This is a genomic window from Shewanella sp. K8 (assembly GCF_028823715.1).
Classification (GTDB): Bacteria; Pseudomonadota; Gammaproteobacteria; order Enterobacterales; family Shewanellaceae; genus Shewanella; species Shewanella algae.
The window spans coordinates 1-57671 of the sequence record NZ_JAPEHY010000026.1; the positions used below are offsets into that span (position 1 = coordinate 1).

Annotated in this window: 48 protein-coding genes and 1 pseudogene (1 of these 49 running past the window's edge); 29 read left to right on the forward strand and 20 right to left on the reverse strand. The window is 53.4% G+C overall.

Going from position 1 to position 57671, the window contains the following annotated elements:
• Nucleotides 1-437: pseudogene (locus tag ON072_RS14285) on the reverse strand (HNH endonuclease); the annotation flags it as partial.
• Nucleotides 438-759: 322 nt separating this feature from the next.
• Between ON072_RS14285 and ON072_RS14290 the strand changes: the two are divergent.
• Genes ON072_RS14290 through ON072_RS14310 form a run of 5 tightly spaced genes read left to right on the forward strand, consistent with a single transcriptional unit; the run spans nucleotide 760 to nucleotide 8174 of the window.
• Nucleotides 760-2139, forward strand: a complete 1380-nt coding sequence (locus ON072_RS14290) for an SWIM zinc finger family protein (RefSeq protein WP_144380199.1) — start codon at nucleotides 760-762, stop codon at nucleotides 2137-2139.
• On the forward strand, nucleotides 2133-3602 hold the full coding sequence (locus tag ON072_RS14295) for a DUF5691 domain-containing protein (protein ID WP_144380200.1): 1470 nt from the start codon (nucleotides 2133-2135) through the stop codon (nucleotides 3600-3602). The genes ON072_RS14290 and ON072_RS14295 overlap by 7 nt, the downstream gene beginning before the upstream one ends.
• A gap of 4 nt (nucleotides 3603-3606) precedes the next feature.
• A complete protein-coding gene (locus ON072_RS14300; protein ID WP_044735391.1) occupies nucleotides 3607-4686 on the forward strand; it encodes an ATP-binding protein in 1080 nt (359 codons plus the stop codon).
• 27 nt (nucleotides 4687-4713) lie between these two features.
• Nucleotides 4714-7023, forward strand: a complete 2310-nt coding sequence (locus tag ON072_RS14305; protein ID WP_261753102.1) for a DUF5682 family protein — start codon at nucleotides 4714-4716, stop codon at nucleotides 7021-7023.
• Nucleotides 7011-8174: a VWA domain-containing protein gene (locus ON072_RS14310; RefSeq protein WP_037467560.1), complete on the forward strand. Its 1164-nt coding sequence runs from the start codon at nucleotides 7011-7013 to the stop codon at nucleotides 8172-8174. The genes ON072_RS14305 and ON072_RS14310 overlap by 13 nt, the downstream gene beginning before the upstream one ends.
• 153 nt (nucleotides 8175-8327) lie before the next feature.
• Here the strand turns inward: ON072_RS14310 and ON072_RS14315 are convergent, their stop codons facing one another.
• Nucleotides 8328-9221, reverse strand: coding sequence for a LysR family transcriptional regulator (locus ON072_RS14315; protein ID WP_107005754.1), 894 nt, complete (start codon nucleotides 9219-9221; stop codon nucleotides 8328-8330).
• A gap of 173 nt (nucleotides 9222-9394) precedes the next feature.
• On the opposite strand from ON072_RS14315, the gene ON072_RS14320 reads away from it, so the two are divergent.
• From ON072_RS14320 to ON072_RS14340, 5 genes are all read left to right on the forward strand, one after another.
• Nucleotides 9395-9910 (forward strand): DMT family transporter, encoded by a 516-nt coding sequence (locus tag ON072_RS14320; protein WP_201314610.1) that lies wholly within the window; start codon nucleotides 9395-9397, stop codon nucleotides 9908-9910.
• Between the two features lie 18 nt (nucleotides 9911-9928).
• Entirely contained in the window at nucleotides 9929-10414 is a 486-nt protein-coding gene (locus ON072_RS14325; RefSeq protein WP_232786062.1) for a DMT family transporter, read from the forward strand.
• 85 nt (nucleotides 10415-10499) lie between these two features.
• Nucleotides 10500-11192, forward strand: coding sequence for a pyrimidine 5'-nucleotidase (yjjG, locus tag ON072_RS14330; protein WP_028780088.1), 693 nt, complete (start codon nucleotides 10500-10502; stop codon nucleotides 11190-11192).
• Between the two features lie 220 nt (nucleotides 11193-11412).
• Complete coding sequence (locus ON072_RS14335) at nucleotides 11413-13581, forward strand: TonB-dependent receptor plug domain-containing protein (protein WP_101095247.1); 2169 nt, start codon at nucleotides 11413-11415, stop codon at nucleotides 13579-13581.
• 2 nt (nucleotides 13582-13583) lie between these two features.
• A complete protein-coding gene (locus ON072_RS14340) occupies nucleotides 13584-14045 on the forward strand; it encodes a TlpA family protein disulfide reductase (RefSeq protein ID WP_044735386.1) in 462 nt (153 codons plus the stop codon).
• A gap of 158 nt (nucleotides 14046-14203) precedes the next feature.
• On the opposite strand, the gene ON072_RS14345 is transcribed toward ON072_RS14340, so the two are convergent.
• From ON072_RS14345 to ON072_RS14380, 8 genes are all read right to left on the reverse strand, one after another.
• Complete coding sequence (locus ON072_RS14345) at nucleotides 14204-15145, reverse strand: alpha/beta hydrolase (protein ID WP_261753103.1); 942 nt, start codon at nucleotides 15143-15145, stop codon at nucleotides 14204-14206.
• A gap of 25 nt (nucleotides 15146-15170) precedes the next feature.
• Complete coding sequence (gene caiE, locus ON072_RS14350) at nucleotides 15171-15794, reverse strand: carnitine operon protein CaiE (protein WP_272481835.1); 624 nt, start codon at nucleotides 15792-15794, stop codon at nucleotides 15171-15173.
• A 30-nt stretch (nucleotides 15795-15824) separates the two neighbouring features.
• Entirely contained in the window at nucleotides 15825-16610 is a 786-nt protein-coding gene (gene caiD / locus ON072_RS14355; RefSeq protein WP_025010097.1) for a crotonobetainyl-CoA hydratase, read from the reverse strand.
• 239 nt (nucleotides 16611-16849) lie between these two features.
• The gene (gene caiC, locus ON072_RS14360; protein WP_274626077.1) at nucleotides 16850-18406 is read right to left on the reverse strand and encodes a crotonobetaine/carnitine-CoA ligase; all 1557 of its coding nucleotides are present in this window, start codon (nucleotides 18404-18406) and stop codon (nucleotides 16850-16852) included.
• Nucleotides 18407-18479: 73 nt separating this feature from the next.
• Nucleotides 18480-19706 (reverse strand): L-carnitine CoA-transferase, encoded by a 1227-nt coding sequence (caiB, locus tag ON072_RS14365; RefSeq protein ID WP_274626078.1) that lies wholly within the window; start codon nucleotides 19704-19706, stop codon nucleotides 18480-18482.
• A gap of 118 nt (nucleotides 19707-19824) precedes the next feature.
• Entirely contained in the window at nucleotides 19825-20967 is a 1143-nt protein-coding gene (gene caiA, locus ON072_RS14370; RefSeq protein WP_274626079.1) for a crotonobetainyl-CoA dehydrogenase, read from the reverse strand.
• Between the two features lie 62 nt (nucleotides 20968-21029).
• Entirely contained in the window at nucleotides 21030-22550 is a 1521-nt protein-coding gene (gene caiT / locus ON072_RS14375) for an L-carnitine/gamma-butyrobetaine antiporter (protein WP_025010093.1), read from the reverse strand.
• Between the two features lie 127 nt (nucleotides 22551-22677).
• The gene (locus ON072_RS14380; protein ID WP_274626080.1) at nucleotides 22678-23784 is read right to left on the reverse strand and encodes a hypothetical protein; all 1107 of its coding nucleotides are present in this window, start codon (nucleotides 23782-23784) and stop codon (nucleotides 22678-22680) included.
• A 533-nt stretch (nucleotides 23785-24317) separates the two neighbouring features.
• Here ON072_RS14380 and fixA point away from each other — a divergent pair.
• The 5 genes from fixA to ON072_RS14405 all read left to right on the forward strand — a co-directional run bounded on the left by fixA (nucleotide 24318) and on the right by ON072_RS14405 (nucleotide 29366).
• Nucleotides 24318-25091, forward strand: coding sequence for a putative electron transfer flavoprotein FixA (fixA, locus tag ON072_RS14385; RefSeq protein WP_101059685.1), 774 nt, complete (start codon nucleotides 24318-24320; stop codon nucleotides 25089-25091).
• A 10-nt stretch (nucleotides 25092-25101) separates the two neighbouring features.
• On the forward strand, nucleotides 25102-26052 hold the full coding sequence (locus tag ON072_RS14390; protein ID WP_144134925.1) for an FAD-binding protein: 951 nt from the start codon (nucleotides 25102-25104) through the stop codon (nucleotides 26050-26052).
• A gap of 60 nt (nucleotides 26053-26112) precedes the next feature.
• Nucleotides 26113-27405: an FAD-dependent oxidoreductase gene (locus ON072_RS14395; RefSeq protein WP_025889642.1), complete on the forward strand. Its 1293-nt coding sequence runs from the start codon at nucleotides 26113-26115 to the stop codon at nucleotides 27403-27405.
• Nucleotides 27402-27689: a 4Fe-4S dicluster domain-containing protein gene (locus ON072_RS14400; protein WP_025010089.1), complete on the forward strand. Its 288-nt coding sequence runs from the start codon at nucleotides 27402-27404 to the stop codon at nucleotides 27687-27689. Before ON072_RS14395 ends, ON072_RS14400 begins: the two co-directional genes overlap by 4 nt.
• A gap of 357 nt (nucleotides 27690-28046) precedes the next feature.
• On the forward strand, nucleotides 28047-29366 hold the full coding sequence (locus tag ON072_RS14405) for an MFS transporter (protein WP_261753105.1): 1320 nt from the start codon (nucleotides 28047-28049) through the stop codon (nucleotides 29364-29366).
• A gap of 48 nt (nucleotides 29367-29414) precedes the next feature.
• Here ON072_RS14405 and ON072_RS14410 read toward each other — a convergent pair whose 3' ends face one another.
• On the reverse strand, nucleotides 29415-30062 hold the full coding sequence (locus tag ON072_RS14410) for an MBL fold metallo-hydrolase (RefSeq protein WP_208172795.1): 648 nt from the start codon (nucleotides 30060-30062) through the stop codon (nucleotides 29415-29417).
• A gap of 348 nt (nucleotides 30063-30410) precedes the next feature.
• Between ON072_RS14410 and caiA (ON072_RS14415) the strand changes: the two genes are divergently transcribed.
• Complete coding sequence (gene caiA / locus ON072_RS14415) at nucleotides 30411-31547, forward strand: crotonobetainyl-CoA dehydrogenase (protein WP_261753106.1); 1137 nt, start codon at nucleotides 30411-30413, stop codon at nucleotides 31545-31547.
• Between the two features lie 86 nt (nucleotides 31548-31633).
• On the opposite strand, the gene ON072_RS14420 is transcribed toward caiA (ON072_RS14415), so the two are convergent.
• The 4 genes from ON072_RS14420 to ON072_RS14435 all read right to left on the reverse strand — a co-directional run bounded on the left by ON072_RS14420 (nucleotide 31634) and on the right by ON072_RS14435 (nucleotide 35140).
• Nucleotides 31634-32002, reverse strand: coding sequence for a hypothetical protein (locus ON072_RS14420; RefSeq protein ID WP_261753107.1), 369 nt, complete (start codon nucleotides 32000-32002; stop codon nucleotides 31634-31636).
• 174 nt (nucleotides 32003-32176) lie between these two features.
• On the reverse strand, nucleotides 32177-33697 hold the full coding sequence (locus ON072_RS14425) for a YifB family Mg chelatase-like AAA ATPase (protein ID WP_096142468.1): 1521 nt from the start codon (nucleotides 33695-33697) through the stop codon (nucleotides 32177-32179).
• Nucleotides 33698-33854: 157 nt separating this feature from the next.
• Nucleotides 33855-34355, reverse strand: a complete 501-nt coding sequence (locus tag ON072_RS14430) for a hypothetical protein (protein ID WP_025010079.1) — start codon at nucleotides 34353-34355, stop codon at nucleotides 33855-33857.
• Complete coding sequence (locus tag ON072_RS14435; RefSeq protein ID WP_025010078.1) at nucleotides 34343-35140, reverse strand: winged helix-turn-helix domain-containing protein; 798 nt, start codon at nucleotides 35138-35140, stop codon at nucleotides 34343-34345. Before ON072_RS14435 ends, ON072_RS14430 begins: the two co-directional genes overlap by 13 nt.
• Nucleotides 35141-35458: 318 nt before the next feature.
• Between ON072_RS14435 and ON072_RS14440 the strand changes: the two genes are divergently transcribed.
• From ON072_RS14440 to ON072_RS14455, 4 genes are all read left to right on the forward strand, one after another.
• Nucleotides 35459-36274: an EAL domain-containing protein gene (locus ON072_RS14440; RefSeq protein ID WP_096142467.1), complete on the forward strand. Its 816-nt coding sequence runs from the start codon at nucleotides 35459-35461 to the stop codon at nucleotides 36272-36274.
• A 155-nt stretch (nucleotides 36275-36429) separates the two neighbouring features.
• A complete protein-coding gene (locus ON072_RS14445) occupies nucleotides 36430-36678 on the forward strand; it encodes a hypothetical protein (protein WP_025010076.1) in 249 nt (82 codons plus the stop codon).
• 189 nt (nucleotides 36679-36867) lie between these two features.
• A complete protein-coding gene (locus tag ON072_RS14450; protein ID WP_186295232.1) occupies nucleotides 36868-37836 on the forward strand; it encodes an ABC transporter substrate-binding protein in 969 nt (322 codons plus the stop codon).
• Entirely contained in the window at nucleotides 37833-39623 is a 1791-nt protein-coding gene (locus tag ON072_RS14455) for a sensor domain-containing diguanylate cyclase (RefSeq protein ID WP_051472727.1), read from the forward strand. Before ON072_RS14450 ends, ON072_RS14455 begins: the two co-directional genes overlap by 4 nt.
• A 30-nt stretch (nucleotides 39624-39653) precedes the next feature.
• Here the strand turns inward: ON072_RS14455 and ON072_RS14460 are convergent, their stop codons facing one another.
• The gene (locus ON072_RS14460; protein ID WP_025010073.1) at nucleotides 39654-40457 is read right to left on the reverse strand and encodes a substrate-binding periplasmic protein; all 804 of its coding nucleotides are present in this window, start codon (nucleotides 40455-40457) and stop codon (nucleotides 39654-39656) included.
• Between the two features lie 174 nt (nucleotides 40458-40631).
• Here ON072_RS14460 and ON072_RS14465 point away from each other — a divergent pair, with 174 nt between their 5' ends.
• A complete protein-coding gene (locus ON072_RS14465; protein WP_025889658.1) occupies nucleotides 40632-41963 on the forward strand; it encodes a hemolysin family protein in 1332 nt (443 codons plus the stop codon).
• 375 nt (nucleotides 41964-42338) lie between these two features.
• Here the strand turns inward: ON072_RS14465 and ilvY are convergent, their stop codons facing one another.
• The gene (ilvY, locus tag ON072_RS14470) at nucleotides 42339-43211 is read right to left on the reverse strand and encodes an HTH-type transcriptional activator IlvY (protein WP_123117076.1); all 873 of its coding nucleotides are present in this window, start codon (nucleotides 43209-43211) and stop codon (nucleotides 42339-42341) included.
• Nucleotides 43212-43359: 148 nt separating this feature from the next.
• On the opposite strand from ilvY, the gene ilvC reads away from it, so the two are divergent.
• The 6 genes from ilvC (at nucleotide 43360) to ON072_RS14500 (ending at nucleotide 51890) form a co-directional block, all read left to right on the forward strand.
• Nucleotides 43360-44841 (forward strand): ketol-acid reductoisomerase, encoded by a 1482-nt coding sequence (gene ilvC, locus ON072_RS14475; RefSeq protein ID WP_028780109.1) that lies wholly within the window; start codon nucleotides 43360-43362, stop codon nucleotides 44839-44841.
• Nucleotides 44842-45253: 412 nt separating this feature from the next.
• The gene (gene ilvG / locus ON072_RS14480) at nucleotides 45254-46930 is read left to right on the forward strand and encodes an acetolactate synthase 2 catalytic subunit (RefSeq protein ID WP_261753108.1); all 1677 of its coding nucleotides are present in this window, start codon (nucleotides 45254-45256) and stop codon (nucleotides 46928-46930) included.
• Complete coding sequence (gene ilvM, locus ON072_RS14485; RefSeq protein ID WP_144380373.1) at nucleotides 46927-47184, forward strand: acetolactate synthase 2 small subunit; 258 nt, start codon at nucleotides 46927-46929, stop codon at nucleotides 47182-47184. Before ilvG ends, ilvM begins: the two co-directional genes overlap by 4 nt.
• A 36-nt stretch (nucleotides 47185-47220) precedes the next feature.
• Nucleotides 47221-49077, forward strand: coding sequence for a dihydroxy-acid dehydratase (gene ilvD, locus ON072_RS14490; RefSeq protein WP_144380372.1), 1857 nt, complete (start codon nucleotides 47221-47223; stop codon nucleotides 49075-49077).
• A gap of 1 nt (nucleotide 49078) precedes the next feature.
• Nucleotides 49079-50632 (forward strand): threonine ammonia-lyase, biosynthetic, encoded by a 1554-nt coding sequence (gene ilvA / locus ON072_RS14495; protein WP_144191443.1) that lies wholly within the window; start codon nucleotides 49079-49081, stop codon nucleotides 50630-50632.
• A 127-nt stretch (nucleotides 50633-50759) separates the two neighbouring features.
• Nucleotides 50760-51890 (forward strand): pyridoxal-phosphate-dependent aminotransferase family protein, encoded by a 1131-nt coding sequence (locus ON072_RS14500; protein ID WP_045283242.1) that lies wholly within the window; start codon nucleotides 50760-50762, stop codon nucleotides 51888-51890.
• Between the two features lie 43 nt (nucleotides 51891-51933).
• Here ON072_RS14500 and ON072_RS14505 read toward each other — a convergent pair whose 3' ends face one another.
• Entirely contained in the window at nucleotides 51934-52701 is a 768-nt protein-coding gene (locus ON072_RS14505) for a phosphatase PAP2 family protein (RefSeq protein WP_044735363.1), read from the reverse strand.
• 168 nt (nucleotides 52702-52869) lie between these two features.
• Complete coding sequence (gene creD / locus ON072_RS14510) at nucleotides 52870-54291, reverse strand: cell envelope integrity protein CreD (RefSeq protein ID WP_025010066.1); 1422 nt, start codon at nucleotides 54289-54291, stop codon at nucleotides 52870-52872.
• Nucleotides 54292-54563: 272 nt separating this feature from the next.
• On the opposite strand from creD, the gene ON072_RS14515 reads away from it, so the two are divergent.
• Nucleotides 54564-55529 (forward strand): DUF3187 family protein, encoded by a 966-nt coding sequence (locus ON072_RS14515; protein ID WP_037436802.1) that lies wholly within the window; start codon nucleotides 54564-54566, stop codon nucleotides 55527-55529.
• A gap of 63 nt (nucleotides 55530-55592) precedes the next feature.
• On the opposite strand, the gene ubiK is transcribed toward ON072_RS14515, so the two are convergent.
• On the reverse strand, nucleotides 55593-55847 hold the full coding sequence (gene ubiK, locus ON072_RS14520; protein WP_025010065.1) for a ubiquinone biosynthesis accessory factor UbiK: 255 nt from the start codon (nucleotides 55845-55847) through the stop codon (nucleotides 55593-55595).
• 261 nt (nucleotides 55848-56108) lie between these two features.
• Between ubiK and rep the strand changes: the two genes are divergently transcribed.
• On the forward strand, nucleotides 56109-57671 hold the 5' portion of the coding sequence (gene rep / locus ON072_RS14525) for a DNA helicase Rep (RefSeq protein WP_025010064.1). It continues 450 nt past the right edge of the window; 1563 of the gene's 2013 nt are visible here — the first part of the coding sequence; it begins with the start codon at nucleotides 56109-56111; its stop codon lies beyond the right edge, outside the window.

Sequence of the window (57671 nt, forward strand, 5' to 3'; positions counted from 1 at the left end):
CCAGGCCTGTAAGCCGACGCAGAGCACACATGGGACTTGTTCGCACCTTCCTTAGTCAGCGTCTCTCTTTCCCTGCCGTGAAAATCGTCTGTCCCTGCGGACTTTACATTTTGTGGCTCAGAGGATTGTGTTAACTGCTGGTGGGCAGCATAAGCTTTGAGATAGAAGGTTTCCCAGTCCTGGGTCATCTCTTGCCACATGGCTTTGTCGGCTCTAGAAGCACCAGGGAGTCCCTTGCGACCTGTAGAGGTGATGCTGGGGTCACAGCTGGCAATATTAGCCATCTTCATCGATAGCGATGAGGCCGACCTTTGCATGAGTTCGGCTATCTGGATTATTTCTGGGTTACGCTGGCTTATTCTGCCAAAGGGCGTGTGGCTATAAAGATAAAAAGCCACCAGTAGTTCATCCCGTTCCCACCTACGTTGATTTGCCATAAGCCCTCCTAGAGATGCTGCCAGTATGGACAGTATCCCTTTAAAATCAATTAGAAAATTGATTTTTCCCGGTTATCGAACTTGTCTACTGCCTATCTCAGCTTGTTACAGCCGGGAGGCAAGGCACTTTCCTTAGCTGTGCTTAAGATCAAATGCTTATCTAAAACTCTTGCCATTCGGGTAAAGGCAATTTCTTTTCCAGTCTAATTCAGGCAGAATCTCGCACTTGAATTTGAAGGGCTTTTGTCTTTAGCCCAATAGGATAGGACGTCTTTGTCTGCCCCTCATTCGTTGGCGGCGGGCATGAGAACAAGGACTGGAAATGGAACTCCCATTACAGGTAGTGCAGGACCTGGCCCCGGATCAGTCATCTCTGGGGGCTGCCAAAAAGCTGCTCAATACATCCAAGTGGCCCATGTTGGGCGTAGCCTCTGAACTCAATAGTATTTGGGGGCAGTGCCAGGGATCGGGCGCCAATCCCTACCTCACCATGGCAGATGTGGTCGACCATGGCTACAAGTGTACCTGCCCATCTAGAAAATTCCCGTGTAAACATGTGCTTGCATTGATGTGGATCTTCAGTGAAAGCCAAGACAGCTTCAATGAGTCAACCCCGCCTGATTGGGTTGGGGAATGGTTGTCCCGTCGTCGTCGCAGTTCTGCCACCGCAACTGAGGATAACAAGCCCTCGGTGGCGAAGAATATCGCCACCGCTGGTGATGAAGAGCCAATGCTCAGCCCGGAGCAACTCGCCAAGAATGCCGCGCAAAAGCAAAAGCGGGCTTTGGCGGCGCAGCAAGCCAGCGAGCAAAGCATACGCGAAGGGTTGGCCGAGCTTGAGCTGTGGATCCGCGATCAACAACGAACCGGTCTTTCCGGACTGCTTAAGGATTTGCGCCCCAGGGTTCGACGCATTGCCGCAAGATTGGTGGATGCTAAAGCGAGTGCCTTGGCATCCAGAGTCGATGAATTACCGTCCTTGTTGGCTGGACTGCCGTTTGAGCGGCAACTGGCCCGGCTGATAGAAGAACTGGGGGTCTGGGTCTTGCTTTCCCGGGCCTGGCGAATCAATCCACAGGATCCCGATGTTCGCCGGGCGCTGGTTGGGGCGGAAAATCGAGAACAACTGCTGGCCAATGCCGCCGCCGGGGTCAGTGGCCGCTGGTTATGCCTTGGTGAGCGTATCGAAACCCGACGGGACGGTTTGGTTAGCCATGCGACCTGGCTTTGGCCACTGGATGGCCAGTGTAGCTCAGGCGCCATGTTGCTCGACTATTATCCAGCCACGGCAGGCAAACGTGAGGCCAGCCTCAGGGCCGGTACCTTGCTTGAAGGGGAACTGGTCTTTTATCCCTCCAGGGCGCCGCAGCGCGCCATATTGACCCAGTACCAGATTCTGGCACCAGAAGCCGTATCCTGGCCCGCAGCCTCGGCTGTGACACCAGAGCAAGCCTTGTTTACGCTGCGGCGCACCTTGCCATGGGAAACTTCAGTGCCCTTGGTGTTGGGCCCATGCCGTTTGCAGCAGGCAGAGGACGGCGGTTATTGGCTCAGTGTCGAGGAGCAGCTAATTCCGGTGAAGGGGAGAGACTTGCCACCCTTGGCACAGGGAGACTTGCAAGGGGCCTTTGTCTGCTGGCGTGGTGATGGAGCCGAACTTCTATCTGTTTGTACCAGTGCCTGGGGGGTGATCTCATGCTAAATGCTGAAACCCTGCAACAGGATCTGGTGCAGATTGACGAACTCAAGCAGCGTTGGTTGATAGGTGATGGCGGCGCGCCGGTTTCGCTTCCTGAGCACTGGACAGTGCCCGCCGATGCCGACGATGACGAGCGCACCCTGATGGCGCTGGCCTATTGCAGCCAGTATCCCCTGTTGCAACAACCCCATCCCCCCGGGGCGCTTAAAACCTTGCCCGGCTTGCCGCAACTGAGTCTGTCCCTATTACCCGGCCAATGTCGCCCGGCATTCAGGCAGTTACTGGCGATGACCACCACATCCGGTAGTCAATATCAGGCGCTGTTGGCGCTGCTGGTGAGTCGTGGTTTTTCCCCTCATCCCGAAGACTGGCTGCCCGGTCGACAGGATGCAGAGCTGCCGCCTGAGTTTGAACCTTGGGTTTGCTGGGTTACCGATGCCAGGGATGAACCGCTCACCGAAGAGAGCTGGCCCGATAAAAGCCCGGCACAGAGGCTGGCTGCGCTTAAGCTGCTGCGGCGCCGGTCGCCGGATACCGCTCGTGATTTGCTGGCAAGCATGGCCGCCTTGGAAGCCGCCGATAAACGCCTGAATCTCTATCAGGTATTGGCAGATGGACTGAGCTCGGCAGACTTGCCCTTATTGGTATCTCTGGAAAAAGACAGATCCCAGAAAGTGAAGGAACTGGCCAATCAATTGCAGATGCGCTTAGGTCAGGGCAACCAGCAAGCGGAAGATGAGACACTCACAGAGCTGGTAACTTGGCTGTCACTGAAACCTCGGGGGCTGCTACGGCGCGAAACTGTGTTGCTTGCTCCTGTGCTGAAAAACAGTGTCCAGAATCGTGACCGCTGCGCCGCACTGAAGAGCATTTCCTTGCCTTTGCTGGCAACTGGGCTGGGCATGAGTCTGGAGCAGCTTTTGTGCCAGTGGTCCTTTGCCGACAACGCCGGTAAGGGGCTCAATAGCCCCAATCAGGCCTTGCTGCTGAATGTTGCTGCCAGTTTGCCCGAGGAACAGGTGTTGTTGGTGGCCAATCGGCTGCTCGATTGGGCCGTTGAGGAAAATGAAAATCCCATGGCTGAACTGGGTTTATTGGTATCCAGGTTAAACGAGCAAGCCAAGGTCAACCTGGCTCAGACGCTACTGTCCAAGGCTCCCGGCGATCTGCTCCCCAATGCTCCGTACGCACTATTTAGCAGTGAATGGCACTGGCTGAGTGTCGCTGAGTTCAGCCGTTGCAAGGCCACGGCTGAACTGCTTAAACAACTTAAAACCCTGGTGCAAGCCAAGGATGCGGACGAGATGGAACGGCAACTCGCTTGGGTGATGCAACAATTGGGTTTGTGCCTGAACCTCGAGTGTGCTCAGTGGCTGCTGGCCGAGACAAAGACGCTGGGGATATCGCCCATGCACCCAATACTCGACTATTTGAAATTTAACGTAAGTTTGCAACGAGAAGGATGAAAAGATGAGTGACGTATTAAGGCAACCGGCGGAAGTCATTTATCAAGCCGAGCTGGATGCTCTGAAAGAAGAAGATCATGGCCAAAAACCCGAGAATTGGCAACTGACGCCTAAAAGTGTGGTCAAGTATCTACTCGGTGGCACTACGGATTCCGGGGTGTCTATCAGCCCCAAATACATAGGCAATCGTCGCCTTATCGAAACAGCGGTTGCGACTTTGGCCACTGACAGGGCGCTGTTGCTCCTTGGGGTACCGGGTACTGCCAAGTCCTGGGTGTCCGAGCATCTGGCTGCGGCTATTTCGGGCAACAGTACCCAGGTGATCCAATGCACTGCAGGCACAGATGAAAACCAAATTCGTTACGGTTGGAACTATGCACAGCTGCTTGCCAAAGGCCCCAGTAAGGACGCTTTGGTGCCGACACCACTGTTCCGGGCCATGGAGTCTGGTACCTTGTGCCGTCTGGAGGAATTGACCCGCATGGGGTCGGATGTCCAGGATACCCTGATAACCGTATTGTCTGAAAAAATGTTACCGGTGCCCGAGCTGAACGATGCTGTGTTTGCCAAGCGTGGTTTCAACATCATAGCTACCGCCAATAACCGCGATAAAGGTGTGAATGAGCTGTCTTCGGCACTCAAGCGGCGCTTCAACGTAGTGGTGTTGCCGCTACCCGATGATATGGAGCAAGAAGTAGAGATTATTCGTCGCCGGGTGGTCGAGATGGGTCAAAGCCTGTCACTGCCGGTGCCCGCCAGTGCCAGCAGTGAAATTGAGAAAGTGGTAACTATCTTCCGCGAACTGAGAAGCGGCGCTACCTTGGATGGCAAGATGGCGCTCAAGGTGCCTTCGGGGAATCTGTCCACTGCCGAGGCTATTGCCGTGATGGTTGGCGGCTTGAGTCAGGCAGCCTGGTTCGGCGATGGTCAACTGGGAGCTGCTGACGTGGGAGCCAACCTGGTGGGCGCCATAGTGAAAGACCCAGTGCAGGACAAGTTGGTACTCGAGGAGTATCTCGAGACTGTGCTGAAAAAACGCAGTGATTACAGCTCCTATTACCACAGCATCAATGAACTGCTGTGAGCCGTGACCGCCAGAGAACACTTGCCCATGAAGAATATCCATTATTTTGGCATTCGCCACCATGGTCCGGGCTCGGCCCGGCGGCTGGTGGCGGCGCTGGAGCGGTTGAACCCGGCGTTGGTTCTGATAGAAGGACCGGCTGATTGCAGTGAACTGGTGCCATTTTTGGCCAGTGACGAGATGAAACCGCCGGTGGCTCTCTTGTCATTTGTCACCGATGAAGCAGGCCACAGCCTCTATTATCCCTTTGCCGAATATTCGCCCGAGTATCAGGCGTGCCGCTGGGCATTGAACACCAATACAGAGGTGCGTTTTATTGATTTGCCTGTATCCGTGCAGTTGGCATCCAGGCTGCAGGATATTGAGCCTGAGTCGGAAGGTGACGACGATACAGCGACAGAAGCTGACGATACAGATTCAGCCTCTCTTCCTGAAGATTCCACCGCGCCTTACGAGGGCCGGCTCCGTCAGGATCCTGTCTCAGCACTGGCCTTGCTTGCCGGTTATGAGGACGGTGAAAGTTGGTGGAATCATGTCATAGAACAGGGCAGTGATGACGATCCTGAGCTGTTTGATGCGTTGGCCCAGGCCATGGCCGAGCTCAGGAGTGCCATGCCCAACGACAGCTTGAGAGAAGCCCAGCGAGAAGCCTTTATGCGGCTGCAAATTGCCGAGGCAGCCAAACAAAACGCGGGACCAATCGCTGTGGTTTGCGGTGCCTGGCATCTGCCGGGGCTGAAGACCAAGGTTAGCCAGAAAGAAGATAAGGCACAATTGAAGAGCCTCCCGGCAAAACTGGCGCCCAAGCGGGTGAGTTCAACCTGGATCCCCTGGACCAGTCCAAGGCTCGCCAGTGAGTCTGGCTATGGGGCCGGGGTGGCCGCGCCCATGTGGTACAGCCACCTATGGCAACACGGTTATGACGAGGTATCTTTGACTCGTTGGCTAACCCAGGTTGCCGACATGTTGAGAGCGGCCGGGCTAATGGTTTCAACCGCCGCTGTGATTGAGACCCTGCGCCTGTGTCATAGTCTGGCGGCCATTCGCGCTCGTCCCAGTCCTGGATTCGAAGAGGCGCGGGATGCATCTATAGCCACTATGTGCGGCGGAGAAGCCAGGTGGTGGCAACAGATTTCGCAGCAACTCCTGCTCGGCTCCCGGGTCGGTGAAATACCCGCAGATGTGCCTTTGGCCCCCCTCTTGGATGACTTGCAGCGTTGGCAAAAGAAAACCCGTCTCAAGAGCGAGGCTTTGCCGCGGGAGCTTTCTCTCGACTTGCGCAGTGAGTCGGGCCAGCTGAAATCCTGGTTTTTGCATCGCCTGAGGCTGCTCGATGTGCCTTGGGGCGAGCAGGGCAGTGCCGGCGCCAGCCGAGGAACTTTCCGTGAGCGTTGGGTGATCGCCTGGCAACCTGAGTTTGCGGTGCAACTGGTTGAAAATCAAATCTATGGCAGTTCACTGGTACAGGCGGCAGCCGAACGTACCATCCAGCGCATGCGGGAGCAAAGACAACTGGGTGAGCTGGCAAACCTGGTGTTGGAGGCCTTGGAGGCTGAATTGCCCCGAGCGGTAGAGCTGGGCTTCGAACTGTTGGCCGAGCGTGCAGCACACACTGCCGAGGGCTTGGATCTGCTGGATTGTTTGCCTCCTCTGGTGGATATCAGCCGCTACGGTACCTCGAGAAACCTATCGCTGGCGCATGTCAATGAGTTGATTGAACGCTTGGCGGTGCAGGCATCTTTATCCTTGCCCATTGCTGTTCGCCAGTTGAATGAGGACGAAAGTAATCATTACCGGCTGGCCGTAGGCAGAGCACATGCCCAGTTGGAGTTGGCACAAGTGGCAGATTCTGTCATGGAGGGCTGGTGGCTGGCGCTAATCGAAGTGGTCAATACTGGCCTATGTGATGCTGGAGTCCGCGGACTTTGCTGTCGCCTGCTGTATCAGGCCAAACGCCTGGATGAAGACTACCTGGCTCAATTGATGGCGAAAATGTTGTCACCAGCCAATCCGATTGCCGAAGCCAAGGGGTTCTTCGAGGGCTTCTTCAGTGGGGCTGCCGAACGCTTGCTTTACGACCCCAGGTTGCGACAGTCGGTGGACAATTGGCTGCTGTCGCTTGAGGAAGAGGCGTTTGTCGAGAGTCTGCCGTTGCTGCGGCGGGTATTTGCCGAGTTGGATGCCATGGAGCGTCGCCGACTGCTGGATAGTCTCAATGCCAAAGCTGTGGCAAAAGGCACTGAGTATTCCGTTAATGATGCCTTGGTACCGCTCTGGTCTGCCCATCTGGAAGGGCTGGGCAAGTTGCTTGCAGGAGACAATCAATGGATGAATTGATGAGACAGCGTCGCTGGCAACTGGCCCTTGGCGCAGAATTGGAACAGGCGCCCCTCAATGGCAGCGACAAACGTTTGAATGAGGCGTTGTCGGCACTCTATGGTGACGGCAAACATTCAGAGGCACGTCGCGGGGGCTTGGGCGGCTCAGCACCCAGGGTGGCGCGTTGGCTTGGGGATATTCGCGAATTTTTCCCTGCTTCTGTGGTGCAGTTGGTGCAGCGGGATGCCTTCGAGCGCTTGGGCCTGAAACAGATGCTGATGGAGCCCGAGTTCCTGCAAGCTATGGAGGCCGATGTGCACTTGGTTGCGGATCTCGTCAGCCTCGGGGGCATGATGCCGGCGCAAACCATGGAAACGGCGCGGCAGGTCATTCGCAAGGTGGTAGATGAACTCCTGGCCAGGCTGGAACAAAAAACTGCCGAGGCTATTCGTGGTGCCGTGGATAAAAGCAAACGCAGTTTTCGTCCCCGTCATGCCGACATCGACTGGCACAGAACCATCAGTGCCAATTTACGCCACTACCAACCTGAGCTTGGCACTGTGATGCCGGAAAAACTGGTGGGCTATACCCGCAAGCAGCGGCGACAGGTGGATCTGGACGAGGTGATCCTTTGCGTCGATCAGTCCGGCTCCATGGCGACATCTGTGGTGTACAGTTCCATTTTTGCGGCTGTGATGGCCTCCATTCCAGCGGTGAAAACCCGGTTGGTGTGTTTTGATACTGCGGTAGTGGACCTTACTGATGAATTGGCCGATCCGGTGCAAGTATTGTTTGGCGTGCAACTGGGTGGTGGTACAGATATTAACCAAGCGGTAGCTTACTGCGCCGACAAAATTGAGCGCCCATCCAAGACTCACCTTATCCTGATCACGGATCTCTATGAAGGGGGCAATGAAAAGGAGCTTAAGGCTCGGGTCGCTGAACTGCTACGCCGTGAAGTGAATGTGATCACCCTGTTGGCGTTGAGCGACGATGGGCGTCCGGCTTATGACAACCAAATGGCCGCGGATTTTGCCGCAATCGGCAGCCCGGTGTTTGCATGTACGCCGGACAAATTTCCCGAGTTGATGGCAACGGCGTTAAAAAGGGAGGATGTGCTGCAATGGGCGGCAGACGCCGGCATAGCCACGGTTAGAGCGACTGAGTAATACCATGAAGAAGCAGGCTGATGCCTGCTTTTTAATCCAAAGGTTCAGGCCGAAGCTTTCCCTTATCTCACATCACAGCCAAGGGCAAGCTGGGCGCTGCTCGTGAATCTGTCACCTGCGCCTCGGACAAGGCCGCTGTCTTTCGTGCTGCCATCACGGTAGCTTCGCGGTTAAAAAATCTATCATGGCGCTGACCTTGGCCGGCAAGTGCTTGCGTCTGGGGTAGACGCAGTAAATAGCGTGTCGGGGCAGCCGATACTCGGGCATCAGGGCGACCAGGCGGCCCTTGGCGATATCATCTCTTACAATAAAGTCCGGCATGTTGGCTATTCCCAGGCCTTGGAGAATCGCGCTGTGAATCGCATCGCTGTTATTGACCTCGAAGTTGCCCTTGGGCTCAATTCTGACTTCGCCGCCCGATTGCTGCTGGGGGCCTTGAAAGCGCCATTCGTTGCCACCGCGAAACAGTGAATAGAACAAACAGTTGTGTTGGCCGAGCTGCTCCGGCGTTTGCGGCGTGCCGTGGCGCTGCAGATACTCGGGAGAGGCCACCAGGAAACTCTCGCATGGCGCGATGCGCTTGGCGACCAGGCTGGAATCTGCCAGTTCACCAATGCGCAGCGCCAGATCAAAACCTTCGGCAATCAGATCGGTATGGCTGTCGCTCAACTCAAGTTGCAGGCGAATATCAGGAAAACGCTGCAGAAATTCAGCCATCAGCGGCGCGACATAACGGCGGCCATACACCATGGGCACAGACATCCTCAGCAGCCCCTTGGGGCTGTGCTGCAGCTCGCCTATGGCATCTTCCGCCTCCCTGGCGAAGCGCACCGCATGGCGCACAGAGTCATAGTAGCGCTCGCCTGCTTCCGTCAGGCTGAGCGAACGTGTGGTGCGGTACAGGAGTTGCACCCCGAGGCGCGTTTCGAGCTGGCTTATCCGCTTGCTGATCGCCGACTTACTGCTGCCGAGCTGCTTGGCAGCGGCCGAGAAGCTGCCGGACTCCACCACAGCGACAAACACCGGCAGGGCATTGAAGTGATCCATCTTGATAGTTGAGTTTTTGGAAACTGTATTGCGACATTATCGGTAATTATCCTAAATGGCAAAACAATGTAGAGTGGCGTCTGCTTGAAGGGCGGCGACAGACGCCCTGCCGAGCCCGAATAATGCCCGCCATTGGCTGGCCAAGATTGATTCGCACACGCCGGAGAAGAGAGATGCAAGGCAGCCGCAACCGAGAATCCAATATGCCGCTATCCTGGGGAGCCGCCCTGGTGGCATTCGTTGCCGGTGGCTTACTGGCGCTGATGATCCAGCTTAACAGCCAGTTGGCCTCGGCCGGCTCACCCCTGCTGGCTTCCTGGATAGCCCATGGTACCGGGGCGTTGACCGCCCTGTTGTTATGGCTATTTATGGGAAGGCGAAAGGCAGCCCCATCGCCAGGGGTGCCTGAGCAGAATAAGCAACCAAAGTGCACCTTGCCACTTTGGGCCTGGCTTGGCGGTCTGCCCGGCGCCATGACTGTGATTCTGGCGGCCATCTGCGTCAACTCTCCCCTGGGGCTGGGCGGAACCCTGGCACTCCTGCTGCTGGGGCAGTTACTGTTCGGCGCCATCAGTGATACTCGAGGCTGGTGGTTGTTGCCAAAGCGGCAACTGCATCCACTCGAGTGGCCGGCATTACTGCTGGTTCTGGCCGGGGCGCTGTTGCTGATATTTTCCGCTCACGCTTAATTTTTACCTGGGGATAAGATGATGTTGTCACTGTTTTTGTTGTTGGCACTGGCCAACGGCGTCATGGTCAGCCTGAGCCGCAGTTTTAACGGTGCACTGGCGGCAAATAAAGGCGCGCTGCAGGCATCGTTGCTGAACCACCTATTGGGTTTTTTACTGCTGACCTTGGTATTGGCGGTTTATACCCTGCTTCAGGGCGGCGCAGTATGGCAGCTGCAGGCTACGCCGGCTTACACTTGGCTCGGCGGCGTGATAGGCGCCTTGTTTGTCGCGACCAGCAGCTGGGCTCTGGCCAGGCTTGGCGCCATGGCCTGTGCCCTGTTGGTGATTTCCGGACAGATGCTGACCGGTGTCTGGCTCGACAGCCTTTCCCGTGAGTTGGGCTGGCAGGCCTGGCTGGGGGCGGCGCTGATCCTGGCTGGTGTGATACTGCAGCGCCTGGCGGCCAAGGCGCAAACCCGTCGAGTCGGCAGCGGGTTGGACGCCGCCGACGTCAAGGCGTAAAATTCGCAACTTGTGTCCTGCATAACGCTATGTTTTCGGGCTATGGCTTTTGGTTTAAAGAAGAATGGGGAAACAGGAGAGAAGAATGCCGTACTCTAATAGTCAGGCTTATCAGTGGGTATTGTTCGATGCCGATGAAACCCTGTTTCAGTTCGATGCGCCGCGGGGGCTCAAGCTGATGTTTTCCCGTCAGGGGGTGGATTTCAGCGATGCCGACTATGCCGAGTATCAGCAAACCAATGCGCCGCTGTGGGTGGCCTACCAGGATGGCAAGATCAGCGCCAGCGAGTTGCAGCTGACCCGTTTCAGCCATTGGGCCAAACGTCTCGGGCGCACACCTTTTGAACTCAACAGCGCCTTTATGACGGCAATGGCCGATATCTGTGAGCCGCTTCCCGGTGCTGCCGAGCTGCTTGATAGCCTCAAGGGCCGTGCCCGCTTGGGGATTATCACCAATGGTTTTACCGAGCTGCAGCAGGTGCGGTTGCAAAAGACCGGTTTTGCCGAACACTTTGATCTGTTGGTTATTTCAGAAGAGGTCGGCTTGGCCAAGCCGGATCCGGGTATCTTCGAGCATGCGCTGGCCAAGATGCAGCAACCCGAGCGTAAGCGGGTATTGATGGTGGGTGACAACCCCCATTCGGATATTCTCGGCGGCCTTCAAGCCGGTCTGGATACCTGTTGGCTCAACGTTAAGGGCGAGGCGGCACCCGAAGGGATTAAGCCCCATATCGAGGTGCGTTCACTGAGTGAACTGCAAAGGCAACTCTGTAGCTGATCCGCATCTTACTTAAAGCATTTTTAAACCCAAGGCCCGCCATTATGCGGGCCTTGGGCATTTCTGCACTGCCGAGAAAAGCCGCCGTCCACCAGTTAATACCTTTAGGGGATGCTGATACACCTTTAGAGCGGCTGTTAAAAACATGATCTAAGTCAATTGATAATTATTCTCATTCGTATAATATTACGCAACTTTGTTGATTTGGGGAGATATCTGAGTGAAACCGACTTATCTGGCAGTTGTTTTGGCGGCCCTGTTGAGCCCGCAGTTGATGGCGGCAGAAGCAGAAGAAGCGCAGGAGCCGGCTGCAGAAAACATGGAGCGCTTGAGTGTGGTAGGGGTTAGGCAGCGGCTGGAGCAAGCCGGCACCCTGGCCAACACCATAATGAAGACAGAGGTGATAGACGCCAGCATCATAGAAAACAAGAATGCCGTTAACCTGTCGGAAGCCATAGATAACTCTCCCGGGGTAAAAGTCTCCAACGAATGCTCCATGTGTGGTGTGAAACGCATCATGCTCAACGGCATGAAAGGGGAGCAAACCACGATTCTGGTGGATGGTTTGCCGGTGCATACCATGATTTCCGGTTATTACGCCGTCGATGCCATTCCTACCACAGGGATTGAACGCATCGAAGTGGCCCGCGGCGCCGGTGCTTCACTGATTGCCCCTGAGGCGATTGGCGGCACCATCAACATCATCAGCTATGAGCCGACCGAAAACGGTGCCGAGCTGGATATCGCCGCCGGTGAAAATGGCTATCGCAAAGTGGGCTTCCTTGGCAAGGGCGTCAGTGAAGACGGCCGCACCCGGGCGACGCTGGTGGCTCAGTATGACGACAGAGATCAGTTCGACGCCGATGACAACAAGGTCAACGAGGCGCCATTGCAGGAAAACCGCAGCGTAACCGCCAGAATTTCCCAGGATATCGGCGACTTTGACAACCTGGTGCTGCGAATTGCCAATATCCAGTCGGAGATCTTCGGTGGCCCCATGCTGGGCAGCAACTTTGCCGATGGCACAGCTTCCAGCATAGGCAGTGTACTCTCAGGCTTTGATGATAAGCCCAGTGAGCCGCAGCAGCTGTTTGAAGACGGTGATATCCGCAAGCGCTACAAGGGCAAGGCCTGGGAAACCACAGAGTGGATCAAGACAGAGCGCAACGAGGCATCGCTTGCCTGGCTGAAGGAGTTCAGTGACGACTGGAACATGCACCTGGCGGTAAGCTATGCCGAGCACAAACAGGATTCCTTCTACGAGGGGTTCGATTATACCGCCGATGACAAGATGTGGTTCTTCGACGCCAGATTCAACTACCTGCTCAACGACAGCCATTTGTTGACCTTCGGCGCCGATCTGCGTACCGAAGAGATGCGCTCCCACTCCCGCGCCGGCAGCGCCAACCCTGACTATGTCTCCGACTCTTTTGACTATGACGTCAAGGGCTTGTACCTGCAGGATACCTGGCAGGTGACAGATGCCCTCGAAGTCGCCATGGCGCTGCGTTACGACAGCATCACTGCCGACTTTACCGACCCCAGCAAGCCGGGCACAGAGTTGGACGAGTCAATACTCTCGCCCAGAGTGGATATCCGCCTGCGTCACAATGAGCTGTGGACTTCGCGTCTGTCTGCCGGTCGTGGCTATCGGGCGCCGCTGTCATTCTTCGAGACTGATCACGGCATTCTGGATGGCTCATTGGGGTTCGATATCGACATCGACGAGCTGGAACGTTCCAACTCGGTGAACTATGCCCTGAGCTACGAGGGTGACAGACTCACCTCTACGGCTTCCGTGGCCTGGACTGAAGTCGAGCACCTGGCGGCGCTGACCACCAACGACCAGGGGATCCCGCTGCTGACCCAGCTGGATGAGAAGGCCAGCGTGGTGACCACAGACATCGCCCTTGGCTATCGCCTGACCGATGATCTGACTGTTAACCTTACCGGCGAGCACTTCGACTATGATTCGGTATTCAAGTCTTCCTATGCCGTGGCACCGGTCGAGGAACGGGTGACCCTGAGCGTGGATTGGGACGTCAACGATTGGGAATTTTTCGCCAACCTGGTGTGGATTGGCAGCCGCGATCTGTCGCAGTACGGTTATGAAGGTTATAACCGCCTGGATGCCAACGGTAAGGTGGATCCCGACTCGAAGAAGCGTACCGATGCGCCGTCCTACTTTACCCTGGACTTGCGTGCCAGCTATCAGTTCAACGACAACCTGTCCTTCTATACCGGGGTCAGCAACCTGTTTGACTATACCCAGGCCGGTGACGAGGAAAGCCCCTTGTTCTATGACGCCGAAGGCGCCTTCGATGTGGGTTACATCTATGGTCCGCTGCGTGGCAGAGAGATCTATGCCGGCATGAAACTGGTGTTCTGATTATGAAGCGCCTGGCCCTGGGATTATTGCTGCTGTGTGCCATGCCGTTGCAGGCCTCACAGCTGACCCGCGACTATCTGTTCCAGCCCCTTCGCGGGCAAGAGCAGCAGACGCTGGCACATCTCGAGGGCCAGAGTGCTGTGTTGATGTTCTTTGAGCCCGAGTGCCCCTGGTGTGTTAAGCAGGCGGCGGTGCTGAAAAAGTTACATCAGCTGTGCCCTGGTCATCTGCAGCCGGTGGCGCTCGGCGTCAATGGTAATCAACTCGCCCTGAAACGGGCGCTGTTCCGCCTCAACTTTCCGTTTGAGGCCTATAGAGCGCCACTGGAGTTGGTCAGGGACATGGGCGGCATTCCGGCAACACCTATCTTGTTATTGCTGGACAGTAAGGGCAGGCTGATTAAGGGTTATCGTGGTTTGACCGGGGAAGCCGAACTGCAGGCGCAGCTCTGCCCGGCGGCCTGAGTGAGCCAATTTCAAACCTGACCCCATCGAGATAAAAATGCCCGGCATCGAGCCGGGCATTTTGTTGTCAATCTTAAACCCCTCCCATGGAGGTGGTGATTTATGGTGGCTGTTTGGGTGCCCAATTTCAGGGGTGCCAAAATCAGGCGCTTGGGTTGTTAATCCTTGACCGTCAGCAACTCTCTTACTTGGGCGCCGACATCGCGCTGGAATTCATCGGCCTGATCGAACACTCCCAACATCTTGATAAAGCCGTGAATCGTGCCCGGGTAGCGCTGATAGTGCACGGCTACGCCGGAAGTCGCCAACTTGTCGGCGTACAGACGGCTGTCGTCGCACAGGGGGTCGCATTCGGCGCAGTAGAGTAAGGTAGTGGGCAGCTTTCTGTGGTCGGTTGCCAGCAAAGGGGAACAATAGGGATGAATGGCATCGGCTGGGCTACGTAGATAGTGGTTCCAGTAGTACTTCATGCTGTCCTTGTGCAGCAAAAAACCTCTGGCGTATCTCTCCGCCGAGGCCGTGTGCCAGCCGTACTGCACCGGCGGGTAAACCAGCACCTGGCAGGCGAGATCCGCCGAGTCTTCATCGCGGCACCTCAATGCCACTGCAGCGGCGAGATTGGCACCGGCGCTGTCGCCGAAGATACCGATTCGCTTGGGATCCAGTCCCAGTCTCTCGGCGTGTTTGAATACCCACAGGGTCGCCGCGTAACAGTCATCCATGGGGATGGGGAACTTGTGCTCCGGCGCCTTTTGATAATTGACGGCAATCACCACTACGCCGCAATTCTTGGCCAGTGCCCGGCTGAAAGGGTCGTTGATTTCTATGTTGGATACCATCCAGCCGCTGCCGTGAAAGTAGATCAGCGCCGGTTGGGGTTGTTCGCTGTGTTTGGGGCGGTAAATCCTAACCGGCAGGTCGGCGGTAGGGCCGGGAATAAATCTGTGTTCAACGGCGGCCATCTCTTCCGGTGGCCTGGCCGGGGGAATATCGCTGTGTTCCTGATGACGACCGGCGTTGGGCGGCAGATCTTCATAGGGCGTGAAGCCTGCGGCATAGGTTTGCTGCAGGAAGGTTTCAACCTGGGGATTGAGTGGCATACGGGTACTCCATTCAGCAAGGGGATCAGGCCTTGTAGGTCACCTCTGTGACCCCTTTGAGCCTGGGACGGTTGGCTTCGGCTTGTGTCAGCGGTCTCACTTCCCGAAGGGAGTTGTGGCAGCGCGGCACCAGCGCCTGATATTCCAGGGTATTGAGGTGTTTCCAGTGCAGATCTTGCTCTGTGACATCGCGGATATATCGGGCGGGAGAGCCTGCCAGTAACTGCCGCGGTTGGCCTTTAAAGCCGGCTTTGATAAAGCTCATGGCGCCGACTATGGTGTCTGGCCCAATCTCAGCGCCATCCATGATCACGCTGTTCATGCCTATCAGGGCATTGCGGCCTATGATGCAGCCGTGCAGCACGGCGCCATGGCCGATATGGCCATCTTCGGCGACTATGGTGTCCTGATCGCAATAGCCGTGCATGATGCAGCCATCCTGCAAGTTACTGCCGGCCTTGAGGATCAGCCGACCATAATCACCGCGAAGGGAAGCGTGAGGGCCAACGTAGACATTGGCGCCGACTATCACATCGCCTATCAGTACGGCACTGGGATGAACAAAGGCGCTGGGGTCGACAACAGGGATCAGACCTTCAAATGCATAACAGCTCATGGCATTTTCCTGTTTGGCTTGAGGGTGGGACATCCTTGTCCCGGTTGGCGTGCTTTCCTTAAATCATTTGCCTTTCCAGACAGGATCGCGTTTTTCGGCAAAGGCCTGCGGCCCTTCCAGCGCGTCTTCTGAGTGCAATACGGATGGATAGTGTTTCAGCTGGCCGCTGCGGATAAAGCGATAGGCTTCTTCCACCGGCATTTCGCTGGTGGTGCGATAAACCTCTTTCAGGGCGGCGATGGCCAGAGGAGCACTCTGGGTGATCTCCTGCGCCAACTCTCGGGCGGTTTCCATCAGTTGGCTGTTGTCCACTACCCGGTTGACTATGCCCCAGCGCAGCGCTTCCTGGGCATCCATGCGGCGGCCGGTCATCATCATCTCGTTGACGATCGCAGGCGGGATCAGCTTGGGCAGGCGCAGCATGCCGCCGCTATCCGGTACTATGCCCAGTTTGGCTTCCGGCAGGGCGAAGCTGGCGTTGTCACTGCAGACTATCATGTCGGCGGCCAGGGCCAGCTCGAAACCACCACCGAAGGCATAACCATTGACGGCGGCGATAACTGGCTTGTCCAGATCGAACAGCTCGGTCAGACCGGCAAAACCGCCTGGACCAAAGTCGGCATCCGGGGCTTCACCCTCGGCGGCGGCTTTCAGGTCCCAGCCGGCAGAGAAGAAGCGCTCACCGGCCCCTGTGATAATTGCTACCCGCAGTTCCGGATCGTCACGGAAAGCGATAAAGGCTTCACCCATGGCAAAACTGGTCTTGGCATCTATGGCGTTGGCCTTGGGGCGATCCAGGGTGATTTCCAGAATATGGCCATTGCGGCGTATGTGTAACGATTCGTTCATGCTAATACTCCATCTGGATAAAAATTAAAATATCACTGAGTATGTGCGAAATACAGTTAACGCTTATCACCAGCCTAAGGCCATAACTATTTATGGTTTAAGCAGATATTACCCAGCTACGACAATTTTGGTAATAAAGGCATTACCAATTACTTTCTTGGTTTTTACGGTTTGCTTTTTAAGCCTTCGATATCTTGAAGGCTTAAAATTTAAATTCGGTTTATTGGTTTGGCTATTTATCAGTAAAGGCTCTTCTTTTTTATTTTACCCGAGCAGGTTCTCGGTAAACTTTTTCTGATTTCAAGGAAAGAAGGCACCTTGAATTTAGCCATATGTTCTTCGCAATATTCGAAGAATTCCTCTTCGGTAATCGTCTGGTTTTCATGCAAGACAATAAAGGCCTTGATCGCCTGATCTCGAATGGAATCCTTTACCCCAATAATGGCAATATCGGCAATTTTGGGGTGCTCTGAAATAATGTTTTCCAGTTCGACACAGGAGATATTTTCGCCGCAGCGTTTGATCATGTTGCAGCTGCGATCGATAAAGTAGAAGAAACCTTCCTCATCGACGTAGCCTGAGTCACCCGTGTGCAGCCAACCGTCGGCCGAGAGTGTCTTGGCGGTCTCTTCCGGCAACTTGTAGTACTCGCGAAACAGTGTCTTACCCGGTTCGCCCTTGATGCAGATCTCCCCGGTTTCACCGGTAGGTAAGGGGCGTCCCTGTTGATCGCGGATTTCCACTTGATAGCCCATGCCGACCCGGCCGATGGAGGGCCAGCGCCGCTTGTCACCTGGGCGGTCGCCTATGACGCCGACTATAGTTTCTGTCATGCCGTATGAGGTAAACAGGCGCACGTTAAAGCGCTCGACAAAGGCATCTTTTTCCTGAACCGACAGATTGAGGTAGAACAATACCTCACGCAGGCAATGCTGTTTCTCCCAGGGCATTTGCGGCTGCATCATCAGGGTGCGGATCATCAGCGGGATACACTCAGTGACAGTGGCACGATACTTACAAATCTGACCCCAGAAGGCGCGGGCGCTGAATTTTTCCAGCATCACAAAGGAGGCTCCCGCCGAAAAGGCCGCCATGGCTGCTGTGCACTGGCAGTCGATATGATAGGCGGGCATGGGAGTCAGGTAGATATCATCGTCCCTGAGGGCACATTGCCAGGCGGTGTAGTAACCGGCGAATCTGAGGTTGTAGTGGGTAATTACCACCCTCTTGGGACGGGAAGTGGTACCCGAGGTAAACAGGATTTCGGCGACATCGCTGCTGCTCAATGGCACTCTGTGTTGCAGTTCATCGGGTTGTGCCAGCCTTAGGCGGTGGAAATTGAGAATACTGGCCGGTCCAGTGGCCGACTCGTCAGCTATCAGCAGGATCTGCTGCAGCGGTGAACCGGGATCTTGCTGCAAGCCGCTGTAGAGTGATTGAAACTCACTGCTGGTAACCACCAGAGAGATAGCGCACTTGTCCAGAATATAGGCGGTTTCTTCCTGCAGCAGATGGGTGTTTATCGGCACCATGATGGCGCCTATCTTGGCCAGACCGAACCAACAGAAGATGAACTCGGCACAGTTGTTGATATGCAGCGCCACCTTGTCGCCCTTGGCGACTCCCAGCGAATGAAACAGGTTGGCGGTGCGGTTGATCTCTTTATTGAGCCCGGCATAACTGTATTCCTGGGCCAGCCCTTGAAGGTTTTCGACGATAAGCGCCGTTTTCTCTCCATAGTTGAGGGCCAGATCATCCCAGGTCTGACGTAAATCTTGTCCAGCTATTATATCCATTTGACACCTTGCTCAATAAAACGGGTTATGCAGCGAAGGCCTGTAAATGCTGGCCTTCGCACGACTTCAGGAGTTATTCTTCTCCCTTGATTTTGGCCAGCCCTTTATTCACCAACTCCTGGATAGCGGCTTCGTCATAACCGATATCTTTGAGAATGGCGTCGGTATCCATGCCGTGGCTTGGCATGCCGCGCCAGATCTGGCCTGGGTTGTTTTTGAATTTGGGCATCACATTGGGACCCTTGCAGGTACGGCCGTCCATGGTTTGCCACTGGGTGATAGACTCTCGGGCGATGTACTGAGGATTGGACTCAAGATCTTCGGCGCTGAGTACCTTGGCACAGGCAATTTTCAGCTCGGCGAAGCGCTCGCGCACTTGTTCTATGGTGCGTTGGCCTATGTAACGCTCCAGTGCATCTTCAATTTCCTGCCCATATGGGCATTCGATGCGGTGGATAAGCTGGGTGCCTTCCGGTACCGCTTCCGTGTGCAGCAGGTGGCCAAGGCCTATGTCTTTGAACAGCTCTTCAATTTGGGTGACGCCGACCATTTCCATCACTATGTAGCCGTCTTCACACTTGTACAGACCACAACCGGCATAGTAAGGGTCACGGCCCTTGTACTGGCGTGGTGCCATCTTGCCGCCGTTGAAGTAGTCCATCATGAAGTACTGGCCCATGCGTAACATAACTTCATACATGGCCACGTCGATACTTTCGCCAGCACCCGTTTGCTGCGCCTTGTAAAGGGCTGCCAGCGCAGATGTGGTTACTGTCATACCTGAAAAATAATCAGCCGTATAAGGGAAGGCCGCCATGGGTTGGTCGACATCGCCGTTTTGCATCAGATAGCCACTGAAGGCCTGGGCTATGGTGTTATACGCGGCCAGGTGAGTGTATTCCTCTGTGCCGTACTGACCAAAGCCTGATAAGTGAGCGATAACTAACTTTTTGTTGCGTTCCCACAAGACTTCATCCGTGATGCCACGACGGGCGAAGGCCGGGCCCTTGCTGGCTTCGATAAAGATGTCTGTGGTTTCCATCAGCTTGAGGAAGGCTTCGCGCCCTTCATCCTTGAAGATATTCAGCGACAAGGCATGCAGGTTACGGCGTGACAGCTCAGGATAGTTGGGTTGCACCCGGATAGTGTCTGTGTAAGCTACGTTTTCAATCCAGATAACTTCGGCGCCCCATTCGGCAAACAGCTGCCCGGCAAATGGGCCGGCAATCTCTATGCCGGAGAACACGACTCTGACACCCGAGAGAGGGCCAAATGTTGGCATAGCTAAATGATGTGACATGATCTGTTCCTTCTATCGATTCTTGGCATTGATGGCGCAGATTGTGCTGCGCCATACCGACCGGCCGGTTTCACCGGGAGCAGGGAGATAGGCGAACCCGGCCGGTACTCATGGGCAACTACCTGTTGCGATACTCTTTCAGCACTGCACGACCCAGAGTCAGGATCTGCATCTCGTCTGAACCGCCGGAAACTCTGTCTACCCGCAGATCGCGCCAGAAGCGGCTGATGCGGTGCTCACCGGCAATGGCGTAACCCCCGAAGACCTGCATGGCATGGTCAACCACCCGGAAGGCGGCATTGGCGCAGTAGTATTTACACATGGCTGCGTCACCTGAAGTCATGATGCCGTTGTCGGCTTTCCAGGCGGTGTGATAGATCATGTTGCGCATGTTGTTCAGCTCAATGGCCATATGGGCAAACTTCTCCTGGATCAGCTGGGTACGGCCGATGGCCTCGCCGAACTGTACCCTTTGGTTGGCGTACTTGGCGGCATCTTCGAAGGCGCAGTAAGCCGTGCCATAGTTGGTGCAGGCCACCAGGAAACGTTCGTCATCGAATTCTTCTTTCACCCGCAGGAAACCGTTGCCTTCGGTGCCGAAGAAGTCTTTCTCTTCCAGCTCAACATCGATGAATTGCACTTCGCAGCAGCTATCCATCTTCAGGCCGAGTTTGGGAAGCTTGCTGACTTTGATGCCAGGTTTGGTCATGTCGACAAAGAACTCGGAGAACACAGGTTTCTCGGAAGCTGAGTCTTTGGCCATCACCACCAGGAAGGGGCAACCGGCGGCACTGGTAATAAAGCACTTGGTACCATTGAGGTAAATCTTGCTGTCGCGGCGGGTATAGGTGGTTTGCAGGCTGCCAACATCGGAACCGGCTGAAGGCTCGGTGATGGCGGAGTTCCACATCTGTTTGCCGGTACCCAGGAAAGCCATGATCTTGTCGATCTGCTCTTGGGTGCCGTGTTTCAGTACTGTGGTAAAGCCGGCCAGTTGGAACAGGACATAGGTGGGGGCACCGAGGCGGCCCAGCTCTTCCCAGATAACCGCCAGGGTCATCAGTCCGGCTTCGAAGCCACCAAACTCTTCCGGCAATAACAGACTATCTATGCCCATTTCTGCCAGTTCTTTTACAAATCTTTCTGGATATTGATTATTTTCGTCACACTCGGAGAAATATTGTTCCCAGTTTTCTCTCTCCATTAAGTCACGAACACCTTTAACAAATAATTCCTGCTCATCAGTTAAACGATAATCCATGAAAAGTCCCCTATATAAATACATTTGTTCAAAGTAAGGTGTGAGGTGAATCTATAATCCGATCAACTCTTCCAGTTATTTTTTCGTGAATCTTTCAAGAATGAGATAATGATCATTATGTTCACGAAAACGAGAGGCGCACCGCCGGCAATAATGGCTGTTTGCAGTGGTTTTAATCCGCCCAAAGCCAACAAAACAATACCGATAACACCGACCAATACAGACCAACCTACACGAACCCAAACCGGTGGTTCATTATCCGCATCAACCCCTTTACAGGTAGACATGGCCAAGGTGTAAGAACAGGCGTTAATTAATGTTACTGTTGCCAGGAAACACAGAATAAAGAACATCCACATGGTAATGGTGCTCATAGGTAAAGCGGCCCAAGTTTCAATAATGGCCCTGGCGGCACCATACTGTTCAATCAGGGCAGGCATATTGACGATATTTTCGTTCATCAAATTAAGTGTGTTACTGCCGAGTATGGTCCACAGCAACCAGGTAGAAGCTGTTAGACCACCTACCATGGCCAGACACAGCTGACGCACGGTTCTGCCGCGGGAGATCTTGGCCAGGAAGATACACATCTGGATACCGTAAACTACCCACCAGGCCCAGTAGAACACTGTCCAATCCTGAGGGAAGCTGCTGTCACTGACAGAGGCTGTGTAGAACAGCATGCGGCCCATGTTCATCAGCAATACCCCGATGGAATCGGTGAAGTAGTTCACTGTGAATGTGGTGGCACCAATGATGAGTACCCAGGCGAGGATGATGATGCTCAGGTAGCTGCGCAGGTCACTGGCAATCTTGATCCCTTTTTGCAGACCAAAGGCCACACAAATGGCGTTGAAGATGATCCAGGCTGAAATAATGGTGGCATCCACTTCTATGGTGCGCGGAATACCGAACAGATACTGAATACATTCGGTAACCAGAGGTGTCGCCAGACCCAGACTGGTACCCATGGCCAGGATCAGCGCGACGACATAGATGTTGTCTATTATGGTGCCTATGATGCCTTCACACTTCTTGCCCATGATGGGATAGAGGGTGCCGCTTGGGCGTACCACGTCCATCTTCTTCACGAACAGGAAGTAACCCAGAGCCACGGAGAAGAAGGCGTAACCGGCCCATGGCAGCGGTCCCCAGTGGAACAGACTGTAAGCCAGTCCAAGTTCTTTGGCCTGTACCGACAAAGGTTCCAGTTCAAATGGGGGATAGCTGACATAGTAGTAGATCTCCAACGAGCCCCAGAACAGCACTGCGGCTGAGGTACAGGAGGCAAACATCAGGAAGATCCAGCTTCCGGTACTGAATTCAGGTTCTTCATTACCGAGGCGGTTGTTGGCATAAGGACCAAACAGTAACCAGAGCCAGCCTGCCAACATGACTATCATGTACCATTCAAATGCCCAACCCCAGCTGTGGGTTAAGTAATGGAAGACTGCGCTGATTACTTCATTGGCGGCATCAAGGTCTCTCACAGTAAAGTAGGAGAGAAGGATCACTACCAATAGTGAAGGGAAAAATATCTTCGCTTCAATACCGGCCTTTTTGATCTTTTTATTTTCACTCATCAAAATTCTCCATACCCAAAAGTCTTTAACTGATTTTCAGAAAAGGTGAGCCCGTGAGGTTTAATTAAAAACCCCAGATTAATAAAAAATGATTTGGGTTTGAGCTACTGGCTAAATAGCTCAGTTATTAAAACCAATACTGCAAGTGAATGTTGAATCGACCATTCCACTCCTTATCGCTGTCTTTCAGGCCCAGACTATTGTCACCCAACCACACAACGTTTTTGGCATGATAATAATCGACGTACACAAAGAATTGTTTGTAAGAAAGTGAGACCCCAGTGCTATTCAGTACTGAGTCGTCAAAGTTGGATTCATCTGCTGTCAAAATACTGAAGTCGTTGTAGAAGGTGAATTGGCCACCCCATTGGGTATCGACTACTTTTGACAGGTTGAATGTCATGATGTCGCCTTTGGCTGCTACTTCATAGAAGCCATTAACTGCGCCAACACCAATTTTTGAAGTATCTATTTGACCATCATCATATTGATCAAAGTCATACTTCAAATATTGAAGTTGTACACCCCAGCCACGATATTTTGCATCCAGGTGTACGGCATAGTTGAGGTTGTCTCCTGATTCATCGGCCACCGGATTATAAAGTTGGCCGTATTCAACGGAGGCTCCCAAGAGCACTTGCCAGTTGTCATTTTCCCATCTGTAGCTTTCGCGCAAGCTGACAGTGTTGTATTCCTTGTTGTTATAGGTTGTGCCGTCTATGGTGCCCGAACCTATGGTACCAGCGAAGTTACGATAGTCGCTGCCCTTGTAGAGAGAGCTCTGGATGAAGGAAAAGTCTGTTTCGAAGTTATTGAATTTATGGTTGATATTGAATCCAACACCATAGTCATCTTCGAAGCCAAGGTAGTAGTTGAGACTGTACCACCAGTTATGGGAAGCAAAGTTCTTGTTACCGAATGCCTTGCTGACCACACCGAGCTGCAGGGTCAGATCTTCATTGGCATTCCAATAGGCATAACCGTTTTTAAGATAGTCGTAACCATCGGCAAAACGATATTCGGCGACAAAACCATAGTTTTCAAAATCCTGGGAGAGTTTTATTCCCAAGGTGTTGAAATCGAAATCACCACCCGTAGCTTTTGAAGCGTCATTAAAATCTTTAATACTGTAGTTCGCTCTTATTGAACCACTGATGTCCACCGCCAAACTTGGCGCGCTAAGCGTTAATCCTAATAACATCAAGCTTAGATTTTTTAGCTTAAACTTATTCATTAACCACCCTCCGTTTTTAATTTGAACCGATTATGGTTTCGGTCATGAATAAAAAAACATTCCCGCATCACACTTTTGGTCAATGGATTGTTACCTTGCTCGAAAATGTGTGATGTAAATCAATAAAAACGGTAAAAATGAACCATTGAAGGTCGTTATATAATCAGGTTTTGTTTAATTTGGTTGAAAAATTGGATATTGCTCACAAAAAGTGGCTCAACAAACGAATTTGTTTGGTCTTAATCGAAAATAGCTTGTATTAATAAAATGACGCTGATGGATTGTGAGAGGTTTATTTAATTAATCTGATAATCAATTAAGCAACTCTAAATTTGGTTAAGGTGAACTAATCTATTATCCATGTTGATATCTAAATGGGTGTGGACTTTTATTCCCTTTCGTTACCCAGGAGGGTGCGACTTTGTGTGATGCAAGCCTGAAATTTTATTAATTATGGGTTTCCGATCACCAATGTTGAGGAATGTAAACCAGTAGAGACGAATGTTTATAGTGATACTTAGACTGGAGATAAGATGAAGATCATTGCATGTTATAAGCTTGTCCCGGAAGAGCAGGATATCAAAGTCATTCCCAACCTTCCTGTAGATACAAGTAATGTAAACAAAAAGATAGGCCAATTCGATCTGTGTGCCGTTGAAGCTGCGGTACAAATCAAGGCAACCCAGAGCGATTGCAGCATTACGGCGTTGAGTATAGGCGCAGATGCACTGGCCGCCCCCAAAGCCTGCAAAGATATCCTCTCAAGAGGCCCGGACGCGCTGGCCCTGGTTTGCGATCCCAAGCTGGAGCAGGCGCTGCCCCATCAAACTGCCCGAGTCTTGGCTGCTGCCGCCAAGCAGGAAGGGTTTGAGCTGATCCTCTGCGGTGACGGTTCGGGTGACCTCTACGCCCAGCAGGTAGGTTTGCTGCTTGGTGAATTGCTGCAAGTACCTTGCATCAATGGTGTCAGCAAAATTCTGGAAGTCGCCAACGGTATGGTCAGGGTTGAGCGCGAGCTGGACGACGAAGTTGAAGAGCTGGAGTTGTCGCTCCCTGCCGTGTTGGCTGTTTCTGCCGATATCAACGAACCTCAAATCCCTTCAATGAAAGCCATTCTGGCGGCGGGCAAAAAGCCGGTCAACAAGCTGGCTTATGCCGAACTGGCGCTGGAAGAGATCCCGCAGCTGGTGGAGCTGGTGTCTATTACTGCGCCTGAACAGAAGGCCCGCAAGCAGATCATTATCGAGGGTGATGATGAAGGCCAGGTTGCCGAGTTTGTCGGCCATATTGGCAATGTGTTGAATTGAGGGGGATGAAATGAACAAGCTAGCAAATGTTTGGGTTTTCAGCAGCGAGGCTGCTCGTCTGCCCGAAGTAATGGCCGCCGGTCTGCAACTGGGTGACAGTGTCTCTGTATTCGTCTTGGGCGGTGCCGATGAGGTTGCCAGGGCTGCAGCATTGGGCGCAAGCAAGGTGTATCACCTGGGCGAGAAGGACTCAAACCGCATAGTGGAAGAGTACGCCTTGACCATGGCCAAGGCGATTGAAGCCGAAGCGCAGGCGTCCCTGGTCTTGTTGCCAGCCAGCCGCCGCGGCAAGGCGTTGGCCGCCAAGCTGGGTGTGCGCCTGAGTGCCGGGGTTTTCAATGATGCCGCTGAACTCACAATCGATGGCGAAGGCCATGTCGGTGCCAAGCATCTGGTCTACGGTGGCCTGGCCATCGGCGAAGAGAAGATCACCTCTCAAATTGCTGTGGTGACTCTGGCCGCCGGCGCCTTCAAGGAGTTGCCAGCCGAAGAAGCGGGCCGCAGCGCCGAAACTATCACTCTGGAATTTGTTGCCCCTGCCAATGGCATTCGTTGCCTGGCACGTCGGCCAAAGGAAAAATCCAATATCGACCTGGGTAAGGCCAAGCGCGTTATCGGTGTGGGCAATGGCATAGGTTCGCAGGATAACCTGAAGCTGATTGAACAGCTGGCCGCCAAGGTTGGTGCCGAACTGGGCTGCAGCCGTCCGATTGCCGAAACTGAAAAGTGGATGGAGCGTGAGCGCTACATTGGGGTTTCAGGTGTGATGATCAAGCCTGATGTCTATATGGCCATAGGGATTTCCGGTCAGATCCAGCACATGGTTGGCGTCAACGACTCCCTGACCATTATTGCTGTCAACAAAGACAAGAATGCCCCCATCTTCCAGTATGCGGATTACGGCATTGTCGGTGATATCAACAAGATAGTTCCAGCCCTGCTGAACAGTTTCAAAGGCTAACTATCTGGCCCGGCTACCGGCTCAAGGGGCCGGTAGTCTCGAATTCAAGAGAGGATCAGCATGTCAGAAGATGCATTTGACGCAATCATAGTGGGAGGCGGGCTCGCCGGCTGCGTTGCTGCCTATGTCCTGGCCAGTCAGGGCGCCGATGTTCTGGTGATTGAACGCGGCAACTATGCCGGGGCCAAGAATATGACTGGTGGTAGACTCTACGCCCATAGCCTGGAAAAGATTATGCCCGATTTTGCCAAACGGGCGCCGCTGGAGCGTAAGGTTACCAAGGAAAAAGTATCGTTTCTCACTGATGATACTGCAGTAACCCTGGACTATCACAACGGCCGTGGTCAGGAGCCGGTAGAGGAATCTTATACTCTGCTCAGAGGCACTTTCGATCAGTGGCTGGCCGAACAGGCCGAAGAAGCCGGTGCTCAGTTTATTACCGGTATTCGGGTTGAAAAAATCCTCAAGGAAGACGGTAAGGTCATAGGGGTGGAGGCCGATGGCGACTCACTGCTGGCCAAGACAGTGATTCTGGCTGAAGGGGTCAACCCTCTTCTGGGGGAACAGCTCGGCATGGTTAAGCCCAAGGTGCAATCCAGTGCCATGGCGGTCGGAGCCAAGGAGCTTATCGCCCTGTCAGAGCAGCAGATACGGGATCGCTTTAATGTCAGCGGTGATGAAGGCGTTGCCTGGCTGTTTGCCGGTTCACCCTCCAATGGTCTCTTGGGCGGGGGCTTCCTTTACACCAATAAAGACACTGTTTCTTTGGGGATTGTTTGTGGCTTGCACCACATAGAAACCTCTTCCAAGACAGTGCCGCAGATGTTGGAAGACTTCAAGAATCATCCGGCGATCAAGCCTTTGATTGAAGGCGGCAAGTTGCTTGAGTACTCAGGCCACGTGGTTCCCGAGGCCGGACTGAACATGCTGCCCAAGCTGGTGGATGACGGTGTCTTGATTGCCGGGGATGCGGCAGGCTTCTGTCTCAACGTGGGCTATACGGTTCGCGGAATGGACTTGGCTATCGCATCCGGTGAGGCCGCCGCCAGAGCCGTACTTGCCGCCAAGGCCAAGAATGACTTCAGTGCCGCCGGACTCGGTGCCTATCAAACACTGCTGGACAACAGCTTTATCATGAAAGATCTCAAGCTGTACCAGAAATTACCCGCCTTTATGGAGAACCCAAGGATCTTTAATCAGTATCCCAAGCTGGTCGCCGACATTATGCAGGAGATGTTCACCATAGATGGCAGCGCCTCGCAACCTCTGCGCAAGACCCTGATGAAGCATGCCAAAGAGGTGGGTTATATGAATCTGATTAAAGATGGTATTAAGGGGATGACAGCGATATGAGCGAGCCAGTCAATGTTGATGTGAAATTGGGGGTGAACAAGTTCTATGTCGATGAGGGACATCCACATATTGAGCTTGTTGAAAACCCGGATATCAATGAATTCCGTAAGTTGGTTAACGCCTGCCCAGCAGGACTCTATAAAATTCAGGACGACGGCAGCCTTAAATTTGACTCTGCCGGTTGTTTGGAATGTGGCACCTGTAAAATGCTTTGCGGTGAAACCATTATCAAGAAATGGGAATATCCCAGGGGTACATTCGGTATTGAATATCGTTATGGCTAGTGCTGCTTGAAAACCTTAAATCTGAATTTAAGTTAGTTTTCTAACGAGCTCGATTGTGCAAAATGAGAGCATACACTTTTAATGTTATTAGTTCTGTTGAATAAACAGATTTTGATAATGCTTAACTTGAAGCGCTGTGCTCTTATTTGTTTTAACTTTTAACCTGTTTAAAGATTTGTCTGCGACTTATGTAGTTTGCTAACTGTAACCGTTTTCTCACTTTTGAGCTTCAGATTTGTTTTAGTCCCATTTTTTATTCAGTATTTCTCGACTGAGAAATCAGGCTGAAGATTAATGGCACATTTTGTGAACGAATAAATCAACCATGTTTATTGGTTTAATATAAGAGATTAGCATATGAAAGCTAAAAAGTTCGATGAAATGGAGTTTACGCCATTACATAAGAAAATCATGTTTTGGGGCAGTGGTGGTCCCTTCCTCGACGGTTATATTCTGGTCATTATTGGCCTGGCGCTTGAGCAACTGATCCCTGAAATGCAGCTGGATGCCAACTGGATAGGCCTGGTTGGGGCATCTACCCTGGTGGGCCTGTTTGTCGGTACCGCACTCTTTGGTTACATCGCCGACCTATTCGGTCGTAAGTTAATGTTTCTAATAGATATCATAGCGATAGCCGTGTTATCTGTCGCCACTATGTTCGTTTCATCGCCGATAGAGTTAGTGGTGATGCGCTTCCTTATCGGGGTAGTTATAGGGGCCGATTACCCCATTGCCACCTCCATGGTGGCCGAGTTTTCCCCAACCAAGAAGCGGGCCTTTACCATGGGCTTCATAGCCTTGATGTGGTATGTGGGCGCTACTGCGGCCAATGCGGTAGGTTATCTGCTTTATGACGTTGAAGGGGGCTGGCGCTGGATGCTCGGCAGCGGCCTGATCCCTTGTCTGGTAATCCTGCTTGGGCGTTTCCATCTGCCCGAGTCGCCACGCTGGCTACTGCGCAAGGGCCGTATCGCCGAGTACAAACAAGTTATGCAAGAATACTTTGGCGGTAATGTTCATATTGAAGCGGAAGAAAAAAGCGATACTCAGTATCGTAAGCTGTTCGAAAAACGCAACTTCACCATGATCATCTTTATCGGCACAATTTGGACCTGCCAGATCATTCCCATGTTTGCCATCTACACCTTTGGGCCGCAGATAGTCGGGGCCTTGGGTTTTTACGATGGCAAAGACTCGGCGCTTGGCAACATTATTATCAGTACCTTCTTTATCATAGGCTGTATTCCGGCCATGTATTGGCTGGATTCCATGGGCCGTCGACCACTGCTTATCATCAGCTTTGCCATGATGACCTTGTCACTGGCCATGCTGGGGCTGGTTTCTTCTCCAGGTATCTGGGTGGTGATTGCGGCCTTTGGCATGTACGCCTTCTGCTCCGGAGGCCCTGGGATCTTGCAGTGGCTCTACCCCAATGAGCTGTTCCCTACCGATATCCGCGCTTCGGCCGTGGGTGCCGTGATGTCTTTCAGCCGTATAGGCACCATACTCTCGACCTATGCCTTGCCTGTGTTTATGAACGCTTATGGCGTTTCCTGGACCATGATGGCCGGTGCCGGTATTTCACTGTTGGGTTTGGTGGTTTCCATCTTGCTGGCACCGGAAACCCGTGGCATGACCCTGGCGGACACCAGTGTTACCGGATTTGTAAAGCACTGACTTATCAAATACTAAGAAATCGCCGCCTCATGGGAGGCGGCAACAGCTTCAACGGTCGGCGACATAAGGGTTGTGGCGCCGCTCTTCAGCAAAAGTGGACATGGGGCCATGACCGGGAATAAAGCAGGTATCTCCCCCCAGCGACCAGAGTTTGTTCTTGATGGAATCCAGCAGTGCCGCGTGATTTCCGCCGGGAAAATCGCAGCGGCCTATGGAGTGTCTGAACAGCACATCGCCAACCCAGGCCAACTTGGCCGCCGGGGCAAAGAATACCAGGTGGCCTGGTGTATGGCCCGGGCAATGAATCACCTGAAGTTGTAACTCACCGACCCAAATAGTGTCATCCTGCTCAAGAAAGCGGTCTGGATAAAAGACATCACAGTGGGGAAATTGATATAGACGACATTCCTCCGGCAACATATCAAACAGAAACGTATCATCCTTATGAGGGCCGAGTATTTCGGCAGATGAACTCTTGGCCAATAATCTGGCCGCGCCGATATGATCTATATGACCATGGGTCAGGAGTATCTTATCCAGCTCCAGTTTATTGTCTTCAATAAAACTTGTTATCTTCTCTACTTCACCACCTGGGTCTATTACAGCAGCCTTGTTGCAACCATCTTGCCAAACAATACAGGCATTTTGTTTGTAATGAGTTACAGGAATAATTTTGAAGTTTACATTTTGAGCCATTTATATCTCCACGATTATATAACGATAAGTTGAGTTTGCTTGTCGATAGATTCTATTGATTGATATTGCTCAATAAATCAAAAATTATTTTCTGTGATTTTATATTTAAATTAATTAAATGGATTGTTTCAGGCTTTAAATTTATACCTTATTGTTCAATAATCTATTTCACTTGGATTATTGTGAAATGGCTCAAAGGGATTGCGGGCTAATTTCTATAATATTGACCATGTTCCAGCATTTCTCTCTGGATTGACTCGAATATGCCTGGGGTTATACTGCCGTAGGTACCTGTCGCAGAGTTTAGACAGGCGTCCTGCTTACTGATGAAAACTTGCTGAGGTATCGATGAACTATCGACTGACAAACGAACAAGAAGCATTTATTGCAGGAGTAAGAGACCTGATGTCACAGGAGGACTGGGAGCGCTATTTCTCCGCCTGCGACGACAACAATGAATATCCTGAACGTTTTGTCAAAGAGCTGGCCAAGCTGGGGCTGGACAGTTTGCTGCTTCCGGAAGAATACGGTGGCAGCGATGCCGGTCTGGTGACTCTGGCCTTGATCTGGGAAGAGTTGGGCCGTCTCGGTGCGCCAACCTATGTGCTTTATCAGATGGCGGGTTTTCCCACTATATTGCAGGAAGGCACCCAGGAGCAGATCGACAAGATCATGGCCTATATAGGTACCGGCAAACAGGTGTGGAACTCGGCAGTCACCGAGCCGGATGCCGGCTCGGATGTACGCAGCCTGCAGACCACTTATACCCGAAAGAAGGGCAAGGTCTACCTCAATGGCACCAAATGTTATATCACCAGTGCCGCCGAGACCCCTTACTTGGTGGTGATGGCCAGAGATTCCGCCAGCTTCGAACCAATTTTCTCCGAGTTTTTTGTCGACATGAGTAAACCGGGGATCTCTGTCAGCCACTTGCCCAAGCTGGGACTGAAGATGGACAGTTGCTGTGTGGTGGAGTTCGACAATGTAGAGCTGGAGGAAAAGGACTTTTTCGGTACCGAAGGCAACGGGTTTGCCAGGGTGAAGAAGGAGTTTGATCTGGAGCGTTTCCTCATAGCCTGCAGCAACTATGGTTGCGCCTATTGCGCCTTCGAAGATGCCGCCCGTTATGCCAACAAGCGGGTACAGTTTGACTTGCCGATCGCCAAGACACAGCTGATCCAGGAAAAGTTTGCCTATATGTCGGTGCAGCTCACCAACATGAAGAACATGATTTATCACACCGCCTGGAAGGCCGACAACGGCCAGATGACCCCGGGCGATGCCGCTAAGTGTAAGCTCTACTGCTCCAAGGCGGCCTTCGATGTGGTTGACAATGCCATGCAGGTGTTTGGCGGCCAGGGGATCACCGGCGAGCATCGCATCAGCCGCTTCTGGCGCGATCTGCGGGTCGATAGAGTTTCCGGCGGCTCGGAAGAGATGCAGGTGCTGACGCTGGGTCGGGAAGTGCTCCGGGAGTATGTCTAGTCTTTAGGTAAAGACAGATACCGCCCACAATGTGGCCGAGTTGGCCTTCCTGTTGGCCAAGCTGCAACCGTTACCTAGCTGAAGCCTTACTGCAGTTGGTACTGGATAACTCCGTCCTGGGTCAGGCGGAAGATCCACAGGGAGTCGCCTTCGCGGTAATACCAGCTGTTGGCCAGGCCTTCTTCGGCTTTTAACTGAGAAGTGAACTCGCTCATTGCCGCGGCGGGCAGACGGAAACTGCCGCTGGAGCTGTTGTTGTCCAGATCATTGTTGACCTTTATATCCGTGGCCGAGGGCGGCAATATCGGTGGCAGCCAGCCTCGCTCGAATACTCCTTCAGCCCGTGCTTCGGCCTCGGTGGGGTATTGTTCGCTGATGACATCGCTGCAACCCCAGAGTAAGGCGGTTAATGTCAGCATGGAGCTGATGGAAAGGGAACGCATCAGTGGTTTCATCTTGGGCTCCTTGTCAGTGAAATGGCGTTTTACTGTAACAAAGGCGGCCTGTACCTAGTCTGAAGCCAAGGTGCTTTCAGCTGTTTTGCTTTATTTTTTCTGGGCGCTTGGTTTATGGCCATTGGCCCCTTTAGTTGACTCGCCGAACATGCAGGCATCAATCTACATGGGTCATCAAAGCTGTTGCAGGCTGGCCAGCAAACGGTCCATCGCCCGATAACCCAGGGCCTGGGCCAGATGGCGTCGCTCGACCATGGGGCTGAGCTGCAGATCGGCTATGGTGCGCGCCACTCGTTGCAGCCGATGAAAGCTGCGCACCGATAATCCCAGCTGATTGACACTCTGTTCGAGAAACGCCAGATCGCCGGGTTTGAAACCTGCCTGCTTCAATGCCTTACTGCCCAACTGGCTATTGAGTACGCCGGCGCGGCTGAGTTGTAGTTCCCGCGCTGCCGCTACTCTGGCGGCTATCTGCTCACTGGTTTCACCCTGCGCCGCATCTGAAGTCAAGGCGCCTGGCGGGAGTTTTGGCACCTCTATGGTGAGGTCGAATCTGTCAATGAAAGGGCCTGACAGCCGGGCCAGGTAACGGCGGATCTGCTCTGGGCTGGCGCGGCTTCCCGGGCCGGCATCTCCACAGGGGCTGGGATTCATGGCGGCGATGAGTTGAAAACGGGCATCGAAGCGCAGTTTGGCTGCGGCGCGGGAGATGATGACATGGCCGGTTTCCATGGGTTCACGCAAGCAGTCGAGTACCTTGCGGGGAAACTCGGCAATTTCATCGAGAAACAGCACTCCCAGGTGAGCCAGTGAAATCTCGCCGGGTTTGGGAATCGAGCCGCCACCCACCAATGAGATGGCGGAGCTGGTGTGGTGCGGAGCACGAAACGGGCGGCGATAAAACTCCCCCGGCTCAGTAGCCATACCGGCCACTGAATGAATCGCAGCCACTTCCAGCGCCTCTTCATAACTCATGGGGGGCAGGAGTGAGATTATCCGGCTGGCCAGCATGGTTTTGCCTGTGCCAGGTGGCCCCAGCATCAGCAGGTTATGCCCGCCGGCGGCAGCGATTTCCAGCGCTTGTTTGGCTTGATATTGGCCTATGACCTCCGACAGGCAATCACTCGAGTGTGGCTTTGACTGTTCCAGCCATTCGGTTCCCGGTACTATCCCCGGCAGGGTTTGTTGCCCGTGCAGATAGGCGGCGATATGTTGCAGGTGCTGGGCCAGGCAACATTGCCGGTAGCCCACCAAATCGGCCTCACTGCGGTTATCCTGTGGCAATACCAGTTTGATGCCTCTTTGACGGGCGGCGATGATCACCGGCAGGATACCAGTGCAGTGCCTGACCTCACCGGACAGCCCAAGCTCACCGACAAATTCATGATCGTCCAGAGATTTCAGTGGCAGTTGCCCGGATGCTGCCAGAATGCCAATGGCAATAGGAAGGTCGTAACGTCCACCCTGCTTGGGCAGATCGGCCGGTGCCAGATTGATGGTTATCCTGCGCATGGGGAATTCAAAACCCGCATTTATTATGGCGCTGCGGACTCTTTCTCTGGCTTCCTTGACCGAAGCTTCCGGCAACCCCACTAGATTGAAGGCCGGCAGGCCGTTGGAGAGGTGAGCTTCGACCAGTACCTGAGGCGCCTCCACACCTTTGGCGGCTCGGGTGGCAACTCTGGCTATGGGCATAACAGTTCCTTTGTAGTGCGCTTCCCTGATTCAGTAGAGTGTAGCAGTTGCCTGGATTTACAGTGGCTTGAGGGAATAGCGGTTCTGGCCTTATCGACAGAGGTTTCCAGAACCCGGGAATGGACTGCACCAATAGCTATCACCCTGGAAGGCGGGATTAGATGACTTTCTTCATACACCTTAGACTGGTGTCTGTTTCATTGGAGAAGCAGAAAATTTGGTCGACCAAAGTGTAGTGCCACACCACTTTATAGTCAGTCGCCAGCAAGAGCTTCAACAGTGACAGTGCAGGGTTGGCAAACAAGACTTCCAGCGAATCGGCTGAGACAGGGTAGACTTTAACCTGTTCGACCTGAACTGCATTGTCGTGCAGTACCAGCCTGGAGACCTTGCCGGAAAAGAGTATTTTCCCATCCGTTTTTTCTTTGTTGTCACTCAGTTGCAACAGCCCCCAGAAGCTTTCTGAATCAATATCTATGTAGAGGGAAAAAGTGATGCGCTTGACCTGCTTATCAGGGCCTTCTACTTCCTTGATCATCTGGTACATGCCATCTATGTCCTGAACCTCGTGATAGTCATATAGAAGGTTAATGATGATGGAACTCAGCAAGAGGGCTAGAGGGATGGTGATTGGCAGCAGTTTCTTTAACTTTGGCATACAGTTCCATCCTTCAGCTTATTGAGTATTGAGGCATCTGCATAACTGACATAGGTATTAATACTGTTATGCGATTTATTAATGCAGTCGATAGAAAATAAACCTGATCTATGGCTCAAGATAATAGTGTCTCTGTTATCCTTTATTGTTCTCCCAATTTCATAGAAGTCTACAGTGCCAATGAGTTGATAGTTTAGTTCTTCAATGACTGAGTTTATGGCTTGCTTGTCTATTGTGTTCTTGATCCTTGATATAGTAATTATCTTATTTATTCCGTTGGTGTATATTTTTATTCTGGGTGGTGTGTGTGTCAGCGCTTTTGTTATTGCGAATGGTACAAAGAATAATGCCAATGATATGCTTGTGATATACAGAATTCGTCTTAAGCTGAAGTTGGTCTTTTGTGGGGTAGGCGTTACCGCTTCGGTATAAACGGGATTGATGTTGTCATTGATGAACTCCAGCTGGATATTGCCCTGAAGTGTATCAAGGCCGTAACCAAAACCTTTCTTGGTGAATATAATGTTGTTGCCTGAAATTTCTCTGAATATTCTTCTCAGATTGGCAATGGCAACTGGAATGGAATTGGGGGAAACAATTCTTCCATGCCAGCCGGCATCCAAGAGTTTATCTCTGCTTACTGCTTGGCCTCGACTGAGGTATAGCTCTTTTAATATATAAAATTCTGGAATTGAACATTTATATCCTTTGGTGTCTGTTTTGATAATTGGGTTGTCGTTGTTTTGGCGAGCTGTGATTATTTTCCTACCTTTAGTGATGTCCATTTTTATTCCTATTGTTTTTGTTTTTAATTTAAGTTTCTACATGTTTTACGCCCTAATAATAAGTAATAAAAAATCCTGTTGTTGAGATAATGTTTCATTAATCAATAGAGTGTTAATTTTGCAAGTTATTGATTCTTAAGCTCAATGCCTGTGTTGTCAATAGTGGGTATCCCTTAGGCTCCATTTATTAGTTTTTATAACTGCGGGATTAACTCCACTGGTGAGAATCTCCGCCTTGATCCCGCAAAATGCATAGTGTTAACCGAATGCTGGTCTGTTTGTCGGGTTGTTGCTGTTCAGTGCTATCAAGGGGGAAACATGCTTACGCAGCAGAGATGTGACAATACGGATTCCGGCAATGAGCCGGGCAGCATAGGCAAGCTGTTTAATGAGTACAATAACGCACCATTAACTGAAGCTCATTTTCAGGAGATAGTTGCCAGAAAAATAAGCGGCTGTGCCCAAGAGGTGGCTTATGAAGTATTATTCAGGCCTGGAAAGCTATGCTTAAGTGTGGAAGGCTTCTATGCTAATCTGCATCAAAAAGAGCTATTGAATTTATCTCTGGAGCAGTTGCATCAATTGGCGGCTATTGATTACAGGCATCTCGATGTTTTGGCCCTGGCTGGCCACAAAATTGCACGTCTGTTTATCAATATAGAAGCTAGAATCATCTCCTCTTTAGAGGCTGAATTGGTTTGGCTAAAAGAAACATTGAAACAACAAGAGGTGGAGTTGGTTGTTGAAATTACGGAACGTTTGTCAGCCAAGATTGCTACAACTGCTTTTGCCAGTATCGCCAAGTTACATGATTTTGGTGTTAAATTTGCTTTGGATGACTTTGAGCCTAAAGGTGATTTGAGACGACATTGGATTAATACTGCTTGCGTCGATTATATCAAATTGATCCTTCCCCGCGGTTTTGAAAAATCAGAAAAAGTCAGGCTGGATTTTATTGATTATATATATCAATTAAAAAATCAGGCTCAGGTTAAGGTGATTGTTGAAAAGGTAGAGACGCTGGAGCAATTTTTGGCGATGGAGTTGGTACCCTATGATGGTTTGCAGGGATACCTGTTTTCCCAGCCGGAAAAGCTGGCGCAAATAGAGTTGCACCGGCATGCCTTTGGGTGACATCGCAGGCGCTAATTCACTTGTTTAACGGATAAAAAAAGTCACTGTCACGGCAAAAATTTCTCGTTATCTGAATGTAAAATCTACTGATAGATTGTGTGAGACTTCTCTGTGCTGCCCCATGGGATGGCACTTTACTCACACAAGGAAACAAGATGAAAAGCTTAACTCTGCTGCTGGCCGGTATGTTACTCAGTGGTGCTGCCCTGGCAGCCGATGAAGAAAACGCCCTGCCTCAAGCCAGTGAAACCGATATTCAACAACTGCAGCAAGCCTGTTTGCAAATGGCCGATGAAGACGCGGTGCCAGCCGAAGAACGTCAGGAATATCTGCTGACTTGCGTTAATGATCAACTCAACGAAATGGGTTATCAGCTTCTGGAAAGTTTGCCAGAGGTTAATTAATCTCCACAAGGGCAGCCCATCTGTGTTTTAATTCTCCGGTATACGATATGCATTGTTTGCTGGGGGATGGATGCCTTGCTGTTGAGTCTATTTAATACGTGGTGGGGTGATTTATTCACTCCACCACGTAAACTCCTTTCCCTTTTTCTGCTTTTGCTGACGGTTTTTCTAAACTACCCGACCAAGGTATTGGCTCAAGCTCAGCCGTTACGGGTCAGCTTTATTAATCCAGGCTCTGCTCAGGAGAGTTTCTGGGGCGATATAGATAAGCTGATGTTGGTGGCGGCGGCCGAGCTCAACATTGAGTTGGAAATACTGCATGCCAACAGGGATCATTTCAGGATGATAGCCCTGGCACAAGAGTTGGCGGCTCGCGAGCAATTGCCCCGGTATGTCATTTTGGTCAATGAAAAAAATGTTGCCGCAAAAATGCTGGCAGCCTTTGAAGGGCTCCCCTTTAAAACGCTACTGCTGCTCAATGATATTGAGCCCAAGGCGCGTCATTCATTGTTGCAGGAGCCTTATTGGCAGCAGCATTTGCTGCCACCATTGATTCCGGACAATGAACGAATAGGTTTTCTGACCGCCCAGGCGCTGTTAATGCAAATGGGGAATAGGCGGCAGGGCAAGGTATTATTGATCTCAGGTGACAAGGGAACACCGGCGTCTATCGAGCGGACTCAAGGGGCTTTAAACGGTTTTCGGCAGGCGGGGATAGAACCGCTGCAACTCGTCTATGGTCACTGGCAAGAGCAAAGAGCCAGGGCGCAGACCCAGGTGTTGCTGAATCGTTACCCCGGGCTGGAAGGGATTTGGACCGCCAACGATCATATGGCCTTTGGTGCCATTGCGGCATTGGAGGACAAGGGGCTCAGGCCTGGAGAGGATATTTTCATCGCCAGTATCAACACTTCCTCCAAGGTACTTGATTGGCGTAGTCAGGGGCACATCAGTGTCTTGGGCGGCGGTCATTTGCTGGCGGGGGCAGAGGCGCTCAGGCGCATCCGTGACGACAGCGAGGCCAGGCCATGGAATGAGAAGGTTCCCCCAATGTTCAGGCTTCTGGTGCCGGGCACTGAGCCTTTCAATCTGCTCGAGCAACGAAATTGGCGGGCACTGCTCGCCTGGTACCAACAGACATCGGAAGTAACGCATTGAAACAAAGCTCCGTCATCAGTCACAAGATGACCCTGGTTATCATAGGTGTCAGTTCATTTTTTGCCTTGGTGACCATGGCGGCCCAGCTGTTCTGGAACTATCAGGATGGCGTTGAGGGCAGCAATCGCAGGTTACATGAATATGTCGAGGCAAATCTGCCCGGCATGGCGCAGGCTATTTGGGATGTGGACCATAAGCTGCTGCGGGACATACTGATTGGCATAGGCATGCAGCCCTATGTTTCCGGCGCGTCTTTGTCCAGTGCCGACGGGATTGCCCTGCAGGTGGGAAATAATCAGGCCCAGGATAATGAGACCTTTCTGTTTCCAATCATCTACCGTCAGCAACAGATAGGTGAGCTCAAGGTTCAGCGCAGCCGCAACCAACTCTATTATGAGTTGTGGCGGCAGATGATTCTGATAGTCGTGGGTAATGGCTTGAAAACCCTGCTGATGATCTATGTGATTCTGACGCTGGTGCGCAGCCTGGTTACAGGAAGGCTGGCGGCGCTGGCCGCATACGTCAACCGCATAGATTTGGGGCAACCGCGAAAAGTGCCCTTGCCCGATGCGGTTGGGGCGGCGAATCAGGATGAAATTGGCAGTGTCGCCCGCGCCATAGAGCAGATGTATCGACGTATTAGAACCGATTTTGCCCGCAAACGTTGGCAACAGAGACATCTGGCCCGGGGGCAAAGGCAGTTGTCTGAGTTGGTAGAGCTAAGCCATAAGGAGCTGGCTTGGCAGGCCAGAGCCAATGAGTTGTTGGCGGATCTGTCATTACAATTTTTGAAGTTGCAGCCGGGAGAAGTCAATCAGGCCCTGGCCGATGTTGGCCGTCAGATTGCCGAATTGTTTGCCGTCGAACGGGTCGCCTTGTTGGAGATAAAGGAGCAACAACTCTGCTACCGCAGTGTCTGGAGCCGCCGGGGTGACCCTCAGGCTTCACGCTACATAGATATCAGTGAGTTGAATCGTTTTTCAGAGCAGCTCAACTCCCGCCAGATGATGGTGGTGGAAGATGTGGAAACCCTGAGGCCAGAGGCGGATGCGGAATATCGTCTGCTCAAGCAGTTGCAGTTACGTTCCCTGGCACTGTTTGCCATTACCGATGGTCACGATCTGTTGGGGGTATTGTCGCTGAGTAATGGTCAATCACCTCAGCCGTGGCCGCAGTCCCGCCGTGCCATGCTGACCCAGTTTGCCGCTGCGCTCAATGAACTCTTGGTCAGGGAGCGCAGGGACTTGCAGATGCTGGGGCTGCAGCGGGAGCTGTTGGGGCTGAATCACAAGCTCAAGCAGCTGTCGGAAACCGATGAGCTTACCGGGTTGGCCAATCGCCGCCCCTTTACCGAATCCCTGGCGCGGCTGCTGGCCTCGGAAGAAGCCGGTGCACTGATCATGCTGGATGTGGATCACTTCAAGGCCTTCAACGACAGTTTCGGTCATCCGGCCGGTGACAGTGTGCTGCAGCGCCTGGCGCAGACCATGCAAAAAGCGCTTCCTGAATCAGCCTTGTTGGCCAGGGTCGGCGGCGAGGAATTTGCTTTGGTCTTGCCGGGAGTCGACCGCCGGCAAGCCAAGGATTTGGCTGAAACCCTGTTGAATCGAGTCAGGGCGTTGCAGATCTCTCACGCAGCATCGCCCGCAGGCATAGTCACCATAAGTCTTGGGCTGGCACTTCTGCCCCGGGATGAACAGGATTTGAGTGAGGTCATTCGAGTGGCAGACAAGGCGCTTTATCAGGCCAAGCATCTGGGACGCAACACTTGGTTTCTGGCGGAATAACACTTGGTTTCTGACGGAGTAACGCGGGGATCAGTGGCCGGTGAATGTTTGCAGTAACAGCTGCAGTTCGCCGCTTTTTTCCAATTGGGTTACACCGGTATTGAACTCTTCCAGCAGCGCCATCTTGTGTGGGCTTTGCCTGGAAACCAGCATATAGAAGGGTTCTGGCCGAGTGTTGGGAATGGCTTGCGTTGCCAGCCCTATGACCTGTGGGTCGCGATCCATCAGTTTCAAGGTGCCGCTGAAAATCTCCAGTCGTGCCAGAAAGAAGTCACACCGGCCCCGGATCAATAATTCGGGGATCAACGGCAGATCTTTGCTCAGGGACAATGGCTGAGAGTTGTCCCAACCGAAGTTACGATAATTGAAACCACGAATGCCGCAAACTGTGCCAAGCTGTGCCAGCTCGGTCAGTGAGTTGAACCTCAAGCCCTGCGGGAAACGACGCTTGAGAAAGACCACCCCTGGGGTGAGATAGTAATAGGAGCGCGACAGCAGGAACTTTCGCCGTCGCTCGGGATTGGCCGAGGCGCTCATGGCTGCGTCTATCTTGCCCTGTTCCACTTCCAGCATGCACCTTGGCCAGGGAAGGGTGATGATTTGCAGCTGCCAGCGTGGTGGCGTAAACAGCCGATAAAGCAGCTGAATGTCATAGCCGTCACTATCGTGGGTCTTGTAACCATCGACTCTGGAAAAGTAATTGAAGGGGGGAAATTCAGACTCTTCGACACATATCCTTAACTTAATGCCGTTAGAGTCTTCTTCAGCCATTGAAACCGGTGAGATAAGCATCACTGTCAAAAATGCCGCAAACGGATATAATGTGAACTTCATTCCGGTAAAAGAGGCCTGCAATGGGTTTCTTGGAGTATAGCAAAGCCACTCAATTCGCCATGTAATTGTCCATACCGGTAACCAGTTCGCCTTTCTGACCTCCCAGTCATTCCATTTTCAGGCCTGGATAAGGGCACGGCATAGAAGCGCTTTGTAACTAACCTAAGGTGTTGTATGAGTTTATTCGATAATTTGGTGATTATCTTTTGCCTGATCGGAACCAGCTGCTTTTTTTCCATGTCCGAAATTGCTCTGGCCGCATCCCGTAAAATCCGTTTACGGCAGATGGCCGAGGAGGGAGACTTGCGCGCCGAAAAAGTATTGGCGTTGCAAACCACTCCGGGCAGTTTTTTCACCGTAGTGCAGATTGGTCTCAATGCCGTCGCCATCATGGGGGGGATTGTCGGTGAGTCTGCTTTTACCCCTTACTTCGCAGCGGCTTTGGCCCATGTGATCCCTCAGGCTTGGGTCGGACAGCTAAGCTTTGTGTTGTCCTTCGTGCTGGTGACCAGCCTGTTTATTCTGATTGCCGACCTGATGCCAAAGCGGGTCGCCATGGCCTTACCGGAGAAAGTGGCGGTTAACTTGGTGAACCCCATGCTGATATGCATCACCCTACTGCGCCCCTTTGTGTGGATCTTCAACGGCATGGCCAACGGTATCTTCAAGCTATTGCAGATCCCCACTGCCCGCAATGATGAGATCACCCCGGACGATATCTACGCCATCATGGATGCCGGTGCAGAGGCCGGTGTGTTGGATAAGGGCGAACAGCAGATGATAGAGAATGTGTTCGAGATGCAATCTGTCAGTGTTACCTCTGCGATGACCGCCCGTGAGAGCCTGGTGTATTTTCTACTGCAGGATGACGAAGACACTATCAAGAAAAAAATCGCCGAAGATCCGCACAACAAGTTTTTGGTCTGTGATGGTCAGCTGGACAATATTAAAGGGGTGGTAGACGCCAAGGAGCTGCTGATCCGGGTGATCAACGGTCGCAAGATAGATTTGAAAGATACCTCGTTAGTGCGCAGCAGCCTGATCATTCCCGACACCCTGAGCCTGTCGGAAGCCATGGAGTACTTCCGTCATCACAGGGCCGACTTTGCCGTGGTGATGAATGAATACGCCCTGGTGGTGGGGATAGTGACTACTGACGATCTGCAAAGTGCGGTAATGGGCGCCTGGTCGCTGCATGAAAGTGAAGAGCAGATAGTGCCCCGTGACGCCAATTCCTGGCTGGTGGACGGGGTGACGCCGATAACCGATGTGATGCGTGCCTTTGGTATTGAGGAGTTTCCGCAAAACCAAAACTATGAAACCATCGCCGGTTTTATGATGTACACATTGCGCAAGATCCCCAAGCGCACCGATTCGGTTAACTACGCAGGTTATAAGTTTGAGGTGGTGGACATAGATGCCTACAAGGTAGACCAACTGCTGGTCACCCGGCTCTTGCCTCAGGAAGATCAACTGCCCAAGGATGAAGAGTCACTCGATATTTAAGGCAAGCTTAAAGGGCGTGGCATACAGACCATAGACTGAGTTATGCATTTTGCAGAGGGCTCAGTCATAGACGGTAAAGCCCGCCCGACTTCCCAAGCCGAGCTTAGGGAAGGTGCGAATAAGTCCTCGCGGCACTCTGGCTTACACAGCAATTGGCATTCAAGGCATCTGACTGAAGGCATGCCTGGGCCTGTCGAAGTCGGATAACGCAGAGAGCCGATTGCTGTGCAAGCCCCGAAGGGCGTGGCTTACAAGCCTGCCTGCTGTGTTGTGCTTCTTGCAAAGGACTAGAGCCATTTGCTGCGAACCACGCCTTGTATCCAGGCCTGTAAGCCGACGCAGAGCACGCATGGGACTTGTTCGCACCTTCCTTAGCTAAATCACTTCCAGAAATGCATTCACCAAGGGATCCTGGCGCCGCTTGGCCTTGCAGCAGCACCCGAGTTCAAAGGGGGCTATCTCGGCCGGTGAGGCCAGGGTTTTTATCCTCTCGCCCAGTGGACTGTTGGCTACCACTACATCCGGAGTGATGCTGACACCGCAGCCCAGAGCCACCATGGGCACTATCGCCTCGTGGCCCGATACCTGGGCATAGATATTGGCTTTGATCCCCATCGCCTTGAACCAGCGCTCGGCCCGTAAACGCCCGGGGCCGTGGTCGGGCACGATAAAGGGCAGTTGCTCCCAGGGAATAGGATTTTGCGCCAGCAGCGACTGCAACTGACAGTTGATGGTGGGAGCGATAATCGACAGTGGCACCTCTCCTATGGGGGCAAAGTGCAGACTCGGCGGAAAGTCCTGCGGCAGAGCGGCGATGGCGATATCCGCCCTCTGCTGCTGAATTTCCTGCACCGCATCGGCGGCATCACCCGTGGTGAGTTTGATATCGACCAGGGGCTGCTGGCGGCGAAACTTATCCAATAGGGCCGGCAGATGGCTGTAGGCGGCTGTGACTGAGCAATAGAGTTGTAATGTGCCCCTCAGCAGCTTTTGCTGCGGATCCAGCTCGCGGCGCAGCTCCTGCCACTGAGTCAGTGTCTGGCTGGCGAAGCGGCGAAAGGCTTCGCCTGCGTGGGTCAGGGTAACGCTGCGGTTGTCCCGCTCCAGCAGCTTGCTGCCCACTTCATCTTCCAGCCTTTGCAAGGTGCGGCTTAAGGTTGAAGGGCTGACATGCATCCGGGTGGCGGTGCGGGAAAAATGCAGGGTGTCGCAGAGATCCAGATAGAGTTTTATCGCCCGAATATCCATGCCGTTTTGCCTCTCTTATTATTGCGTTTTGTGCAACATGACATGCCGAATATATCATTTCAAGCAATTTAAACCATGGGCTATAGTGATTTGCATCACTGAGCCGTTTCGGCTTGGTCCCAGGAATTCGGTTAAACAGGTGGCTAAGATGGCAAATTACTTCAATACCCTGAATCTGCGGCAGCAGTTGGCACAGCTGAGCCAGTGCCGTTTTATGGAGCGCAGCGAGTTTGAAAACGGCTGTGACTATATCAAGGACTGGAATATTGTCATCCTTGGCTGTGGTGCCCAGGGCCTCAATCAGGGGTTGAACATGCGTGACTCAGGGCTGAACATCGCCTATGCCCTGCGCAGCGAAGCCATCGCCGAGAAACGCGCCTCCTGGCAGCGAGCCACCGAAAACGGTTTCAAGGTAGGCACCTTCGAAGAACTGATCCCCGGGGCCGATCTGGTACTGAACCTGACACCTGACAAGCAGCACACTCCTGTGGTCAATGCGGTAATGCCCTTGATGAAGCAAGGTGCGACCCTGTCCTATTCCCATGGCTTCAACATAGTGGAAGAGGGGATGCAGGTGCGCCCGGACATTACTGTCATCATGGTGGCGCCCAAGTGCCCCGGTACTGAAGTGCGTGAGGAATACAAGCGTGGCTTTGGGGTACCGACACTGATCGCAGTGCATCCTGAGAATGATCCCAATGGCGACGGCCTGGAGATAGCCAAGGCCTATGCCAGTGCTACCGGCGGCGATCGCGCCGGCGTGCTGCACTCCTCGTTTATCGCCGAGGTGAAGTCGGATCTGATGGGCGAGCAGACCATTCTCTGCGGCATGCTGCAGACGGGAGCGATTCTGGGTTATGACAAGATGGTGGCCGATGGCGTTGAGCCGGGTTATGCCGCCAAGCTTATCCAGCAGGGCTGGGAAACCATCACAGAGGCGCTCAAGCATGGCGGTATCACCAATATGATGGATCGCCTGTCCAACCCGGCCAAGATCAAGGCGTTTGAGATTGCCGAAGAGCTTAAGGTGTTGCTGACTCCGCTGTTTGAAAAACATATGGACGACATCATCAGCGGCGAGTTTTCCGCCACTATGATGGCCGACTGGGCCAATGACGACGCCAATTTGCTGCGCTGGCGTGAAGAGACCAATAACACCGGCTTTGAAAAGGCGCCGACCTGCGCCGAGCAGATAGATGAGCAGACCTATTTCGATAAGGGGATCTTCCTGGTGGCCATGATCAAGGCCGGGGTGGAACTGGCGTTCGATACCATGGTGGATGCCGGGATCATCGAAGAGTCGGCCTATTACGAGTCGCTGCATGAGACGCCGCTGATTGCCAACACCATAGCCCGTAAACGCCTCTATGAGATGAACGTAGTGATCTCGGATACCGCCGAATATGGTTGTTACTTGTTCAACCATGCCGCCGTGCCGCTGCTGCGTGACTATGTCAACGCCCTCTCTCCCGAGGTCCTGGGCGCCGGTCTCAAGGATTCGGGCAATGGGGTTGATAATTTGCGTCTGATCGAGGTCAACGAAGCGATTCGCCATACGGCCGTCGAATATGTCGGTGCCGAACTTCGCGGTTACATGACTGAAATGAAAAGGATAAACCTGCAAGATTGACGTAAGCGTTAGCTTGATTGCCGCCGGCGGCAATCAAGCTGTTTAGGCGAGCCATTGCCGAGGGTGCACTAGCCAGGCCAAGTTGGAAGATTTTCAGGTTGTGAATTTTTTTGTTGTGTTCTGAAAACACTTTATGGTAATGGTTAATAAGTGCGCTGCCAAAGGGCTCGCCAAGCAGATAAATTGAATACAGGAAACTGTCTGAGAAATGTTTAACTTAAGCGCCAAGCTCCTCCTCGTGATTATTACCGTCGTGATTATTCCATCACTGCGGGGGCGGCTCGTGGCGCGACGACAGACCAGATAGGGTCAGAAATTGCAAACAAACCCCCCGCTCCGAAAGGACCGGGGGGTTTGTCGTTTCAGGGCCATTGAAAACTTAAACAGCAGCAAAAATAGGCGAGATAACAAGATGGAACAAGGGCAGAAGATCAGCGGCAGTGAAGCAGTTATCAAGGTATTGGCCGCCCATGGGGTGAACACGGTTTTTGGTTATCCCGGCGGCGCCATCATGCCTATCTACGATGCTCTCTACGACAGCCAGGTCGAACATCTGCTCTCCCGTCATGAACAGGGCGCCGCCTTCGCCGCCGTCGGTTATGCCCGCTCAAGCGGCAAGACGGGCGTCTGCCTGGCCACCTCGGGTCCGGGGGCTACCAATCTGATCACCGCCTTGGCCGATGCGCTGTTGGACTCAGTGCCGCTGGTGGCCATCACGGGCCAGGTTTCCACCTCCGTGATAGGCACAGATGCCTTTCAGGAGATGGACGTGCTGGGCATGAGCCTGTCATGTACCAAACACAGTTTTATGGTGACCTGCGCCGATGAACTGGTTGCTACCTTGTACCGCGCCTTCGAAATCGCCGCCTCCGGCCGTTCCGGTCCTGTGCTGGTGGATATCCCCAAAGACATCCAGCTTGCCCTAGTGGAATACAAGGCGCCGCTGCAGGCGGTGCCCGATGAGCCGGAGCTGGACCAGGCGGCTTTGGCGGAAGCCAACGCCTTGCTGGCGGCCGCGCGCCAACCCATGTTGTACGTCGGCGGCGGCGTCGGTATGGCGGGCGCAGTGGAGCCGCTGCGGGCCTTTATTCAGCGTAGCGGTATTCCTTCGGTGGCAACGCTTAAGGGGCTGGGCGCCATAGCCCATGGCACTCAAGGTTACCTGGGGATGCTGGGGATGCACGGCAACAAGGCCGCCAATCTGGCGGTGCAGCAGTGCGATCTGCTGCTGGTGGTCGGTGCCCGTTTCGATGACAGGGTCACGGGTAGGCTGGAGAGCTTTGCCAGCAAGGCCAAGGTGATCCACCTGGATATCGATGCCGCCGAACTTGGCAAACTGCGCCAGCCGGATGTGGCCATGGATGGGGACTTAAGAAGCATATTGACGCAACTGGCGCCGCAAGCGCTGCAAATAGCGCCCTGGCAGGCTGAAGTCGAGCACCTGCGGGCGCTGCACCAGTGGGATTACGCCCATCCAGGCTCACTCATCTATGCGCCGGCCATGTTGCGCCGTCTGGCCAACAAGCTGCCGAGCGACTCTGTGGTGAGCTGTGATGTCGGCCAGCACCAGATGTGGGTTGCCCAGCATATGCATTTTCGCCGCCCGGAAGATCATCTTTCCAGTGCCGGGCTTGGCACCATGGGCTTTGGCTTGCCGGCGGCCATAGGCGCGCAGATGGCCCGGCCGGATGCCACTGTGGTCACGGTTTCCGGCGACGGCTCTTTCATGATGAATGTGCAGGAGCTGACCACCATCAAGCGTCGTAAACTGCCGGTGAAGATACTTTTGATAGATAACCAGAAGTTGGGCATGGTGAAGCAGTGGCAACAGCTGTTTTTTGAAGAGAGATACAGCGAAACCGACCTGTCCGATAACCCCGACTTTGTTACCCTGGCGTCCTCCTTCGATATCCCCGGACGCACCATCTACTCGGCCGATGAGGTTGAGCAGGCACTGGATGAGATGCTCGGTGCCAAAGGCCCCTTCCTGCTGCACGTCGCCATAGACGATGCCTTTAATGTCTGGCCGCTGGTTCCCCCCGGCGCCTCCAACTGTGAAATGATGGAACAAACGGAGAAGCGATCATGATCCATAATCTGGAATTGACCCTGGAACAACGCCCCGAAGTACTGGAACGTGTATTGCGGGTAACCCGTCACCGCGGCTTTACCGTCCGCGATATGCATATGACACTGGCCGAGGATCAGCGCCTGCTGCTGGCAATGGCGGTCGACAGTGACAGAGCCATAGAGCTGCTGAGTCGTCAGTTGACTAAGCTGGTAGACGTGGCCCGCTGCACTGTGCGGCCCGCGAGCTGCCTCTCCCGTACCGTCAACGGCTAACCAAGAATCATCAGAATAAGCGTAAGGAATTGAGCAATGCCCAAACTCAGATCAGCAACCAGTACCGAAGGCCGCAACATGGCCGGAGCCCGAGCCCTTTGGCGTGCCACAGGGGTCAAGGAAGGCGACTTCGGTAAGCCCATTATCGCCATTGCCAATTCCTTCACTCAGTTTGTCCCAGGCCATGTACACCTGAAAGACATGGGCTCTCTGGTGGCATCGGCCATCGAAGAGGCCGGGGGCATCGCCAAAGAGTTCAACACCATAGCGGTCGATGACGGCATCGCCATGGGTCACGGCGGCATGCTCTATTCCCTGCCTTCCCGTGAACTGATTGCCGACAGCGTCGAATATATGGTCAATGCCCACTGCGCCGATGCTCTGGTGTGTATCTCCAACTGCGACAAGATCACCCCCGGCATGTTGATGGCGGCGCTGCGGCTCAATATCCCCGTGGTATTTGTCTCCGGCGGGCCTATGGAAGCGGGCAAGACCAAACTGTCCGATAAGCTTATCAAGCTGGATCTGGTGGATGCCATGGTGGCGGCGGCCGATGACAGGGTATCCGATGCCGACAGCGAGAAAATCGAACGCAGCGCCTGCCCAACCTGTGGCAGCTGCTCCGGCATGTTTACTGCCAACTCGATGAACTGCCTGACCGAGGCGTTGGGGCTGTCGCTGCCGGGCAACGGCTCCATGTTGGCGACCCACAGTGATCGACGCGAACTGTTTCTGGAGGCGGGCAGAAGAGTGATGGCGCTGGCCAAGCGTTACTACTCGGATGATGATGCCTCGGTATTGCCGCGCAATATCGCCAACTTCAAGGCGTTCGAGAATGCCATGACCTTGGATATCGCCATGGGCGGTTCTTCCAACACTGTGCTGCACCTGTTGGCGGCGGCTCAGGAAGCCGAAGTGGATTTCACCATGACGGATATCGACCGTCTCAGCCGCAAGGTGCCGCACCTTTGCAAGGTGGCACCTTCGACCCCTAAATACCATATGGAAGATGTCCACAGAGCCGGGGGCGTAATGGGGATCTTGGGTGAGCTGGAACGCGCCGGTTTACTGCATACGGATGTTAACCATGTGGCTTCCGATGATGGCTCGCTTGAGTCTGTGCTGGCCAATTATGATGTGATGCGCACCGAGTCTGCGAAGGTAAAAGACTTCTTCCGTGCCGGCCCCGCGGGGATCCCTACTACCCAGGCCTTCAGCCAGGATTGCCGCTGGCCATCGCTGGATACAGATCGCCGCGAAGGTTGTATCCGCAGCCGCGAGTTTGCCTTCAGTCAGGAAGGGGGCTTGGCGGTACTGTCCGGTAATCTGGCCGAGCATGGCTGCATAGTGAAAACCGCCGGGGTGGATGAATCCAACCTGAAGTTCAAGGGCGTGGCCAGGGTATATGAGAGCCAGGATGAGGCCGTTGCCGGGATCCTCGGTGGTGAAGTGGTCGCCGGGGATGTGGTAGTTATTCGCTACGAAGGCCCTAAAGGTGGCCCTGGCATGCAGGAGATGCTTTATCCCACCAGTTACCTCAAGTCCCGCGGTTTGGGCAAGGCCTGCGCCTTAATCACAGATGGCCGCTTCTCCGGCGGTACGTCCGGGCTGTCCATAGGCCATGTGTCACCGGAAGCCGCCTCAGGGGGCACTATCGCCTTGATTGAAAATGGCGATGCCATTGAAATCGATATCCCGGCCCGCAGCATCACGCTTAAGCTGAGCGATGCTGAGCTCGCCCAGCGCCGTGAGGTGATGCAGGCCAAGGGGCCTTTGGCCTGGAAGCCGTTGGCACGGGTGCGCCCTGTGTCGTTGGCGCTCAAGGCTTATGCCATGTTGGCCACCAGTGCCGACAAGGGCGCCGTGCGCGATCGCACTAAGTTGGAGGGCTAGTATGTTGGCGCTGGCATCCAAGAGTCAGCTGTCGCTGGCCAACTATTATCTACAGAAGATCCTCTTGTCCCATGTCTATGATGTGGCGCGGGTTACCCCGCTGTCGAGTCTGAACAAGCTGTCGGCCCGTTTGGGCTGCCAGGTGTTTCTCAAGCGCGAGGATATGCAACCGGTACACTCGTTCAAGCTCCGTGGCGCCTATAATCGTATCGCCGCCTTGAGCCCCGCTGAGTGCGAAAACGGAGTGGTATGTGCCTCGGCCGGTAATCACGCCCAGGGTGTTGCCATGTCGGCTTCGAGTCGCGGGGTCGACGCCGTGATAGTGATGCCTACCACCACCCCGGACATCAAGATAGATGCGGTGCGCCGCCTCGGCGGCAATGTGGTGCTTCATGGGCAGTCGTTCGATCAGGCCAATCAGTATGCCATGGCGTTGGCCCAGGATGAGGGGCGGGTGTTTATTCCCCCCTTCGATGATGAGGCGGTGATCGCCGGGCAGGGCACGGTTGCCCAGGAGATGCTGCAGCAGCAAAGAGATCTTGAAGTGGTGTTTGTGCCAGTGGGTGGCGGTGGCTTAATTGCCGGCATTGCCGCCTACTATAAAGCAGTGATGCCAGAGGTGAAGATCATCGGCGTCGAGCCGGAAGATGCCGCCTGTCTCAAGGCGGCGCTGGAAGCGGATGAGCCGGTGACGCTGGAGCAGGTGGGTTTGTTTGCCGATGGGGTGGCGGTTAAGCGTATAGGTCAGGAGCCTTTTCGATTGGCGCGGGAATATGTCGATGAGGTGGTGACCGTCAGCTCGGATGAAATTTGCGCCGCGGTCAAGGATATCTTCGAAGATACCCGCGCCATTGCCGAACCTGCCGGTGCTTTGTCGCTAGCCGGGCTGAAAAAGTATGTCGGTGACAAGGGCAAGGGCGAGAAATTGGCGGCGATTCTCAGCGGAGCCAATGTCAATTTTCACAGCCTGAGATATGTGTCTGAGCGCTGCGAGCTGGGCGAGCACAAAGAGGCGGTGCTGGCAGTGACCATTCCGGAAAGGCCGGGCTCTTTCCTGCATTTTTGTGAGCTGCTGGAGCGGCGGGTGATGACTGAGTTCAACTACCGTTTCAGCGGGCGCGATCGCGCCGTGGTCTTTGCCGGGATCCGTCTTAGCGAAGGTATCAGCGAGCTGCAGGCGATTATCTCATCTCTGGAGAGTGCCGGTTTTGCGGTGCAGGATCTTTCTGCCGATGAGGCGGCCAAACTGCATGTGCGTTATATGGTGGGCGGCTTGCCACCCGAGCCTTTGGAAGAAAAACTGCTCAGCTTTGAATTCCCGGAGCATCCCGGAGCCTTGCTGCAGTTTCTCACGACGTTGAAGAGCAAGTGGAACATTAGTTTGTTTCATTATCGCAACCATGGCGCCGCCTTTGGGCGGGTGCTGGCCGGCTTTGAAGTGCCCAAGGCCGATGAAGCCGCCTTTGGCCAGTTTCTGGATGAGTTGGGGTTTGTCTGTCAGGACGAGACGGATAACCCCGCCTACCGGCTGTTTCTGGCGCGTCCAGGCCAGTGAGATCCTGAAAGGGAACAGGTCGACTGTCTTCGCCAAAAGCAGGGGCAGTCCGGCGGCCAGTTTTATGCTATGGTCTTGAGTTATTATTCTAATCCGTACCCTGAAACCTCTTGTAAGGAGAGCCAAGATGTTTGCTGCACCCTCGGTTAGCGCTTTCAACCCTCCCCGCCGGATCCTGATGGGCCCCGGCCCTTCGGATGTCTATCCTCAGGTATTGGCGGCGCAGTCGCGGCCGACGGTCGGGCATCTGGATCCTCTGTTTGTGGCCATGATGGATGAGCTCAAGAGCCTTATTCAATATGCGTTTCAAACCCGTAACGAGATGACTATAGCGGTATCTGCCCCGGGCAGCGCCGGTATGGAGACCTGCTTCGTCAACCTGGTGGAGCCGGGCGAAAAGGTGATTGTCTGCCGTAACGGGGTGTTTGGCGACAGAATGCGCCAGAACGTCGAGCGGATTGGCGCCGAGGCGGTGATGCTGGATTTCGAATGGGGCACAGCGGTTGACCCAGAAGTGGTGGAAGCCGCGCTGAAGGCGCATCCCGATGCCGCCTTCCTGGCCTTTGTGCACGCCGAAACCTCCACCGGCGCGCTTTCCGACGCCAAAACGCTGTGCGCCCTGGCGCGTGAGCACGGCTGTCTGTCGATTGTCGATGCCGTAACTTCCCTCGGTGGCGTCGAGCTCAGAGTCGATGATTGGGGCATAGATGCCATCTATTCCGGCAGTCAGAAGTGCCTCTCCTGTGTGCCTGGGTTGTCTCCCGTGTCCTTCTCACCGGCCGCTGTGGCCAAACTCAAGGCGCGCAAGAGCCCGGTGCAGAGCTGGTTCCTGGACCAGTCCCTGGTGATGGGTTATTGGAGCGGTGATGGCAAGCGCAGTTATCACCACACGGCGCCTGTTAATGCCTTGTACTCACTGCACGAAGCGCTGCGGTTACTGGCCGAAGAGGGGCTGGAAAATGCCTGGCAACGTCACCGGGATATGCACCTTTTGCTGCGTCAGGGGCTTGAGTCCATGGGGCTCGAATTTGTGGTGGCCGAGCAGAGCCGCTTGCCGCAACTCAACGCGGTTTATATCCCGCAAGGTGTCGATGATGGCGCCGTGAGAAAGCAGCTGTTGGATAACTATAATCTGGAGATAGGTGCCGGCCTCGGCGCCTTGGCCGGAAAGGCTTGGCGTATCGGCCTGATGGGTTACGGTGCCAGACGGGAAAATGTTGCCCTGTGCCTGCGGGCCCTGGCCGAAGTGCTCAACTGATCCTATAGATAAACGCCCCGTTCAATGACGGGGCGTTTTCGTTTCAGCCTTTACTCACAGCCCCTGTGAACCAAGGTTCCAGGCGGCGATAGCTGTGGCTGCCGACATAGATAGCCAGGGCCGACAATATTCCTCCCAGCAGGGTCGAGGTCAATACATCGACACTCCAATGCATCCCCAGCAACATACGGCTCAGCCCCATCAACAGCGCCCAGCAGATAAGCAGCGCCGGAAGCCAGAGATTGTTGTGCCTCAGCAGAAAGAAACTGCTGCACATAGTCAGGGTCACGGCAAAAATGGTGTGGCCGGAGGGAAAGGAAAACCCAGTTTCTATCTGCCAGTGGCGCTGGATCTGTGCCGAGATGGGCATATCCAGCGGTGATACCCCGGGAAGAACCTGTGCCAGCAGTTCCCTGCGGGCGTACTTGTCTATGCTGTAGAACTCCTTGATATCCAGATGCTGCTGGTGGGACAGCCATTCGATATAGGGCCGGGATTCTGCAAATACCAGCTTGAGCTGTTCATTGAGCAGCAAACACAGCACCAAGCCCAGCGAAGTGCAGAACATCATCTTCAGCCAGCTGCCCCTTGGCAGGATAAAAAAGCTGATGGCAAACACCAACAACACGGTGCTTACGCCCCAGGGCGCCGAACCGGACACGGTTAACCAGTACCAAAACTGAGCGGCGGCGCTATCGAGATTGAGCCAAGGGAAGAGCGGCTCTGACAGGGAAAACAGCGCCAGCGGCAAGCTGAGCAGAAACAGCCAACAAATGGCCAGAGAGGTCAAAGGGACGGCTGCATATTTCATTAATACACCCTTATCGGAACGGATAAACCGCCATTGTGCCAGAGGGGAGGAACGCGGCAAGCATTAATGGCGTCCTCCGTCGAAGTAGGCCCTTTGGGCGGCAGTTTGTCAGCACACTTGTAAAAAAACGGCTGCCCAAGTGTGGCAGCCGTTGGTTGGCAGTAAATACTACTCTTCAATTTGTTGGTGACGGGTGAGGTACATTAGCACCAGCATGATCAGTACCAACAGTCCGGTTCCCATCAAGAGGGCGTAATCTTCCAACTGGAGTATGGAGTAGAGTACGCCGTAGAGACTCGCCAGCATGGCCGCAACTATAGCTCCTTGGCGTCGACTGCCACTGGCACTGGCGACATAAAGTGGAATGCTGAGCAGGGGAACCGCCGCGGCCACCAGATAAGCGGTTAAAAACAGCAGGTGTTCTGACAGCGACAGCAGCAATAGATAGAAGAGGCACATGGCGCCACCCACCATCAGATACTGTACTGCGCTGAGGCGTGACTTGTTGCCCAGCTCGAAGATCAGCAGCAGTATGTAGGTCAGTAAGATAAAGAGTATGCCGTACTTGAGTGACCTTTCTATCTTGCCGTAGTGAGTCACGGGTTCGAACAGGGTAACACTGGCACTGATCTCGGTAAGATCCCGGCCATCACTGGCGCGGAATACCTGAGGGAAGTTACGACTCAGATGGCTTATCTGCCAGTTGGCATCAAAACCTTCAGTGCTGAGATTACGGCTGGCGGGCAGGTAACCCTGGAAGCTGGGATGCGGCCAATCGGCATGGATATCTATCTGGCTCAGTTCCGCCAGCGGTAGTACCTCCAAGCCTTCAGAACCCCTGAGGCTGAGCTGGAAGGTCAGTTGATATTCACCTTGGCTCGGATCCAGCGCTATGGTGCGATGAAAGCCGCGGCCAAGGCCGCCTGTGTTATCCAGGCCTGTACCTGACATCAAGCTGGGCATGCCCTGCTCTCCAGCCAGATTAAAACGGCTGACAGTCTCAATAGCCTGGTTGGCTGAAACGCCGAACACCAGCCGGGCCTGGTTATAATCAAAGCCGAGTAAGCCTGGGATATTGACCTTGGGCAGTTCGAAGTTGGCCTGACCCTTGACTTGTCCCAGATATACGAGTGACTGATAGATACCGCGATGGCGGAATTCGTGCTGCAGACCGGCATCCAGTGTCATGCCTTTGGGCAGGATCAAGAGTTCATCGCTGTAAACCTGGCGACTGCGGTGCTGTTTGCCGTCGATATTGCTGTCGGAGATCACTTCATAGCGAAACGGCAGTACCAAAACCGGACCGGCCAAGGTTTGGGAATCGCCCCAGGTGTGGCCTATCTCGCGCACCACTTGGCGATAGAGGCTTTCTCTGTCCTGGCTGAGATCCTGGATCATCCCAAGCGGTATCAATGACAACAGGCCCACCATGGCCACAGCAAAGAGTTTGAGCGTTAATTTGGATTTGAATTGAGGCAGCGCCGCTTGGCCGTTTTGTTTCTTCATCACGCTTTTCAGCAGCAGATAAGCCCCGAAACCCATGGCACCAAGAAAGGCCAGCGCTACCACCAGGACGATAATTTCAAACATGAGGTATGTTCCTTTAACCTATAGTGGCAGTATTAGAACAGATTTGACCTGACATATCATGACAAGTCACTGATCAATAATGGCGAAATTATGGCACGGCCCTTTTTGCCCCGGTCTGATTTGGCTTCTTGGATGTTATGCTCAAGGGATTCTGCTGTTACTGTCACATTTATTATGACAATGTGGTCGTGATTGAATCATCTATAATGAGTGTGAATCAATGCTGCAGTCATTTAAAATAACCGCCTATACAATCTGCTGTGAAGATACCTATGAAGAACTTTTCCAAAATCTGTTGGTTGCCGTTTTTTTTCAGTTTGCCCCTGCATGCTGAACTGGCCGATTTTGATGACTATGGGCCGCTGCGGGTCTATGCCCAGTCTCCCCTGCAATCCAGTAGCCTGGCCCCCATGTTGCGCTCGGGCTTTTCCATGGCTGAGGGACAAAAAGAATGGTATCTGACCGGTAACATCGCCAGTGTGTGGGCCGAGACGGACGATTATCTGGCCGATTACTATCACAACTCCTTAACTGGTGGTCTCAAGTGGCAAATCGATGACCGTTGGATGCTGGACGCCAATTACACTTGGCGTTTCAGTGGCAATAACCACTTGGATTCGCTGACCATGTGGTTCCACGATTCCTTCGGTTTCGATCAGAACGGTCGTGAGCATCAGCCGCGAAACCAGAATCAGATTTACTCCAAGCAACACGGTATCGATCTCAGTGATTTTGGCGGCAAGACGATGAATAACGCCTTCAACGTCTATCTGGGGTATCAACTGCTGCAAAATGAGCACCACGGCCTGTCTGTGGGGGGCAGCCTGTATTACAACTATGTGGGCTCGGGGCCTTTTGCCAATGAGAACTTTGAACAGGCGTTGCAGCTTAATTACAGCTATCGCAACGGACGGCACAACTTCCATTCAACACTTGGTCTGAGCTTTCGTCAGGACGAAGAGGTGTTGTCGGATGTACCCTATAAGTCCAACGCTTTGATGGTCGGCCTGGGCTATGAATACCGTGTCGGGCGTCATGGCTGGATGCTGGAGTACCACAGATACGAGGGAATGGCCGAGTCGGATGACGACTTCTCTGAAGCCTCAAATGAAGCCTTGCTGGGCTACCGTTATTATCTGGATCGCAGCGCCATAGAGTTCACTGTGATTGAAAACTTCCTCAACATGGATAACAGCACGGATATCGCCTTTACTCTGGGCTATCGGCATATGCTCTAATTTAGCCGTGTTGAAACATAAGGCCGCTCATGAGCGGCCTTATCCATTTTGGGGTGAGAGGTATTACTCTGCCTGTTCAGCCTTGGCTTCCAGTGCCTCGACTCTGGCTTGCAGGGCTTCCAGCTTTTCGCGGGTCTTGAGCAATACATGCTGCTGCACTTCAAACTCTTCCCGGGAGACCAGATCCAGTTTCAGCAACTGGTGTTGCAGTACTTGCTTGCTGCGCTCTTCAAACTCGCCGGCAAATTGCTTCAGCCCTGAAGGCAGGTTTTCGCTCAGCTGTTTGGCCATTTCTTCAATTTTCTTGGGGTTGATCATCTCTTTAATCCACTGGCAAGGTTTTAACTGATTGTAACTTATAGGCCGTACTGAACCCAAGGTTAACCTAAGGAAGGTGCGAACAAGTCCCATGTGTGCTCTGCGTCGGCTTACAGGCCGGATGCAAGGCGTGGTTCGCAGCAAATGGCCCTAGTCCTTTGCAAGAAGCACTTCCCTAAGGGGATTTTGGGGCTGCCTCCGGCACTGATTCTGGTATGATCTCAGCCTCTAAACCTTCCTTGTGTGAGATATCGATAACCCATGAAGCTCAATCCTGCCCAGAATGAAGCCGTCCATTATGTTTCCGGTCCCTGCCTGGTATTGGCTGGAGCCGGCAGTGGCAAAACACGGGTTATCATCAACAAGATAGCCCATTTGGTGCAGAAGTGTGGTTATCAGGCCAAGCATATCGCCGCTGTGACTTTTACCAACAAGGCAGCACGGGAGATGAAAGAGCGGGTGGCTCAATCCATGGGCCGTAAAGAAGCAAGGGGGTTGTGGATCTCTACCTTCCATACCCTGGGGTTGGAAATCATCAAGCGTGAACACAAGACTTTGGGCCTAAAGGCCGGGTTCTCTCTGTTTGACGATCAGGACACCTTGGCTCTGCTTAAAGAGCTGACCCAGGACGAGCTACAGGAGGACAAAGATCTGCTGCGGGCGCTGGCGACCATGATCTCCAATTGGAAGGGGGGCTTGGTGATCCCGGATCATGCCCGCAAGATAGCCAAGGGTGAACAGGAACAACTGTTCGCGCTCCTTTATCAGCGTTACGCCCAGCATATGAAGGCATACAATGCGCTGGATTTTGACGACCTTATCCTGCTGCCGACCCTGTTGCTGCGGCATAACGCCGATGTCAGAGTCCGTTGGCAGGCGAGGATCCGTTACCTGTTGGTAGATGAATATCAGGATACCAACACCAGCCAGTATGAACTGGTTAAATTACTGGTGGGAGAGCGGGCACGTTTTACTGTGGTGGGCGATGATGACCAGTCCATCTACTCCTGGCGCGGTGCCAAGCCACAAAACCTGGTGCTGCTGGGCAAAGACTTTCCCGAGCTCAAGCTCATTAAGCTGGAACAAAACTATCGCTCCAGTCAGCGAATATTGCGGGCGGCCAATATTCTGATCGCCAACAATCCCCATGTGTATGATAAGTCGCTGTTCAGTGAGTTGGCCTATGGCGAGCCGCTGCGGGTACTGTTTGCCTCCAACGAAGAGCAGGAAGCGGAACGGGTGGTGGCCGAAATTATTCGCCACAAGTTTATGGGCAAGACCAGTTATGGCGAGTACGCCATTCTCTATCGGGGAAATCACCAATCCCGTTTGTTGGAGCGGGCGCTGATGACCAACCGTATTCCCTACAAGCTCAGTGGTGGTACCTCATTCTTTGCCAGAGCCGAAATAAAGGACATCATGGCCTATCTGCGCTTGGTGGTGAACCCGGATGACGACAATGCCTTCCTGCGTATCGTCAACCTCCCTAAACGCGGAATTGGTCCGGCAACTTTGGAAAAACTGGGGAATTTTGCCAATCAGAAGCATATCTCCATGTTTGAGGCGATTTTCGACGCTGAATTGAACCATCATCTGCCATCGGCGGCTATGGGCTCACTGTATGAGTTTGGTCGTTTCATTGTCGATACCGGTGAAATCGCTCAGCGTGGTGAAGGGGTTGATGCCATCAAGCAGTTGATCCGCAAAATCAACTATGAAGACTATCTCTACGAAACCAGTGCCAGCGCCAAGGCGGCCGAGATGCGGATGAAAAATATCTCCGAGCTGTATCGCTGGGTGACAGAGATGCTGGCCGGTGACGAT

What these genes read in the sequence shown, in the direction of transcription:
- ON072_RS14290 (WP_144380199.1), top strand. Translation starts at nt 760, where the DNA reads ATGGAACTCCCATTACAGGTAGTGCAGGACCTGGCCCCGGATCAGTCA.
- ON072_RS14295 (WP_144380200.1), top strand. Translation starts at nt 2,133, where the DNA reads ATGCTAAATGCTGAAACCCTGCAACAGGATCTGGTGCAGATTGACGAA.
- ON072_RS14300 (WP_044735391.1), top strand. Translation starts at nt 3,607, where the DNA reads ATGAGTGACGTATTAAGGCAACCGGCGGAAGTCATTTATCAAGCCGAG.
- ON072_RS14305 (WP_261753102.1), top strand. Translation starts at nt 4,714, where the DNA reads ATGAAGAATATCCATTATTTTGGCATTCGCCACCATGGTCCGGGCTCG.
- ON072_RS14310 (WP_037467560.1), top strand. Translation starts at nt 7,011, where the DNA reads ATGGATGAATTGATGAGACAGCGTCGCTGGCAACTGGCCCTTGGCGCA.
- ON072_RS14315 (WP_107005754.1), bottom strand. Translation starts at nt 9,221, where the DNA reads ATGGATCACTTCAATGCCCTGCCGGTGTTTGTCGCTGTGGTGGAGTCC.
- ON072_RS14320 (WP_201314610.1), top strand. Translation starts at nt 9,395, where the DNA reads ATGCAAGGCAGCCGCAACCGAGAATCCAATATGCCGCTATCCTGGGGA.
- ON072_RS14325 (WP_232786062.1), top strand. Translation starts at nt 9,929, where the DNA reads ATGATGTTGTCACTGTTTTTGTTGTTGGCACTGGCCAACGGCGTCATG.
- yjjG (WP_028780088.1), top strand. Translation starts at nt 10,500, where the DNA reads ATGCCGTACTCTAATAGTCAGGCTTATCAGTGGGTATTGTTCGATGCC.
- ON072_RS14340 (WP_044735386.1), top strand. Translation starts at nt 13,584, where the DNA reads ATGAAGCGCCTGGCCCTGGGATTATTGCTGCTGTGTGCCATGCCGTTG.
- ON072_RS14345 (WP_261753103.1), bottom strand. Translation starts at nt 15,145, where the DNA reads ATGCCACTCAATCCCCAGGTTGAAACCTTCCTGCAGCAAACCTATGCC.
- caiE (WP_272481835.1), bottom strand. Translation starts at nt 15,794, where the DNA reads ATGTCCCACCCTCAAGCCAAACAGGAAAATGCCATGAGCTGTTATGCA.
- caiD (WP_025010097.1), bottom strand. Translation starts at nt 16,610, where the DNA reads ATGAACGAATCGTTACACATACGCCGCAATGGCCATATTCTGGAAATC.
- caiC (WP_274626077.1), bottom strand. Translation starts at nt 18,406, where the DNA reads ATGGATATAATAGCTGGACAAGATTTACGTCAGACCTGGGATGATCTG.
- caiB (WP_274626078.1), bottom strand. Translation starts at nt 19,706, where the DNA reads ATGTCACATCATTTAGCTATGCCAACATTTGGCCCTCTCTCGGGTGTC.
- caiA (WP_274626079.1), bottom strand. Translation starts at nt 20,967, where the DNA reads ATGGATTATCGTTTAACTGATGAGCAGGAATTATTTGTTAAAGGTGTT.
- caiT (WP_025010093.1), bottom strand. Translation starts at nt 22,550, where the DNA reads ATGAGTGAAAATAAAAAGATCAAAAAGGCCGGTATTGAAGCGAAGATA.
- ON072_RS14380 (WP_274626080.1), bottom strand. Translation starts at nt 23,784, where the DNA reads ATGAATAAGTTTAAGCTAAAAAATCTAAGCTTGATGTTATTAGGATTA.
- fixA (WP_101059685.1), top strand. Translation starts at nt 24,318, where the DNA reads ATGAAGATCATTGCATGTTATAAGCTTGTCCCGGAAGAGCAGGATATC.
- ON072_RS14390 (WP_144134925.1), top strand. Translation starts at nt 25,102, where the DNA reads ATGAACAAGCTAGCAAATGTTTGGGTTTTCAGCAGCGAGGCTGCTCGT.
- ON072_RS14395 (WP_025889642.1), top strand. Translation starts at nt 26,113, where the DNA reads ATGTCAGAAGATGCATTTGACGCAATCATAGTGGGAGGCGGGCTCGCC.
- ON072_RS14400 (WP_025010089.1), top strand. Translation starts at nt 27,402, where the DNA reads ATGAGCGAGCCAGTCAATGTTGATGTGAAATTGGGGGTGAACAAGTTC.
- ON072_RS14405 (WP_261753105.1), top strand. Translation starts at nt 28,047, where the DNA reads ATGAAAGCTAAAAAGTTCGATGAAATGGAGTTTACGCCATTACATAAG.
- ON072_RS14410 (WP_208172795.1), bottom strand. Translation starts at nt 30,062, where the DNA reads ATGGCTCAAAATGTAAACTTCAAAATTATTCCTGTAACTCATTACAAA.
- caiA (WP_261753106.1), top strand. Translation starts at nt 30,411, where the DNA reads ATGAACTATCGACTGACAAACGAACAAGAAGCATTTATTGCAGGAGTA.
- ON072_RS14420 (WP_261753107.1), bottom strand. Translation starts at nt 32,002, where the DNA reads ATGAAACCACTGATGCGTTCCCTTTCCATCAGCTCCATGCTGACATTA.
- ON072_RS14425 (WP_096142468.1), bottom strand. Translation starts at nt 33,697, where the DNA reads ATGCCCATAGCCAGAGTTGCCACCCGAGCCGCCAAAGGTGTGGAGGCG.
- ON072_RS14430 (WP_025010079.1), bottom strand. Translation starts at nt 34,355, where the DNA reads ATGCCAAAGTTAAAGAAACTGCTGCCAATCACCATCCCTCTAGCCCTC.
- ON072_RS14435 (WP_025010078.1), bottom strand. Translation starts at nt 35,140, where the DNA reads ATGGACATCACTAAAGGTAGGAAAATAATCACAGCTCGCCAAAACAAC.
- ON072_RS14440 (WP_096142467.1), top strand. Translation starts at nt 35,459, where the DNA reads ATGCTTACGCAGCAGAGATGTGACAATACGGATTCCGGCAATGAGCCG.
- ON072_RS14445 (WP_025010076.1), top strand. Translation starts at nt 36,430, where the DNA reads ATGAAAAGCTTAACTCTGCTGCTGGCCGGTATGTTACTCAGTGGTGCT.
- ON072_RS14460 (WP_025010073.1), bottom strand. Translation starts at nt 40,457, where the DNA reads ATGAAGTTCACATTATATCCGTTTGCGGCATTTTTGACAGTGATGCTT.
- ON072_RS14465 (WP_025889658.1), top strand. Translation starts at nt 40,632, where the DNA reads ATGAGTTTATTCGATAATTTGGTGATTATCTTTTGCCTGATCGGAACC.
- ilvY (WP_123117076.1), bottom strand. Translation starts at nt 43,211, where the DNA reads ATGGATATTCGGGCGATAAAACTCTATCTGGATCTCTGCGACACCCTG.
- ilvC (WP_028780109.1), top strand. Translation starts at nt 43,360, where the DNA reads ATGGCAAATTACTTCAATACCCTGAATCTGCGGCAGCAGTTGGCACAG.
- ilvG (WP_261753108.1), top strand. Translation starts at nt 45,254, where the DNA reads ATGGAACAAGGGCAGAAGATCAGCGGCAGTGAAGCAGTTATCAAGGTA.
- ilvM (WP_144380373.1), top strand. Translation starts at nt 46,927, where the DNA reads ATGATCCATAATCTGGAATTGACCCTGGAACAACGCCCCGAAGTACTG.
- ilvD (WP_144380372.1), top strand. Translation starts at nt 47,221, where the DNA reads ATGCCCAAACTCAGATCAGCAACCAGTACCGAAGGCCGCAACATGGCC.
- ilvA (WP_144191443.1), top strand. Translation starts at nt 49,079, where the DNA reads ATGTTGGCGCTGGCATCCAAGAGTCAGCTGTCGCTGGCCAACTATTAT.
- ON072_RS14500 (WP_045283242.1), top strand. Translation starts at nt 50,760, where the DNA reads ATGTTTGCTGCACCCTCGGTTAGCGCTTTCAACCCTCCCCGCCGGATC.
- ON072_RS14505 (WP_044735363.1), bottom strand. Translation starts at nt 52,701, where the DNA reads ATGAAATATGCAGCCGTCCCTTTGACCTCTCTGGCCATTTGTTGGCTG.
- creD (WP_025010066.1), bottom strand. Translation starts at nt 54,291, where the DNA reads ATGTTTGAAATTATCGTCCTGGTGGTAGCGCTGGCCTTTCTTGGTGCC.
- ON072_RS14515 (WP_037436802.1), top strand. Translation starts at nt 54,564, where the DNA reads ATGAAGAACTTTTCCAAAATCTGTTGGTTGCCGTTTTTTTTCAGTTTG.
- ubiK (WP_025010065.1), bottom strand. Translation starts at nt 55,847, where the DNA reads ATGATCAACCCCAAGAAAATTGAAGAAATGGCCAAACAGCTGAGCGAA.